The organism is Streptomyces sp. NPDC058459 (assembly GCF_042721685.1).
Classification (GTDB): Bacteria; Actinomycetota; Actinomycetes; order Streptomycetales; family Streptomycetaceae; genus Streptomyces.
In genome coordinates this window covers 1-56,118 of the sequence record NZ_JBHXLV010000012.1, presented here as the reverse complement: position 1 = coordinate 56,118, position 56,118 = coordinate 1, and the positions used below count along the sequence as shown (strand labels likewise).

The window sequence follows — 56,118 nt, the reverse complement described above, 5'->3', positions numbered from 1 at the left end:
TCCAGACCTTCGGCGGCTCCGGGTTCCTCCAGGAGTACCCGATCGAGCAGTACATCCGGGACGCCAAGATCGACACCCTGTACGAGGGCACCACCGCGATCCAGGGCCAGGACTTCTTCTTCCGGAAGATCGTCCGCAACCAGGGCGCCGCGCTGAACGGCCTCGCCGAGGACATCAGGAAGTTCCTGGCGCTGGCCACCGGCGGCGAGGAGCTGGCGGGCGCCCGCGAGCACCTGGCCAAGGCCGCCGTGGAACTGGAGGCGATCGTCGGCCTGATGCTGACCGACCTCGCGGCCACCGAGCAGGACGTCAGGAACATCTACAAGGTGGGGCTCAACACCACGCGCCTGCTGCTGGCCTCCGGTGACGTGATCGTCGGCTACCTGCTGCTGCGCGGCGCGGCCGTCGCCGCCGAGAAGCTTCAGACGGCCTCGGCGAAGGCTGTGTCCTCGAAGGACGTGGCGTTCTACACCGGCAAGATCGCGGCGGCGAAGTTCTTCGCGGCCAACGTCCTGCCCGGCGTCACCCTGGCCCGCGAGATCTCGGCCGGTGTCGAACTGGACCTCATGGAGCTGGACGAGGCCGCCTTCTAGTCCTCACCCTCTTCTCACCCTTCTTCTCACCCTCTCCTCACATCCCGTCGCGGGCCCGCTTCCTCCCTCCGGAGAGCGGGCCCGCGCTCGTCGTTAAGGTAAGCGCCATGAGCGCACCGTCCCGTTTCGACCGCGGCCACACCGACGACCTGATGGCCTTCCTGGCAGCGAGCCCGACGCCGTACCACGCCGTGGCGAACGTCGCCGCGCGGCTGGAGGAGGCGGGCTTCACCCAGGTCACCGAGACCGAGGCGTGGGACACCCCCGCGGGCACCGGCAGCGGCGGCCGGTACGTGCTGCGCGGCGGCGCGGTCATCGCCTGGTACGTCCCCGAGGGCGCGACCCCGCACACCCCGTTCCGGATCGTCGGCGCGCACACCGACTCCCCGAACCTCAGGGTCAAGCCCGAACCGGACACCGGGGCGCACGGCTGGCGCCAGATCGCGGTGGAGATCTACGGCGGCCCGCTGATGAACTCCTGGCTGGACCGCGACCTCGGCCTGGCCGGCCGGCTCACCCTGCGCGACGGCGGCTCGGTGCTGGTCGACATCGACCGCCCGCTGCTGCGGGTGCCGCAGCTCGCCATCCACCTGGACCGCTCGGTCTCCGTGGACGGCCTCAAGCTCGACAAGCAGCGCCACCTCCAGCCCGTGTGGGGCCTGGGCGGTGACGTCCACGAGGGTGACCTGATCGCCTTCCTGGAGGAGGCGGCCGGGCTGGATGCCGGTTCGGTCACGGGCTGGGACCTGATGACGTACCCCGTCGAGGCGCCCGCCTACCTGGGCCGGGACCGCGAGCTGGTCGCCGGGCCCCGGATGGACAACCTGCTCTCCGTGCACGCCGGTACGGCCGCGCTGATCGCCGCCGCGGCTTCGGGGGAGACCCTCACCCACATCCCCGTCCTCGCCGCCTTCGACCACGAGGAGAACGGCTCCCAGTCCGACACCGGCGCCGACGGCCCGCTGCTCGGCGGCGTCCTGGAGCGCTCGGTGTTCGCACGCGGCGGCTCCTACGAGGACCGGGCGCGCGCCTTCGCGGGCAGCGTCTGCCTCTCCTCCGACACCGGCCACGCCGTGCACCCCAACTACGCGGAGCGGCACGACCCGACGCACCACCCCCGGGTCAACGGCGGCCCGATCCTCAAGGTGAACGTCAACAACCGCTACGCCACGGACGGTTCGGGCCGCGCGGTGTTCGCCGCCGCGTGCGAGCGGGCCGGGGTGCCGTTCCAGACGTTCGTCTCCAACAACTCGATGCCCTGCGGCACCACCATCGGCCCCATCACCGCCGCCCGCCACGGCATCAGCACCGTCGACATCGGCGTGGCGATGCTCTCCATGCACAGCGCGCGCGAACTGTGCGGCGCCGACGACCCGTTCCTCCTCGCGAAAGCCCTGACGGCCTTCCTGGAGGGCTAGTTGGTGAGCCGGCCGGTGGCTAGCCGGCCGGATGAGGGGTATCCGCCGAACGGGACCGGAGAGTCCGGAACCCTTTAGGGGAGGCGGGATCTCATGGGCCTCGGCGGATGCATCATCCTCATAGCCGTGGGAGCGATCCTCACGTTTGCCACCGACTGGCACATGAGCGGCGTCAACCTCGACCTGGTCGGCGTCATCTTCATGGCAACCGGTCTTATCGGCCTGGTGACCTTCACCGGCATGGCCCGGCGCCGGCGTGTGGTGGTCCCGACCACCCAGGTCGTGGAGGAGGACCGGCACCACCACACACAGCGCGACGGCTACTCCGACGGCTACGGCGTCTGACGGCTACTCTTCGCCGCCTCCGTCCAGCCCGGCCAGCACCAGCGGCAGCCGGTGCGCCGCGCCCTCGACGAGGCGCACCGGGACGCCCCAGTCCTGCTGGTGGACATGGCAGGCCGGGTACTCGTTGGCCGGGTCGTCGTCGCAGGACGCGGCCATCGCGGAGACGTGCAGCACGCCCTCGGGGACGGCCGGGTCCAGCTCCAGTTCACGGCTCAGGTCGCTGTCCGCGCCCTCGCCCTTGAGCAGCAGCTCGGGCGGGGTCGCGGAGACCAGCAGCCGGGTCGAGGGGCCGTAGCGGGTGTCCAGCTTCTGGCCCGCCGGTGCCTGGAAGATCACGTCCAGCCGCAGCCGGCCGGGGGCCACCTCGGTGGCCGCGCGCCGGGTGCGGTGGGCGACCGCCTCCACGCGTACCGCCTCCTCGGGCAGCCGCAGCCGGGTCAGCCGGTGGCGGGCGGACTCGACCACCACGATGTCGTCGCCCACGAGCACGGCGTCGCTGGGCTCGCGCAGATCGGTGGCCAGCGTGGTGACCTCGCCGGTGGCGGGGTCGTAGCGGCGCAGGGCGTGGTTGTAGGTGTCGGCGACGGCGACCGAGCCGTCCGGCAGCGCGGTGACGCCGAGCGGGTGCTGGAGCAGGGCCTGCTCCGCGGCCCCGTCACGGTGGCCGAAGTCGAACAGGCCGGTGCCGACGGCCGTGTGCACGGCGCCGTCGAGGTCCACCCAGCGCAGCGCGGAGGTCTCGGAGTCCGCGAGCCACAGCCGGTCGGCCGTCGCCGCGAGCCCGGAGGGCTGCGCGAACCACGCCTCGGCACCGGGTCCGTCCACCAGGCCCTCGTTGGTCGTACCGGCCGCGACCTGGACGGTCTGTGCCGCCGGGTCGTACGTCCACAGCTGGTGCACGCCCGCCATGGCGATCCACACCTTGCCGCCGAAGACGGCAACGTCCCACGGCGAGGACAGCTCGACCTCGCGGGCCGCGCCCGAGGTGGGCGCGCCCTGCATCCACTGCCTGCCGGTGCCCGCCAGGGTGGTGACCGCGCCGGAGGCGAGGTCCAGGTGGCGCAGGGCGTGGTTCACCGTGTCGGCGACGACCACGGAGCCGTCCTCCAGCAGGGCCAGACCCTGCGGCTCGCTGAACGACGCCCGCTCGGCCGGGCCGTCCCCGAAGCCGCGCGCACCGGAACCGATCCGGCGTACGACGCTCTCCCCGTCCTCGGCCAGCTCCACCAGCTGATGCCGGGTGGTGTCGCTGACCAGGAAGTTCCCCGAGGGCAGCAGCAGCGCCTTGCCGGGGAAGCGCAAGCCGGTCGGCTCCGGCTCCGGCGCCACATAGGGGCCGTCGCCCCGGTGCAGGGTGCCCTTGGCCTCGTGCTCGGCCTCCAGCTCCGTCACCAGCCGCTCGATGGCGTGCACATGCCCCTCACCGACGTGCTGGGCGACCACGTACCCCTCCGGGTCGATCACCACCAGCGTCGGCCAGGCGCGCACCGCGTACTGCTTCCAGGTGGCCAGCTCGGGATCGTCCAGTACGGGGTGCTCCACGCCGTACCGCTCGACCGCGTCCACCACCGCCCGGTGCTCCGCCTCGTGCACGAACTTCGGGGAGTGCACGCCGACGACGACCACCGTGTCCGCGTGCCGCTCCTCCAGCTCGCGCAGCTCGTCCAGGACGTGCAGGCAGTTGATGCAGCAGAACGTCCAGAAGTCGAGGATGACGACGCGTCCTCGCAGGTCGGCCAAGGTGTACTGCTGATCGCCGGTGTTCAGCCAGCCCCCCTTGCCGACCAGCTCGGGAGCACGGACACGGACACGTCTGGAAGCGGAGTCGTTCATGCTCCTAGGGTGCCACCAGAAGAAGGGGGACTCGGTCCAGGGTGTGCCCCATGGGGAGACCCGGCTCGATGTGGTCGCCGCCCGCTCGGGGGCGGGCACCCCGGCCGGCCCGCAGGCGTGGCCGCGCCGGGAGACCGGACTGAGCCCCTCCGGGTACCGGACACGGTTCGGGCCGGCCGCCCGGTGAGGAACGCCTCCCGCCGGGGAAGCGCTTCAGCATGAGATTCCTCGTGCGCGACCGGCTGCTGGGCATCGGCGACGACTACTGGATCGAGGACGAGAGCGGCCGCAAGGTCTTCCTCGTCGACGGCAAGGCCATGCGGCTGCGGGACACCTTCGAACTGAAGGACACCGCCGGCGACGTCCTGATCGACATCCACGAGAAGATGTTCGCCCTGCGCGACACCATGGTCATCCAGCGGGACGGAGAGGATCTGGCCACCATCCGGCACAAGCGCCTCTCCCTGCTGCGCAACCACTACCGCGTCGACCTGGCCGACGGCACCGAACTCGACGTCAGCGGCAAGATCCTCGACCGCGAGTTCGCCGTCGAGTACGAGGGCGAACTCCTCGCCGTCATCTCCCGCCGCCGGCTGACCGTCCGGGACACCTACGGCGTCGACGTCGTACGCGACGACGCCGACCCCACCCTGCTCATCGCGGTGGCGGTGTGCGTGATCCACCTGGCGGAGAAGGAGCGGGAGGACGACTGAGACCCAGCGGCCGGGGCTCAGTGACGGGGCGGGGCCAGGCCCAGGACCCGGTCCTTCAGCGCGGGGAACCGCTCACGGGTGGCGGGGACCTTCGCCGGGTCGAAGTCGACCGTGAGGATCTCCTCGTCCGGGCCCGCCTCGGCCAGCACCTCACCCCACGGGTCCACCACGATCGAGCGACCCGCCTGCGGGACCCCGGCATGCGTACCGGCGGTGCCGCAGGCGAGGACGTACGCCTGGTTCTCCACCGCCCGTGCCTGGGCCAGCAGCGTCCAGTGGGCGCGGCGGCGCTCGGGCCAGCCCGCGGAGACGACCAGGGTCTCCGCGCCGGCGTCGGTGAGGGTGCGGAAGAGTTCCGGGAAGCGCAGGTCGTAGCAGGTGGCGAGGCCGACGGTGGTCTCCGGCAGGGCGACGGTGACGGGTTCGCGCCCGGCGCCCATCAGCACGGCCTCGCCCTGGTCGAAGCCGAAGCGGTGGATCTTGCGGTAGGAGGCGGCGAGGTCACCGGAGGGGGAGAAGACCAGGGCGGTGTTGTAGAGGGTGCCGTCGGGGTCCCGCTCCGGGATCGACCCCGCGTGCAGCCAGACGCCCGCGTCCTTCGCGGCCTCGGCCATCACCGCGTACGTGGGCCCCTCCAGCGGCTCTGCCTCGGTGGCGAACGTGTCGTAGGCGAAGGCCCCGGTGGTCCACAGCTCGGGCAGCACCACGAGGTCGGCGCCCGACCGGGCGCGTACGAGTTCCGCCGCGCGCGAGCGGCGCCCGGCCACGGACTCGCTCTCGTCCACACGGATCTGGATCAGCGAGGCGCGCACACTACCACCGTCCTGGCATTCGAGTCGTTCCCACGGGCCTACGATCGTCACACGAAAGCACTGCCGGGGGGTATCGGAGCAGCGTAACTTGGGGGCTCCCCGCTCGCGTGAAGCCGAGAGTCCGGGGAGTCTCAGACGCCCGCCCAGTGCAGCCGCCGATTCTGCCCGTGCAACGACCGCCGAGGGGTCCTGTTCCGTGAGTCTGCATCCCACCCTCCAGCCCTACGCCGACGCCTGGACCCACTCGATCGACGCGATATCGGAGCTGGTGAACTCGCTGGCCGAGTCCGAGTGGAACCGGCGTACGCCGTGCCCCGGCTGGTCGGTGCGGGACGTGGTCTCGCATGTCATCGGGCTGGACTGCGAGATGCTCGGCGACCCCCGGCCCATCCACACGCTGCCCAGCGACCTCTTCCATGTCACCACCGAGGGCCAGCGGTACATGGAGATGCAGGTCGACACCCGCCGCCACCACACGGCACCGGAGATGACCTCGGAGCTGGAGTACACGGTCATCCGCCGCAACCGGCAGCTGCGCAACGAGTCCCGGCAGCCCGAAACCGTCGTCCGGGGGCAGATGGGCAAGGAGATCACCCTCGAACTCGCCATGCGGATGCGGGCGTTCGACGTCTGGGTGCACGAGCAGGACCTGCGTACGGCCCTCGGCCGCCCCGGCAACCTCGACTCGCCCGGCGCGTTCGTCGCCCGCGACGTGCTGCTGGCCGGGCTGCCCAAGGTGGTCGCCAAGGAGGCTGAGGCGCCGCGCAGTTCGGCGATCGTCTTCGACGTGCACGGGCCGGTGGAGTTCCTGCGCACCATCCGCGTCGACATCCAGGGCCGGGGCACGCTGGAGACGGCACCCGCGCTCGGGCCCGCCGCGAGCTTCAGCCTCGACTGGGAGACGTACTTCCGGCTGGCCTGCGGGCGGATCAGTGCGGAGAAGGCGGGCGACAGCATCAAGACCGAGGGCGACCCGGAACTGACGGCGGCGATCCTGCGCAACTTCGCGGTCACGTCGTGACCCTGATGCCCGGGTGCCGGTGTCGTGCCACGCCGTCGGCGTGCCCGGTATGACCACGGACTCCTTGACCGGACACTTCGAGTCGGCCTGTCGGGCCGACCAGGAGGTCTGGCTCGCCGCCGGCCCTGACGCGACCGAGGTCCGCGAACGCCTGGACCAGCACCGGGCCCGGTGGATGAGCTACCGGGGCGTACCGGGGATGGCCTACCTGACGCCGGTACCGGTGCGGGGCCGGCCGGCCTGACCGCCCGCGGCGGCGACCGGCGTACACGCGGCCGTACCCGCCGGCCACCGAGACGTACCGGGCGGCACCGCCTGGCCGGCCGCACCCCGCGGTGAGCGCCGGAGCGCCCGGACACCGCGGTTCGGCGGCGGGCGGCGCGGGCGCGTCGCAGCTCGGCCCGGCCGTAGTCCCCTGAAGCGCCGCAGGCTCACGCCGCGGGTACGTGCACCGTCTCCACCCTGCTCGCCACCAGCCGCTCCCGCTCGCGGCGGGCCGCGCGGCCGCGCAGGCGGAGGATCTGGGTGAGGCCGAGGGCCTGGAGGACGAAGACGGCGGAGAAGGCGATGGAGTAGTCGTCGCCGGTGGCGTCGAGGAGGACGCCGATGGCCAAGAGAGTGGTCATGGAGGCGATGAAACCGCCCATGTTGGTGATGCCGGAGGCGGTGCCCTGACGCTCGGGCGGGTTCGCGGGGCGGGCGAAGTCGAAGCCGAGCATCGAGGCGGGACCGCAGGCACCTAGCACCACGCACAGCGCCAGCAGCAGCGCCGTCGGCGCGTGCGCGCCCGGCCAGGCGAGGGTCATCGCCCACACGAGGGCGGTCGCGGCGACCGTACCGAGGGCCAGTGGGAGCCGGGCCGCGTGGTGCCGGGCGACGACCTGGCCGTAGACCAGTCCGACCGCCATGTTGGAGAGGACCACCAGGGTGAGCAGCTCACCCGCCGTGGCCCGGCTGAGTCCCTGTGCCTGCACCAGGAACGGCAGCCCCCAGAGCAGCAGGAACACCATCGCCGGGAACTGGGTGGTGAAGTGCACCCACATGCCCAGCCGGGTACCGGGCTCCCGCCACGCCTCCGCGATCTGCCGGCGGACGTACGCGGCGCCCTGGTGCGGGGAGGGCGCCGGCTCGTGGCCCTCGGGGTGGTCCTTGAGGAACAGCAGCGCCAGCACCAGCACGACCACCCCCGCGAGCGCGCTGCCCGCGAACGCCGGGGTCCAGCCGAGCCCGTGCAGCAGCCGGGCCAGCACCAGGGTGGAGACGAGGTTGCCCGCCATGCCGACCAGACCGGCGAGCTGCGCGACGAAGGGCCCCCGCCGGGCCGGGAACCAGCGGGTGCCGAGCCGCAGCACGCTGATGAACGTCATCGCGTCCCCGCAGCCCAGCAGGGCGCGCGAGGCGAGAGCGGTGCCGTACGAGGGGGAGAAGGCGAAGCCGAGCTGCCCGGCCGTGAACAGCACCGCGCCCAGGCACAGCACCTTCTTCGTGCCGAGCCGGTCGACCAGCAGACCGACGGGTATCTGCATGCCCGCGTACACGAGCAGCTGGAGGATCGAGAACGTCGACAGGGCGGAGGCGTTGACGTGGAAGCGGCCGGCCGCGTCCAGGCCGGCCACGCCGAGCGAGGTGCGGAAGATGACGGCGACGAAGTAGACGGCGACGCCGGTCGACCACATGGCGACGGCACGGCGGCCGCCCGGGGGTGCCCCCTTCGGGAGAGGGTCACCCGGCAGGGCGGTCGTGGCCCGGCTCATCGGACCTCCCCGCGCGCCAGCTCGGAGAACCAGCCGACGTGCCGGTGCACGATCCCGACCGCGGCCTCCGCGTCCCCGGCGCGCAGCGCGTCCAGGATCTCGGCGTGCTCGGCGAGGGTCTTGGAGATCCGGTCGGGATGCGAGTGCATCACGGCGACACCCATCCGCAGCTGGCGGTCGCGCAGCTGGTCGTAGAGACGGGACAGGATCTCGTTGCCGCCGCTGCGCACGATCTCGGCGTGGAAGCAGCGGTCGGTGACGGCGGCGGCGGCGAAGTCGCCCGCCGCGGCCTGCTCCCGCTGCCGCTGGAGCAGCTCGGCGAGCCGGTCCAGCAGGGCGGACGGCGCGGGCACCGCCTTGCGGGCGGCGTGCTCCTCGACCAGCAGCCGGGTCTCCACCACGTCGGCGATCTCCTGCGCGGAGACCGGCAGCACCAGCGCGCCCTTCTTCGGGTACAGCCGGATCAGCCCCTCGGCCTCCAGCCGCAGCAGCGCCTCACGGACCGGGGTACGCGACACCCCGACCGCCTCGGCCAGCTCGCCCTCGGTGAGCAGGGTGCCGCCCTCGTACCGGCGGTCGAGGACGCCCTGTTTGACGTGGGTGTAGACGCGGTCGGCGGCGGGTGGCTGCCTGGTGGCCGTTTGCATGCCCACAGGATAGATACAACACGCACGCATGGCACAGTGTGGTCCAGCATGCGGACCCGGTGAGGGGGCGTCAGCCCGGCGCCGGAAATTTCCGTCCGACGGAGTGCAACCATGAGGGCCGTTCGCCTGTCACACACGTGCGGCTCTCCTTTCAGAGCACCTCAACAGGCCGCATCCCAAGGGCATTTCAGACAATCGAGGTATTTCGCTTTGATTACCGGCATCAAGGGCTCCTCCCTCCGCAGGGCCGCCGCCGTCGCCGTCGCGTCCGGCGCGCTGCTCACCACCAGTGCCCTCACCGCAGCGCCCGCGCAGGCCGCTTCCGCGCCTTCGATCGTGGCCGCGGGCGGTTACGTGATGAACAACTCGACCGGCGCGTCGCTGTTCACCAAGGCCGCGGACACCAAGCGGTCCACGGGCTCCACCACCAAGATCATGACCGCGAAGGTCGTGCTCGCGCAGCCGAACCTGAACCTGGACGCCAAGGTCACCGTCCCGAAGGGCGCCAGCGACTACATCGTCGCCAACAACGCGTCCTCGGCCGGCCTGATCGTCGGCGACAAGGTCACCGTCCGCCAGCTCCTCTACGGGCTGATGCTGCCGTCCGGCTGCGACGCCGCGTACGTCCTCGCGGACAAGTACGGCGCCGGCAGCACGCACACCGCGCGTGTGAAGTCCTTCCTCGGCAAGATGAACTCCGCCGCGAAGAGCCTCGGCCTGCGGAACACGCACTTCGACTCCTTCGACGGCATCGGCCAGGGCTCGAACTACTCGACCCCGCGCGACCTGACGAAGATCGCCAGCAGCGCGATGAAGAACGCCAACTTCCGTGCGATCGTCAAGACCAAGTCGTACACGGCGAAGACGGTCACCAAGACCGGCAGCACCCGCACGATGCGGGCGTGGACCAACACCAACACGCTGCTGAGCAGCTACCGCGGCAGCATCGGCGTCAAGACCGGCTCCGGCCCCGAGGCCAAGTACTGCCTCGTCTTCGCCGCCACCCGCAACGGCAAGACGGTCATCGGCACGGTCCTCGCGTCGTCCTCCGTCCCCCAGCGCGGCACGGACGCGACCAAGCTCCTGAACTACGGCTTCACCAGGTAAGCCCGCAACACTTCAGGGCCCGCTCCCGGGGATCACTCCGTGAGGGCGGGTCCTTTGCGTTGCGCCAACTCGCCTTCTCCATAACGGGATCAGCGCACCGGAGTCGGCGGAACAGGCGATCTTCCCCCGCAATCGTGAACATCTGGGCCGTCGGCTGGCATATGCCTTTTGCCGGGCTCTACGTTCCACGGCGGAGGTGGTTCATATGAACGAGGCGATCGACATCAGCGACTTCGTCTACGCGGCGACCGGAGACCGCGTACGGAGGCTGACGATGCCGGACGGGACGCATTGGTTCCCGGCGGTGGATGTGTGCAAGAAGCTTGGTCACAGCAACTCTCGGCAGGCACTCCTGGATCATGTGCCGGGCACGCATCGAGAGATGCTTGAGACCGTAAGTGGAGCTTACGGTCTCAAGCGTTCCCGCAGGTCGGGAGTGGCGCCGAGACATGAATCTGATCGACCTCCAGGGGTTGATCCTCCTCGTCAACGCCTGCACCAAGCCCGCCTGCGCGCCCTTCAAGCAGTGGGTCGCCCAGGTGATCGCGACGGTCCAGCGGGAGGGGTTCTACGCGCTGGAGGAGGCCGAGGTGCAGCCCCTCGGGCCGGGGGCTCCCGTCGCGTACGCCATGCCGGAACAGGTCGCGGAGGCCATCGTCCGGCTGGAGGCGCACAACCTGAAGCTGGACGAGGAGTTGGTGGGCGTACAGCGTCAATCGCTGGCGCTGCAACGGGAGATGTCGACGGCGCAGACGGCCATGGCCGAGGCGATGGTGCGTATCGCCGACCGGTTCGAGGGGCTGGCCCTTCGCCCCGCCGTTCCGTCCGGGGGGCCCGCCACCACCGCGTCCGTACTGGCCGGCTGGCGGGAGCGGTTGTCCGTGACGGAGGACGTCTGGACCGTGGCCGTCGTGATCGCGCCGGTGCTCGTGGAGAAGGGCGAGCTGCGGGAGCCGCTCGAGTCGATCGCGGCGCGGACCGGGCTGACCGTGCGTCGGGTCAATGAATGCCTGCGGATGCTGCGGCGGCACGCCTGCATTCGGTCGCGGGGCGGAGCCGAGGACGGGGCACCGGTTTACGTACTCAGCAGCGTTCGAGAGAGCGCGTGAGAGATGAACGAGAAATGCTGAGACCGTAACTGGAGGTTACGGTCTCAGCATTTCCACAGTTCGAAAGGGCGCACTACGCCCAGGAGATCAACCGCTTCGGCTGCTCCAGAATTGCCGCGACATCCGCCAGCACCTTGGAGCCGAGTTCGCCGTCGACCAGGCGGTGGTCGAAGCTGAGGGCGAGAGTGGTCACCTGGCGGGGCTTGACCTTGCCCTTGTGGACCCACGGCTGGAGCTTGATCGCGCCGACGGCGAGGATCGCGGACTCACCGGGATTCAGGATCGGCGTACCGGTGTCGACGCCGAAGACGCCGACGTTGGTGATGGTCACCGTGCCGCCCTGCATCGCCGCCGGGGAGGTCTTGCCCTCGCGGGCCGTGCTCACCAGCTCGCCCAGCGCCGCGGAGAGCTGCGGGAGCGTCCTGTCCTGCGCGTCCTTGATGTTCGGGACGATCAGCCCGCGCGGGGTCGCCGCCGCGATGCCCAGGTTGACGTAGTGCTTGAGCACGATCTCCTGGGCGGCCTCGTCCCAGGACGCGTTGACCTCGGGGTTGCGCTTGATGGCGACCAGCAGGGCCTTGGCGATCAGCAGCAGCGGGTTCACCCGCAGCCCCTGGAACTCCTTGTCCTGCTTCAGCTCCTCGACCAGCTTCATCGTCCGCGTCACGTCCACCGTCACGAACTCCGTGACATGCGGCGCCGTGAACGCCGAGCCGATCATCGCCTGCGCGGTCGCCTTGCGGACGCCCTTGACCGGGATACGGGTCTCCCGGGCGGAGTCGTACACCGGCGCCGCCACCGACACCGCGGGCGCGGGCGCGGGTGGGGCGACCGGGGCCGGGGCTTCCACCACGGGCCGCGCCTGCGCCGGGGCCACCGCCGCGTGCACGTCCTCGCGGGTGATGATGCCGTCCGGCCGGGACGGGATGACCAGCGCCAGGTCGACGCCCAGGTCCTTGGCCAGCTTGCGCACCGGCGGCTTGGCCAGCGGGCGCTCCCTCACCGGAGCGGGGGCGGGAGCGGCCGCGCCGTGTCCGTTCAGCTCGGCCTGCACCGCCTGCGCGATGGCGGCCACCGGCGCCTCGGAACCCTTGCGGGGCCGCCGCTTGGTGGAGGAGACGGCCACGCCGTACCCCACCAGCACCGGCGTACGGCCCTGCGGCTCGGCCTCTTCGACGGCGGGAGCGGGGGCGGCCGGCGCCGGCTCGGGGGCGGCCCCGCCCGACACGTCCACCGCGATGATCGCCGTACCCACGTCGACCGTCGTGCCCTCGGTGAAGCGCAGCTCGCGCACCACCCCGTCGTAGGGGATGGGGAGTTCGACGGCCGCCTTGGCGGTCTCGACCTCGCACACCACCTGGCCGTCGGTGACCGTGTCCCCGACCTGCACGTACCACTTCAGGATCTCTGCCTCGGTGAGCCCCTCGCCCACGTCCGGCATCTTGAACTCGCGCACGGAAGCTTCCGTCATCGTCGTCACGAAACCTTCCTCAGTACGCAAGGGCGCGGTCGACGGCGTCGAGCACCCGGTCCAGGCCCGGCAGATACTCGTCCTCCAGGCGGGCCGGCGGGTACGGGGCGTGATAGCCGCCGACCCGGAGCACCGGCGCCTCCAGGTGGTAGAAGCACCGCTCGGTGATCCGGGCGGCGATCTCCGCGCCGGAGCCGAGGAACACCGGCGCCTCGTGGACGACCACCAGACGGCGGGTCTTCTCGACCGAGGTCTGGATGGTGTCGAAGTCCAGCGGGGAGACCGAGCGGAGGTCGAGGACCTCCACGGACCTGCCCTCCTCGGCGGCCGCGTCGGCCACCTGCTGACAGAGCTTGACCATAGGCCCGTAAGCGGCCAGCGTCAGGTCGGTGCCCTCGCGGACCACGCTCGCCCTGTGCAGCGGGCCGGGGATCAGCTCGGGGTCGACCTCGCCCTTGTCCCAGTAGCGCCGCTTGGGCTCGAAGTAGATCACCGGGTCGTCGCTCTGGATGGCCTGCTGCATCATCCAGTAGGCGTCCGACGCGTTGGACGGGCTGACCACCTTCAGGCCGGCCACGTGCGCGAACAGCGCCTCCGGGGACTCGGAGTGGTGCTCGACCGCGCCGATGCCGCCGCCGTAGGGGATGCGGATGACGACGGGCATCTTGACCTTGCCCAGCGAGCGGGCGTGCATCTTCGCGAGCTGCGTGACGATCTGGTCGTACGCCGGGAAGACGAAGCCGTCGAACTGGATCTCCACCACCGGGCGGTAGCCGCGCAGCGCCAGGCCGATCGCGGTGCCGACGATGCCGGACTCGGCGAGCGGGGTGTCGATGACCCGCTCCTCGCCGAAGTCCTTCTGGAGGCCGTCGGTCACGCGGAAGACACCGCCGAGCTTGCCGACGTCCTCGCCCATGATCAGGACCTTGGGGTCCGTCTCCAGGGCGCGCCGCAGCGACTCGTTGATCGCCTTGGCCAGAGCCATCTTCTCGGCCATGTCAGTTGCCCCCTTCCGCGTCCGCGAACGACGCCTGGTAGGCGGCGAACTGGGCGCGCTCCTCGTCGACGAGCGCGTGCCCGTCCGCGTACACGTTCTCGAAGATGGCGAAGCGGTCCGGGTCCGGCATGGCGCGGACCGCTTCCCGCACTCGCTTGCCCAACGCCTCGGACTCGCTCTCCAGTTCCGCGAAGAATCCCTCGTCCGCGTGGTTTGCGGACTCCAGGTAGGCGCGCAGGCGCAGGATCGGGTCCTTCGCCTCCCAGGCGACGCGCTCGTCGTCGTGCCGGTAGCGCGTGGGGTCGTCGGAGGTGGTGTGGGCGCCCATCCGGTAGGTGAACGCCTCGACCAGGGTCGGGCCCTCGCCGTTGCGGGCGCGCTCCAGCGCCCAGCGGGTCACGGCGAGGCAGGCCAGCACGTCGTTGCCGTCGACCCGGACGCCGGGGAAGCCGAAGCCCTGGGCGCGCTGGTAGAGCGGGACGCGGGTCTGCTTCTCGGTGGGCTCGGAGATCGCCCACTGGTTGTTCTGGCAGAAGAACACGACCGGGGCGTTGTAGACCGCGGAGAAGGTGAACGATTCCGCGACGTCGCCCTGGCTGGACGCGCCGTCGCCGAAGTAGGCGATCACGGCCGAGTCCGCGCCGTCCTTGGCCACGCCCATCGCGTAGCCGGTGGCGTGCAGCGTCTGCGAGCCGATGACGATCGTGTACAGGTGGAAGTTGTTGCCGTTGGGGTCCCAGCCGCCGTTGTTCACACCCCGGAACATGCCGAGCAGGTTGGTCGGGTCGACCCCGCGGCACCAGGCGACGCCGTGCTCGCGGTAGGTCGGGAAGACGTAGTCGTCCTCGCGGGTGGCGCGGCCGGAGCCGATCTGCGCGGCCTCCTGGCCGAGCAGCGAGGCCCACAGGCCCAGCTCGCCCTGGCGCTGCAGGGCGGTCGCCTCGGCGTCGAAGCGGCGGGTGAGCACCATGTCGCGGTACAGGCCGCGCAGCTCATCGGCGGTGATCCCGGCGACGTAGGCGTCGAACTCGGCGTTCTTGACCCGCTCGCCCTCCGGCGTCAGCAGCTGCACCAGCTCCGGCTCGGTGCCCTGCTTCGCGGTGCTGCGGGTGCTGCGCCTGGTGCCGGCGGTGCCGGCCTTGCCTGCGGCGCTGCGTCGCGGCTTGCGCGCGGCACTGCTCTCCACGGTCACGTGTGCTCCTCCGTCGTTCCGGCCCACGGGGTTGCCGGTGAGCCTGGGTTCCCCCTTGCTCGGTCGGAGCCGGGGGGAGCGGCCACCTCTTCTCGACCACCGGGCACGGGGTGGGTGCCGCTCGGCCGGGAACAGGCGTGACAGGTGCCCCGGCGAGCGCCTGCGGCTTTCAACGTTACCCAGTGCTCCACATTTCTGTGAAACCCCACCTGACCTGCGATTTTGCTTGGATTTCCAAGTAAATCGACCTGGTCCGGAAGTTCGCTGGTCACAGCCTTGCAGGAGGCCGGAGCAACGGCACGTTATCTCGCGCACCCAGCTCAAAGGAAGAGTCCCGGCGCGTCACCGGGGGCCGGCGGGGATTTCTTCCGCGCACCTCGCGAATCGCGCCGGGAAGTCCACTGCGGCACTGCGGGTGACCGAATGCGACCACCGACGACTGCCTGTGACAATCCCCAGCTCACGGGGGCTTTTCGTGCCCTAGCATCGGCGCGTGCAGCGCCTTCGTGTACCACCCGTCGTGCCCCACGCGCCCCCGCTCGGCACCTTGTTACCCCTGTACGGAGCCGGTACGGCCCTCGCCTGCGAACCGGTCGACCAGGGGCTGCTCAACCGTGGCTACCGGGTGCGCACCACGCGGGGCCGCTACTTCCTCAAGCACCATTTCGACCCCGACACCGCCGACCCCGACGCCATCGAGCGCCGTCATCTGGCCACGCAGCGGCTCGCCGAGGTCGGAGTGCCGGCCGTCCCGCCGCTCACCCACCGCGAGGGCCGTACGGTCGCGGTGGTCGGCGGGCACGCGTACGCCCTGCACCCCTGGATCGACGGGGGGCATCTGCACGGCGGCCAGCTCACCCGCTCCGAGAGCGCGCGCCTGGGCGCGCTGCTGGGCGCCGTGCACGCCTGCCTGGAGGCCGTGATGCCGCCCAAGGGGCGCACCCGCCCGGCCACGAGCCCGCACCCGGTGGAGAGCGCCGACCCGGCCGACACCTTCGCCCTCATCGACGACCTGCTCGGCCATGTCCACCGCCACCGGCCGGCCGACACCTTCGACGACCTGGCCCGGCACCGCCTGCTGGAACGCCGGTCCCTGCTGGAACAGCACACCCACCGGCGTCCGCCGCGCGGCGGCCCGGTCGGCTGGGTGCACGGCGACTTCCACCCGTTCAACCTGCTCTACCGGGGCGGCACCCCCGCCGCCATCGTCGACTGGGACCGCCTCGGGGTGCAGCCCCGCGCCGAGGAGGCCGTACGCGCCGCCGCGATCTTCTTCGTCCGGCCCGCGGGCATGCTGGACCTGCCCAAGGCGCGGGCATACGCGCGGGCGTACCGGCGCGCGGCCCGCGCCACTCCCGCGGAGCTGGCGGCGGCCGTGCACCGGGTGTGGTGGGAGCGCCTGAACGACTTCTGGATGCTGCGCTGGCACTACGAGCGCGGTGACACCCGCGCCGACTGCCAGTTCCCGGCCGCCTCCGCGCTCGCGGTGTGGTGGACCCGGGAGTACGAGGCGGTGTGCGACGCCTTCACGAGCTGAGCGGCGTCGGCGTGTTCAGTCCCCGTGTTCAGCCGGCGTGTTCAGTCCCCGTGTTTCAGTCGGCGTGTTCAGCCGGCGAGCCCGTCCGGGCCCGTTCCCGGGGCCGGCGATGTCGGCATTCAAGTGCCGTTCTGGCCGCCCGCGTCCGCACCGGCCGCCGCGCCGGCGTCCGCGCCGCCGGCGCCGGCCGTGGTGCCCTGGTCGGTACCGCCCGCGTCGCCCGTGCCTGCCGTGGTGCCCTCGTCCGTACCGGTGCCCCCGGCCGCTTCGCCCGTGGCGGGCGGCGAGGTCTGCGGTTCGGTCGGCGGCTGGCTGGTCTGCTGGTCGGTCGGGTCGTCCGACGGCTTGGTCGTGCCGGGGTCGGTCGGCCGCTGGGACGGGGTGTGCTCCGAGCCGCCGTTGCTCCAGCCCGAGCCGCCGCCCTGCGTGGCCGGGTCGTCCGTCGGCTCCTTGGTGGTGTCGTCGGAGGGCGTCTTGGACGGCTGGTCGTTCTTCTGCGTCTGCGAGTGGCTCGGGGACGGCTTGTCGCTGGGCGTGGCGTCGCCGCCGGTGTTGTTCAGCGCGAGCGCGACACCGGCCACGACCGCCACCACCGCGAGCGCGGCAAGCACCCAGAGCCTGCCCTTGCCGCTGCCCCGGTTGCCGTGCCCCTCGAAGCCGCCGTCGTCGCCCTGCCCGTAGCCGCCGGGCAGGATCGGCTGCGGGATCTGCGTGGTGCCGCCGCCGTACCCGCCGCCTCCGTACCCGCCGCCGCCGGACTGCGGCATCACGGTGGTGCCTGCGTAGCCGCCGGGTGGGGTCAGCGCGCCCGTGACCGCGTCCACCGGGCCGGTGTTCCAGGTGCCGGAGTGGGCGCCCTGTTCGTACAGCATCTGCAGGCCGTACTGGATCAGGCCGCGCATCTCCTCGGCCGTCTGGAAGCGGTCGTCGGGCTCCTTGGCGAGCGAGCGCATGACCAGGCCGTCCAGCTCGGGCGGGCAGCCGGCGGTGACCTGCGAGGGCGGCACCGGCATGTCCTGGACGTGCTGGTAGACCACCGACAGCGGGGTCTCACCGGTGAACGGGGGCCGAAGCGCGAGAAGTTCGTACAGCAGGCAGCCGGTGGCGTACAGGTCGGAGCGGTGGTCGACGGCCTTGCCGAGGGCCTGCTCGGGGGACAGGTACTGCGGGGTGCCCATGACCATGCCGGTCTGGGTCATCGTCGTGGAGGCGCCGTGCAGGGCGCGGGCGATGCCGAAGTCCATCACCTTGACCGCGCCGTTGTCGGTGATGATGACGTTGGCGGGCTTGATGTCGCGGTGCACGATGCCGTGCTGGTGCGAGTAGGCGAGCGCGTCCAGGACGCCGGAGACGATGATCAGGGCCTGCTCGGGGCCCGGCGCGTCCGCGTCGACCAGCAGCTCACGGATGGTGCGGCCCTCGACCAGCTCCATCACGATGTACGGCACGGCCTGGCCGGCCACCTGGTCCTCGCCGGAGTCGTACACGGCGACGATCGAGTGGTGGTTGAGCCCGGCCACCGACTGGGCCTCGCGTGTGAAGCGGGCCTTGGAGGTGGGGTCCTCGGCGAGATCGGCACGCAGCAGCTTGACCGCTACCGTGCGGCCCAGCCGGACGTCCTCGGCCGCGAACACCTCGGCCATGCCGCCCCGGCCGAGCCGGTGGGTGAGCCGGTAGCGGCCGTCGCCGACGAGCCCGCCGTTGCCCCAGTTCTCCGGCGCCTCCGCCATGCCGCCGCCGGCCATCGCCTCGGGGTCGGACGGGCCTTGGGCGCCGTGCGTCTGTGCCATCGGTCCTCGCCGTCGTTTCTGCCCGCGGTGCGCGGTGTTGATACGGACTCCGTCGGCCACGCTACAGCCTCGCCGGTGGCCGCCGGTCCCGATCCGGCACCGGGACGGGCCCAGGACGGACCGGCCATGAAACCCGCAGCACAGGCCCCCGTGCAAATTCCGTGCACCGGTCGTACGCCTGCTGTAACGCTTGCGCGACGCTTCTTTCGCTTACGGTCACGGAACGGGCACCGGGCTTGACGTGTCCGTGCCCTGGGGCAGACTTGGCCGGGAATGACACATTCGATCAAGGCGTGTGCACCGCGGCACATCTGCCGGTCGATGACGGCTCCGACGGGCCAGTGGGGGACACGGAACGATGAGCCAGGACGGCGCACAGGGCGGCCGCTACCCGGGGCGGGCACTGGCCGGTGGCCGCTACCAGCTCCACGACCTGCTCGGCGAGGGCGGCATGGCCTCCGTGCACCTGGCCTACGACTCGGTCCTGGACCGCCAGGTGGCCGTCAAGACCCTGCACACCGAGCTGGGCCGGGAGCAGGCGTTCCGCGAGCGGTTCCGCCGCGAGGCCCAGGCCGTGGCCAAGCTCACGCACACCAACATCGTCTCCGTCTTCGACACGGGCGAGGACGAAGCGGACGGCATGCCCTACATCGTCATGGAGTACGTGGAGGGCCGCCCGCTCGGCTCCGTGCTGGCCGACGACGTGCGGCAGTCCGGCGCGATGCCCGCCGACAAGGCCCTGAAGATCACCGCGGATGTGCTGGCCGCCCTGGAGATCAGCCACGAGAAGGGACTGGTCCACCGGGACATCAAGCCCGGCAACGTGATGACCACCCGGCGCGGGGTGGTCAAGGTGATGGACTTCGGCATCGCGCGGGCCATGCAGTCCGGGGTCACCTCGATGACGCAGACCGGCATGGTCGTCGGCACCCCGCAGTACCTCTCCCCCGAGCAGGCCCTCGGCCGGGGCGTGGACGCCCGCTCCGACCTGTACTCGGTCGGCATCATGCTGTTCCAGCTGGTCACCGGCCGGCTGCCGTTCGACGCGGACTCCCCGCTGGCCATCGCCTACGCGCACGTCCAGGAGGAGCCGGTCGCGCCCTCCTCGATCAACCGCGCGCTGCCCCCGGCGGTGGACGCCCTGGTGGCCCGCGCGCTGAAGAAGAACCCGAACGAACGCTTCCCCACCGCCGAGGCGATGCGCGAGGAGTGCCTGCGAGTGGCCGCCTCGCTCCAGCAGGCGGCACCAAGCATCGTGCCGGGCGCGGGTCCGGCGCGGAGCGGCTCGGGCGTCGGCTCGGCGGTGTTCCCGCCGGTGGACCAAACAGCCCCGTGGCCGCACCCCGGCCAGGTCCAGCAGCCTTACCAGCCGAACCCCTACGGCACGCCGCCCCCGTCCTACGGCTACCCGCAGAGGGGCGGCTACCCGACACCCCCGGCGTACGGGCAGCAGCCGGCGCCGGCCTACGGTGCCCAGCCGCCGACCGCGGTGCCCTCCCCGGGCGGCGGCGGCCGAAGCGGCAGGCCGGTGCTCATCGGCTCGGTCGCGGTGGCCGCGGTGCTGATCGCCGGGCTGCTGATCGCACTGGGCATGGACGACGAGGACGACACCGCCAAGGGCGGCGGCACCCCCAGCGCCTCCACGTCCTCGCACGCCTCCGGCTACCGGGGCCCGGACATCTCCCGGACCATCGACCCCACCGAGTGCACCGAGCCGCAGGAGTCCTACGACGACGAGAAGAAGGTCCGGCTGCCCGACTTCCGGTACAAGAACATCGACTCCGTGAAGGCGTGCTTCCAGGCCGCGAGCTGGCGGTACACGGTGAAGAAGGAAGACAACAACACCTGGGGCGACGGCACGGTCCTCGACCAGTTCCCCGCCCCGGGCACCGACGTCGACCCGAAGAACGCGGGCGAGGTCTCGCTGAGCGTCTCCACCGGCGAGCCACCGCAGTAGGCGGGTACGGGAAGGGCCCGGCGGACTGTCTGACTGTCCCCGCCGGGCCTTTCCCCTGTGGGCCCTAGAGGTACGGCCCGCCCGAGCGGCCGCCGGTGTGCTGCTCCTCGGCGCCCTCGGGGACCGCCCCCGGCGGCAGCGCGCGGCGCATCTGCTCCAACTGGGCGCGCGCGGCCATCTGCTGGGCGAACAGCGTGGTCTGGATGCCGTGGAACAGGCCCTCCAGCCAGCCCACCAGCTGGGCCTGGGCGATCCGCAGCTCGGCGTCGCTCGGGATCGCGTCGTCCGTGAAGGGCAGCGACAGCCGCTCCAGCTCCGCCACCAGCTCCGGCGCGAGGCCGTCCTCCAACTCCTTGACCGAGCTGGCGTGGATCTCCTTCAGCCGCACCCGGCTCGCCTCGTCCAGAGGAGCGGCGCGCACCTCCTCCAGCAGCTGCTTGATCATGCTGCCGATCCGCATGACCTTCGCCGGCTGCTCCACCTGCTCCGTCACCGGAACCTCGCGGGAGCCCTCGTCCGTGCCACCACCGACCGCCATCCCGTCCTGACCCACGACCAGGATCGGGGGGTTCTCGGGCGACCGTTCGTTCCTCGGCATCTCCATGCCGTCATTCTCTCGCACCCGCCCACCCCGTCACCGGGCAACCCCCGCACGCCCGGCGAGCGGGGACTCCGGCCGGGCGGCCCCTGACGGCCCAACCGGAAATGCCCCTCCCGCCCCGGGATGTGAGGCTGGATTTCCGCTCTCCCCCGGCGCTTCACCGGCATTCCTCCGGAGGTCACCGACGTGACTCCACGGCTACGACTCACGCTCCGCCTCGTACGGATGCTGCTCGTCCTGGCGACGACGGCCCCCGTGTGCGGCCCCACGGCCGCGTACGGCGTGGAGAGCGCCCCGCCGGGTTCACCGGCGCCCACGGGCCGCTCCTCCGCCCCCGCCGTGCGGGCCCGGAACGCCGCCGACACCGCCTCGCCATCCCCGACCGTCTCCAAGCCCGCGCGGGCCGGGAGCCGGGCCGGGGAAGGGCGGCTGCGGCCGGGCCGGGCCGCAGCACCGGACCCGGAGGAGCAGGCCCAGGACCCGGAGGGCAGCGGGACGCCCACCACCCCGGCGGCCGCCTACCCGGAGGAGCCGGAGACCGCCGACAGCCCCGCCGCACCCACCCCGACCGCGTCGGCGGCCACCGTGCCGGCCTCGCGGCCCGCCGCCGTTCGGCAGGGGGAGGGCACCTCGGCACGGGCGCCGCGGTTCCTCCCCCTGGGCAGCGGACTGGTCCTGCTCGGCCTGGGACTCGCCCTGGCCCTGGTCGGCCTGCGCATCCGCCGCACCTGACCGGCGCGGCGGGACCGGGGAGAGGCGGTGCTACGGGGTCGGCGTCACGGGGCGACCAGCAGCACCTTGCCGATGTGGCCGCTGCCCTCCACCACCCGGTGCCCCTCCGCCGCGTCCGTCATCGGCAGCTCCCGGTCGACCACCGGACGGACGACACCCGACGCGATCAACGGCCATACGTGCTCGCGCACGGCCGCCACGATCGCCGCCTTCTCGCTCAGTGGGCGGGCCCTGAGCGAGGTGGCGCTGACCGCGCCGCGCTTGCCCAGCAGCAGGCCGATGTTCAGCTCGCCCTTGACGCCGCCCTGCATCCCGATGATCATCAGGCGCCCGTTGACGGCCAAGGTCTCCACGTTGCGGTCCAGGTACTTGGCGCCCATGTTGTCGAGGATGACATCGGCACCGGCGCCTTCCGTGGCCCGCTCGATCTCGGCGACGAAGTCCTGGTCGCGGTAGTTGACCAGGATGTCCGCGCCCAGCTCGGCGCAGAAGTCGAGCTTCTCCTTCGTCCCGGCGGTCACCGCCACCCGCGCGCCTACGGCCTTGGCCAGCTGGATCGCCATGGTGCCGATACCGCTGGAGCCGCCGTGCACGAGCAGCAGTTCGCCGGGCCGGAGGTGGGCCAGCATGAAGACGTTGGACCACACCGTGCAGGCCACCTCGGGCAGCGCGGCCGCCAGCTTCAGGTCGATGCCCTCGGGCACCCGCAGCAGTTGCCCGGCCGGCAGGACGACCTTCTGCGCGTAGCCACCGCCCGAGAGCAGCGCGCACACCTCGTCGCCCACGGACCAGCCGGAGACACCGGGGCCGAGCGCGGCGATCCGGCCGGAACACTCCAGACCGGGGTACGCGGAGGCGCCGGGCGGCGGGTCGTAGTGGCCCTGACGCTGCATGATGTCGGCGCGGTTGACGGCGGTGGCCACCACCTCGACCAGCACCTCGCCCTCACCGGGTACCGGATCGGGCACCTCGGTCCAGGTCAGGTTCTCGGGCCCGCCAGGTTCGGAAATCGTGATCGCGTGCATGTCCGCGACGCTACTCCCCGGCCGGCCCGCGGTCCCGGTGGCCCGCTCAGTCGCCCGGCAGTGGACGCGCGTGCGGGGCGACCTGCGCGGTGGGACTGACCCGGACGATGGTGATCAGCCGGTCGGTCAGCTGCAGCTCGCCCACGGCCGGATCGTCGTAACCGAGCACCCGATGGCCGCGTACGACGCTGACCACCAGGTCCTCCGTGTCGCGCGGCCTGCGGCCCACCTCGGCGCGGACCACCGGACGGTCCACGATGTCCAGGCCGCTGCCCTGCTGGATCAGATCCTCCATCACCATGCCGGCGGCGGGGCTGAGCACGGACAGCCCGAGCAGCCGGCCCGCCGCTCCGGAGCTGGTGATGACCGCGTCGGCGCCGGACTGCTTGAGGAGCGGGGCGTTCTCCTCCTCGCGGACGGAGGCCACGATCTTGGCGCTCCGGTTGAGCTGGCGAGCCGTCAGGGCGACCAGCACGGCGGTGTCGTCGCGCTGCGGAGCGATGATGATCTGCCGCGCCTTGTGCACCTCCGCGCGCCGCAGCACCTCGCTGCGGGTCGCGTCGCCGGTGACGCCCGCGTAGCCCTCGGCGGTGGCCGCCTCGATCGCCTTGGAACTGGGGTCGACCACGACGACCTGTTCCTTCTTCAGCCCGGTCGTGCAGACGGTCTGGATCGCCGACCGCCCCTTCGTGCCGAAGCCGATGACCACGGTGTGGTCGTGCAAGGTGGACCTCCAGCGGTTGAGCCGCCATTCCTCACGGGTGCGCTCGGTGAGCACCTCCAGCGTGGTGCCGACCAGGATGATCAGGAAGAGCACGCGCAGCGGGGTGACGACGAGGATGTTGACGAGCCGGGCGCTGTCGCTGACCGGGGTGATGTCGCCGTACCCGGTGGTGGAGAGGGTGACCGTCGCGTAGTAGAACGCGTCGAGCAGATCGACGGGGCCGTCGGAGTTGTCGTTGTAGCCGCCCCGGTCCGCGTAGACGACGAACGCGGTGGCGACCAGCACCAGCAGCGCCATGGCCAGACGTTTGGTGACCTGGCGGATGGGGCGCTCCACCGCCTTCCTCGGAAGCCTCACGCGAGAGGGCACCAGTTGTTCGCCGGCCTGGCGGGCTATGGCGTCATGGCCCGGAAGTTTCACGTGAAACACACTCCGATTCCGGCCGTGGTCCACGGCAGGTCCAGCAGTTCCAGGCCGGCGCCCTGCTGGGCCCCGCCCGGCGGGACGACGGCCAGTGCCTCGGCGGCGGCGATCCCGCGCAGCATGGCGGGGCCGCTGTAGTGCAGCGGTACGGCCCGCTCGCCGCGCAGCACCACGGGGACGAGCCGGGTGTCGTGCGGATGCCCCTGCACCGCTTCCCTGAGCGGCGTCTCGTACGGCTCGGCCGCCGGGTGGGCGGCCAGCGTCCGCAGCAGGGGCTCGGCGAGCGTGACCAGTCCGGAGACGGCCGCGAGCGGGTTCCCGGGCAGCCCGACGAGGTGCTGGTCAGCCTTGGTACGGGCCAGCAGCATGGGATGGCCGGGGCGCACCGCTACGCCGTCGACGAGGAGTTCGGCGCCGATCCGGTCCAGCGTGGGGTGGACATGGTCGACGGGTCCGGCGGCGGTGCCCCCGGTGGTGACGATCAGGTCGGCCCGGGAGGCGGTGATGGCCTCGCGCAGCGCCTTGGCGTCGTCACCGAGCCTGCGGACGGCGATGACCTCGGCGCCCAGCGCCCGCAGCCAGGGCGCCAGCATGGGGCCGAGCGCGTCCCGGATCAGCCCGTCGTGCGGCAGTCCCTCGGTGAGGAGTTCGTCGCCGAGCACCAGGACCTCGGCGCGCGGGCGGGGGACGACAGTGACGGTGTCGTACCCGGCCGCGGCGGCGAGCCCAAGCACGGCCGGGGTGATCAGGGTGCCGGTGGGCAGCAACTGGTCGCCACGGCGGCACTCCTGGCCGCGCGGGCGGATGTCCTGGCCGTGGCTCGTCTCCTGAGTCGCGTGCAGCCGGTCCTGGGGGCCGGTGCGGCCGTGCTCGCCGCGCAGGACGGCGGTGACTCCGGTGGGGACGCGGGCGCCGGTGGCGATCCGGACCGCCTCGCCGTCGGTGAGCGGCTCGGGGGGCGTGTGTCCGGCGAGCACACCGCCGTCGCGGAGCCGCCAGGGTCCCGGTCCGGCGACGGCCCAGCCGTCCATCGCGGAGGTGTCGAAGGAGGGCAGGTCACCGAGCGCGTCCAGGGGCGCGGCGAGGACCAGCCCGAGGGCGTCGCCGAGAGCGACGGAGAGGTCGGGGCGCCGCTTCGCCGCGCGGGCGGCGCGGGCGGCGATCTCGCGGGCCCTGGGCCAGGGGGTGGCGCCCGCGTGGTGGTGCGGGTGCGGGTGCGGCTGCTCGGAGCGGCCGTGCGCGTGCCCCTCCCGCCCGGACGGGTCCGCCCGGCCGGTCCGGTCCGTCGGGTCCGTCCGGTCGGCTCCGGGCTCGCGGACGAGGGCCAGGGCTTCTTCTACGTCGAGGTCGTCACCGTTTCCGGCGTACGGCCCGGAATGGGTGCCGGAGGGCGTCATCCGGCGTCCGGGGCGGACTCGCCCCCGCTGTGCTCGGCCTCCCAGCGGATGGCCAGGTCGGCGACCTTGCCGGCCGCCTCGGCGATGGACTCGGCGTCCCCCTTGCCCTGAGCGGCGGCGTAGCCGATGAGGAAGGTGGTGAGCGGGGCGGCGGGACGGGCCACACCGTGGGCCACGTCGCGGGCGGCGTCGAGGAGGACGCGGGTGTCGACGTCGAGGTCGATGCCCAGCTCGTTCTTGACTGCGGTGATCCATTCGTTCAGCACGTGCCCATGCTCCCTGATCCGCGCTCGGGCGCGGGCGATGTCGTCCCAGGTGTCGCAGTCGAAGGAGGCGAGCGGATCGGTGATCCGGGTCAGCCTCAGGGCGGCGGTCAGCCGCCGCAGGGGCAGACCGGTCAGCCGGCCGTGCTCGGCGGCGAGGTCCGCGAGGGCGCGGCGCAGGGCAGCGGTGCGGTACGCGGCCACGAGCGGCTGGTCGCGGCCGTCCTCGTCGGTGAGCAGCGCCCCGTCGGCACCGCTGTCCCGCAGGGCGGCCAGCAGCAGGTGCAGGGTGTCGGCGCCGAGGAACGGCAGGTCGGCCGAGAGCACCACCGCGTGCTCGGCGGAGGTCAGCCGCAGTCCCGCGTCGAGCGCGGCCACGGGTCCGCCGCCGGACGGCTCCTCCCGCGCCCAGCGCACCGGCCGGACCGTGGACCGGGGGGCGGCGACGACGACGGCGGTGGCGGCGTCGGCGCAGGCGTCCAGCACCCGGTCGAGCAGCGCCCGGCCGCCGATCTGGACACCGGGCTTGTCGGCCCCGCCGAGCCGGCGCGCACCGCCTCCGGCCAGCACGACGGCGTCGTAGGCGATGCCCGTCGCCGGTGCCGTGCCAGGCCCGCTGGACTCGGGGGATTCAGCCGGAAGGGGGCCGGCCGGGGCGTTGTCGGTCACCCTTCGAGTATGGCCGGTGCTCCCGCCGGGGCGGACGACGCCCGTGCTCCGGGCCGCCTGGGGAGCGGCCCGGAACCGGGATCACAGCGTGCGCAGCAGCACGGCCGGCTGTTCGACGCAGTCCGCCACGTACCGGAGGAAGCCGCCCGCCGTGCCGCCGTCGCAGACCCGGTGGTCGAAGGTGAGCGAGAGCTGCACGACCTGGCGCACGGCCAGCTCGCCCTCGTGCACCCAGGGTTTGGGGACTATGCGGCCGACGCCGAGCATGGCCGCCTCGGGGTGGTTGACGATCGGGGTGGAGCCGTCGACCCCGAAGACGCCGTAGTTGTTCAGCGTGAACGTGCCACCGGTGAGTTCACCCGGTGTCAGCCGTCCGGCGCGGGCGGCTTCGGTGAGCCGGGCGAACTCGGCGGTCAGCGACTCGGCGTCCCGCGTGTGGGCGTCCCGCACGACCGGCACCACCAGCCCGCGTTCCGTCTGCGCGGCGAATCCCAGGTGCACGGCGGGGAGTTGGACGATCTCGCGGGCCTCGGTGTCGACGTAGGAGTTCAGCTCCGGGAACCGGGCGAGCGCTGCGGCGCAGATGCGGGCGAGCAGCGCGACCAGGGAGATCTTCGGGCCGCCGGCGGCGTTCATCGCGGCCCGCGCGCGCAGGAGTTCGGTCGCGTCGGTGTCGACCCAGCAGGTGGCGTCCGGGATCTCCCGGCGGCTGCGGCTCAGCTTCTCGGCGACGGCCCCGCGCACGCCCTTGAGGGGGATGCGGGCGCCTTCGGGGCGGTCGGCCGGGGCGGGGGTCGCTGCGGGCGCTGCGGCTTCGGCGCGCAGGGCCGCCTCGACGTCCACGCGCAGGACGAGGCCGTCCGGGCCGCTGCCCCGCAGGGTGCGCAGGTCCACGCCATTGTCGCGGGCGAGCTTGCGGACCAGGGGGGAGATGACGGGGACGGGGCCCCGGGGCGCGGGCGCGGTCTCCGGCTCGGGTGTGGGCACGACTGCGGGCGGGGGAGCGGCAGGTGCGGTGCCGTTGGCCGCGGTGACCTGCGCGCGCACCCGGCGCCGGCGGCGGGCGGGGGCCTGGGTGCCGTAGCCGACCAGGACGTTTCCGGAGCCCTCGGCCTGGGCGGCGAGGGCGGGGCCGGTGTCGTCCGGGCCGGTGCGGGCCGGGCCTGTATGGTCCGGGCCTGTATGGTCCGGGGAGCCGACCGCGACGGTGATCAGCGGTGCGCCCACGGGCAGTTCGGTGCCCTCCTCTCCATAGCGGGCGGTGACCACGCCGCCGTAGGGGCAGGGCACCTCCACCATCGCCTTGGCCGTCTCGACCTCCACGACCGGCTGGTCGACGGCCACCACGTCACCGACGGCCACCAGCCAGCGCACGATCTCCGCCTCGGTGAGCCCCTCGCCGAGGTCGGGCAGCTTGAACTCCAGTACCTGTGCCATCAGTTGTCCGCCTCCCACTGCAGACGGGCCACCGCGTCCAGCACGCGGTCCACGCCGGGCAGGTGGTGCCGCTCCAGCATCGGCGGCGGGTAGGGCAGGTCGAACCCGGCCACGCGCAGCACCGGCGCCTCCAGCCGGTGGAAGCAGCGCTCGGTGATCCGGGCCGCGATCTCGCCGCCCGGCCCGCCGAACCCGGTGGACTCGTGCACGACGACCGCGCGTCCGGTGCGCCGGACGGAGGCGCAGACCGTCTCATCGTCGAAGGGCACCAGCGAGCGCAGGTCGACGACCTCCAGGTCCCAGCCCTCCGCGCGGGCGGCCTCGGCGGCCTCCATGCACACCGGCAGGGACGGCCCGTAGGTGATCAGGGTGGCGCTGGTGCCGGGGCGGCGGATCACCGCGCGCCCGATGGGCTCGACCTCGGTGGGGTGGTCGGCGTTCCAGGAGTCCTTGGACCAGTAGAGCCGCTTGGGCTCCAGGAACACCACGGGGTCGTCGGAGGCGATGGCCTGCCGCAGCAGCCCGTAGGCGTCGGCGACGGTGGCCGGGGTGACGACATGCAGGCCGGGGGTGGCCATGTAGTACGCCTCGGAGGAGTCGCTGTGGTGCTCGACGCCGCCGATGCCGCCGCCGTAGGGGACGCGCACCGTGACCGGCAGGGGCATGCGGCCCCGGGTGCGGTTGCGCATCCGGGAGACATGGCTGATGAGCTGCTCGAACGCCGGGTAGGCGAACGCGTCGAACTGCATCTCCACCACGGGCCTGAGGCCGTACATCGCCATGCCCACGGCGGCGCCGAGGATGCCCGCCTCGGCCAGCGGGGTGTCCGTGCAGCGGTCCTCGCCGAACTCGGCGGCGAGCCCGTCGGTGACCCGGAAGACACCGCCGAGGGCACCGACGTCCTCGCCCATGACATGGACGGACGGGTCGGCGGCCATCGCGTCGCGCATCGCGCGGGTGAGGGCCTGCGCCATGGTGGCGGGCTTGACGGCGACGGTGGTCATCGCGGGTCGCCTTCCTGCTCGTCCTGCTCGGCGGCCAGCTCGGTCCGGAGCAGCGCGCGCTGTTCACGCAACTGCGGAGTGGGCTCGGCGTACACGTGGTCGAAGAGGTCCATCGGGTCGAGCCGGGGGTCCCGGTTCATGCGTTCCCGCAGGTCGGCGGCCATCGCCTCGGCGTCCTGCCGAACCGCTTCGATGGAGGCCTCGTCGAGCAGTCCGCGCGCGGTCAGCTCGCGCTCCAGGAGCTGGACGGGGTCGTGCCGCCGCCAGGTCTCGACCTCGTCGTCCTCGCGGTAGCGGGTCGCGTCGTCGGCGTTGGTATGGGCCTCCACACGGTAGGTCACCGCCTCGACCAGGGTCGGGCCCCCGCCCGCGCGGGCGTGCCGTACCGCGTCGCCGAGCACCTCGTGCACCGCGACCGCGTCGTTGCCGTCGACCAGGCGGCCCGGCATGCCGTACCCGACCGCTTTGTGGGCGAGGGAGGGCGCGGCGGTCTGCTTGGCGAGCGGGACGGAGATGGCGAAGCCGTTGTTCTGCACGAGGAAGACCACCGGGGCCTGCCAGACGGCGGCGAAGTTCAGCGCCTCGTGGAAGTCGCCCTCGCTGGTGCCGCCGTCGCCGACCATGGCGAGCGCGACCACGTCGTCCCCCTTGAGCCGCGCGGCGTGCGCGAGGCCCACGGCGTGCGGCAACTGGGTGGCGAGCGGGGTGCTGAGCGGGGCGACGCGGTGGGTGTGCGGGTCGTAGCCGTGGTGCCAGTCGCCGCGCAGCAGGGTGAGGGTCTCCACCGGGTCTACGCCGCGGGTGACGACGGCGAGGGTGTCGCGGTAGCTGGGGAAGAGCCAGTCACGCTCCTCCAGGGCCAGGGCGGCGGCGACCTCGCACGCCTCCTGGCCGGTGCTGGAGGGGTACACGGCGAGCCGGCCCTGCTTGGTGAGCGCGGTGGCCTGCGTGTTGTAGCGGCGGCCCCGGACCAGTTGGGCGTAGAGCCGGCGCAGCAGGTCCGGGTCGGCCTCGGCGGCCGTGTCGGTGCCGAGGACGCGATAGGGCTCGGCGTCGGGCAGCAGCGGCGCGGGGTCCGTGCGGGGCTGCCAGGCGGGCGGCGGCGATGGCCGGTAGGCACCCCGCTGCTCCATGACCGTCATGACGGCACCTCCTCGTGGGAGCGGCTACGAGAGGCGGGTCGGCTGTGACCCGCCTCACCTACCGATTGTTCGGTCGCCGACGCATTTTGGCTACTGGCCCCCTCAGGCTGTGGACAAACGGTTTTCCACAGCCTGGAATGAACGCAGGACGTCCACGGCGAGGAAGCGGGGGGACATGACACCTGAACAAATGGCCCAGGCACCGGAGCCGGATGGCGCACTGCCCCGGCCCCGCCCGCTGGACGCCATAGACCAGGACATCCTGAAGATCCTCCAGGCGGACGGCCGCGCCTCCATACGCTCGGTCGCCGAACGCGTCCACGTCTCCCGCGCCAACGCCTACGCCCGCATCAACCGGCTGGTCGAGGACGGGGTGATCCGGGGTTTCGGCGCCCGCGTCGACCACGAGCGGGCCGGGCACGGCACCTCGGCGTACATCACGCTGAACATCGTCCAGAACACCTGGCGCACGGTCCGCGAACAGCTGCGCCGCCTGCCCGGCGCATCCCACATGGCGCTGGTCGGCGGCGACTTCGACGTACTGCTGCTGGTGCACACGCCGGACAACCGGGCGCTGCGCGAGCTGGTGCTCACCCGGCTCCAGTCGATCCCCGAGGTGCTCGGTACCCGCACGCTGCTGGTGTTCGAGGAGGAGGATCTGGAGCCGGACGCGTGATCCCGGGCACTCGGGCTCATTCCTCGCGCAGTCCGGCGAAGACCAGCCGCACCACCGCGTCGGCCACCTCGCGCCCCCCGGCTCCGCCCGGCTCCGGCCGGTACCACTCCACGATGGAGTTGATCATCCCGAAGACCAGCCGGGTCGCCAGCCGTACCTCGACGTCCCCGCGCACGTCCCCGTCCTCGGCGGCCGCCCGCAGCAGCCCGGCCACCCGGTGGTCGAAGTCCCGGCGCCGCTCCAGCGCCCACCGCTCCGCCTCGGTGTTGCCCCGCACGCGCAGCAGCAGCGTCACATAGGGCAGCTCGGATATGAGCACCTCGACCATGCGCCGTACGACGTGCTCCAGCCGCTCCACCGGGCGCCCCACGCGCGCGTGCTCCTCGTCGAGGATGGCGAACAGCCCGTCCAGCGCCCGGCTGACGGCCCGGCGCAGCAGCTCTTCCTTGCCGCTGACATGGTGGTAGATCGAGGACTTCGAGATGCCCGCGGCTCTGGAGAGGTGCTCCATGGAGGTGCCGTCGTAGCCGCGCTCGTTGAACACCCCCACGGCGACCGAGAGCAAGCTCTCGGGGGTGTACGTGTCGCGCTTCGCGGTGGTCATGAGGTGCCCTCCCGCTTGTCGGTGGCGTACGCGTGGCGGTAGAGCGCGAGGGACGGCGCGTACCGGCCGGAGGGGTCGCGCAGATGCAAGTCGTCCAGCAGCTCGTACGCCCAGCTCCGGCCCAGCCCGCGGCTCCACTCGAAGGGCCCGAGGGGGTAGTTGACGCCCAGGCGCATCGCGGTGTCGATGTCCTCCTCGGTGGCCACGCCCTTGGCGACGGCGTCGTGCGCGAGATCGACGATCCGGGCCACCGTCCGGGCGACGATCATGCCGGGCACGTCACCGATGACGCTGACGTCCTTGCCGAGCGCCTGGAAGAGGCCGATCGCCTCGGCGAGGGTGCGCGCGGTGGTGTCCTGGGAGGCGGAGAGCGCGATCCGGGTGGCGGCGCGGTAGTCGAGGGCGAGGTCGAAGTAGACGACGTCCCGGAACTCCACGGCGGTCTGGCCGTCCGCGAGGACCAGCTGGCCGCCGCTCGGCAGGGCCAGCCGGCTGCCCTGGTCCTCGTCCTCCTCGTGGACGGTGATGCCCGCCGCGTGGATCAGCGGAAGCAGTCCGGCGGCCGGCCCGAGGTCGCCCTCGACGGTGACGTACGCGGGCGGCTGCTCCTTCTCGGCGGTGTGCGGCTCGGGGCGCTCGGCGTCCTCCGCGTAGTCGAACCAGCCCTGGCCGCTCTTGCGGCCGAGCCGGCCGGACTCCACCAGGCGGCGCTGGGCGAGCGAGGGCGTGAAGCGGACGTCCTGGAAGAAGGAGTTCCACACCGAGTGGGTGACGGATTCGTTGACGTCCTGCCCGATGAGGTCGGTCAGCTCGAAGGCGCCCATCCGGAAACCGCCGCTCTCACGCAGCACCGCGTCGATGGTGGCCGGGTCGGCGCCCTGGGCCTCCAGCACGGCGAACGCCTCGGCGTAGAAGGGCCGGGCGATGCGGTTCACGATGAAGCCGGGGGTGTCCGCGCAGGCCACCGGGGTCTTCCCCCAGGCGCGGACCGTCTCGTACGCGCGCGTGACGGACGTGACGTCGGTGGCGTGGCCGGAGACGACCTCCACCAGGGGCAGCAGCGGAGCCGGGTTGAAGAAGTGCAGGCCCAGAAAGCGGCCGGGAGAGGCGAGCGCGCCGCCGACGGCGGTCACCGACAGCGAGGAGGTGTTGGTGGCGAGCAGGCAGTCCTCTGAGACGACCCCCTCCAGCTCCCGGAACAGCTCCTGCTTGACGTCCAGCCGCTCCAGCACGGCTTCCACGACCAGCGCGCAGCCGGCCAGTTCGCCGAGGTGCCCGACGGGCGTGAGCCGGGCGCGCGCCGCGTCCCGTTCGTCCGCGCCGAGCCGGCCCTTGGCCACGAGCCGGTCGAGGCGGGCGCCGATGGCACCGGCGGCCTCCCGTGCCCGGCCGGGCACCGTGTCATGGAGCAGGACGGGGTGGCCGGCGGTCAGCGCGACCTGGGCGATGCCCTGGCCCATGGTTCCGGTGCCGACCACGGCCACGGGACCGCTGAGGTCGATAGCTGTCATGTGCGCGATCCTCCCGCACGACGTTGTCCACAGATGCGGCGGACCCCCTTGTCCCGACCGATCGTTCGGTTACTCTAGCCCTGACCGCCCGCAGCCCACCACCGTGCGGCGGAAGGCACCGCGAACCACGCCCGCCGCCACCCTGCCGTCTCTCCAAACGCCCAGGTCACGAGCTCGATGACGAGTTCACGCAGACGAGGAGTTGGTCCCGGATGACCGCCCGACCGACCGCACACGAGCTGATCGCCAAGCACCGGCCGACACTCGATCAGGCCCTTGAGACGATCCGCACCCGCGCGTACTGGTCCCCGCACCCCGAGCACCCCAAGGCGTACGGCGAGCACGGCAGCCTGGACGCGGGCGCGGGCAAGGACGCCTTCGACGCCCTCCTCGGCACCCGCCTCGACCTGGACCAGCCCGGCACGGACGACTGGGTGGGCGGCGAGATCTCGCCGTACGGCATCGAGCTGGGCGTGAGCTACCCGCACGCGGACCTCGACGTGCTGCTCCCCGCCATGCGCGCCGGGCAGGCCGCCTGGCGCGACGCGGGCGCGGAGACCCGCGCGGCGGTCTGTCTGGAGATCCTGAAACGGATCAGCGACCGGACGCACGAGTTCGCGCACGCGGTCATGCACACCAGCGGCCAGGCGTTCATGATGGCGTTCCAGGCCGGCGGCCCGCACGCCCAGGACCGCGGCCTGGAGGCGGTGGCATACGCGTACGCGGAGCAGACCCGCACCCCCGAAGCGGCGGAGTGGAGCAAGCCGCAGGGCAAGCGCGACCCGCTGACGCTGACCAAGAGCTTCACCCCGGTCCCGCGCGGCATCGCCCTGATGATCGGCTGCAACACCTTCCCGACCTGGAACGGCTATCCGGGTCTGTTCGCCTCCCTGGCGACCGGCAACGCCGTCCTGGTCAAGCCGCACCCGCGCGCGGTGCTGCCGCTCGCGCTCACCGTCCAGGTGGCCCGCGAGGTGCTGGCCGAGGCCGGGTTCGACCCGAATCTGGTCGCGCTGGCCGCCGAGCGGCCCGGCGAGGGCATCGCCAAGACGCTCGCCACCCGCCCCGAGATCCGGATCATCGACTACACCGGCTCCACGGAGTTCGGTGACTGGCTGGAGGCCAACGCGCGCCAGGCGCAGGTCTACACCGAGAAGGCCGGCGTCAACACGGTGATCGTGGAGTCCACCGACGACTACCAGGGCATGTTGTCCAACCTCGCCTTCTCGCTGTCCCTGTACAGCGGCCAGATGTGCACGACCCCGCAGAACCTGCTGATCCCGCGCGAGGGCATCAGCACGAACGAGGGCCACAAGTCCTTCGACGAGGTGACCACCGACCTGGCCCGCGCCGTCGACGGCCTCCTGGGGGACGACGCCCGCGCGAACGCCCTGCTGGGCGCCATCGTCAACCCGGACGTGAAGGCCCGGCTGGAGGCAGCCGCCGACCTCGGCGAAGTCGCCCTGGCCTCACGCGAGATCACCAACCCGGACTTCCCGGACGCGGTCGTGCGCACCCCCGTCATCGTGAAGCTGGACGGCAGCAAGCCGGACGCCGAGGCCGCCTACCTCAGCGAGTGCTTCGGCCCGGTGTCCTTCGCCGTGGCCGTCGACTCGGTCGCCGACGCGGTGGAGCTGCTGCGGCGCACGATCCGCGAGCAGGGCGCGATGACGGTCGGCGCCCACACCATCGACCCGGAGGTCGCGCGGGCCGTCGAGGAGGTCTGCTTCGATGAGCCCGCCCAGCTCTCCCTGAACCTGACCGGCGGGGTGTACGTCAACCAGACCGCCGCCTTCTCCGACTTCCACGGCTCCGGCGGCAACCCGGCGGCGAACGCGGCCCTCACCGACGGCGCCTACGTGGCCAACCGCTTCCGCGTGGTGGAGGTCCGCAGGCAGGCGTAGTCGCGCGGCTCAGGCGGTGCGCAGGCTCCAGTGGTACAGCGCCATGGCCACACTGGTGGCCAGGTTGTAGCTGGAGACCTGCGGCCGCATGGGCAGCGCCAGCAGCCGGTCGGCGCGGGCGCGCACGGGGGCCGAGAGCCCGCTGCGCTCCGAGCCGAACGCCAGCACGGCGTCGTCGGGCAGCTCGGCCCGCCGGATGTCCTCGCCCTCGGGATCGAGGGCGAACAGCGGCCCGGCGGGCAGCTCGTCGGCACCGAGGCGCTCCACCGCGGTGGCGAAGTGCAGCCCCGCACCGCCGCGCACGACGGTGGGGTGCCAGGGGTCCAGGGTGCCGGTGGTGACGACCCCAATGGCGCCGAAACCAGCGGCCAGCCGGATCACCGCGCCCGCGTTGCCGAGGTTGCGCGGCTCGTCCAGCACCACCACGGGCGCGGTGCGGGGCCGGTGGGCCAGCGTCCTGAGATTGGCCTCGCGGGACGGCCGTACGGCGAGCGCGGCCACGCCGGTGGGGTGCGGACGTGGCACCAGGGAGGCGTACACCGCCTTGGGCACCTCTGTCAGCAGGGCGTCCAGCATGTCCACGACGTCCCCGGCGAGTTCACCTGCGAGGGAGAGCGTGTCCGCGCGGTCGGTGGTGACCGCCACGGGCACCTCGGCCCCGAAACGCAGCGCGTGCTTGAGCGCGTGGAAGCCGTCCAGCAGCACGGCGTCCCCGGCGCGCTCGCGCCAGCGGTCCAGGGGGTCGGTCATGCCGTGAACCCTACGTTGCCCGCGGTGGCCTCCTCCGGGGCGCGGGGCGGCGGCACCCGGCCCGTACCGCCGCGCCGCAGCAGCCGGCCACGGGCGCGTGCGGCCCAGCCGCCGAGCAGCAGCAGGAAGGTGGTGGGCAGGAAGACCGCGTCCGCGGTGATCATCGCCAGGGAGAAGAAGGGCAGTCCGAGGACGACGGCGATCACCGCGTGCTCGGTCATCATCAGCACCAGCAGGACGTTCTTCACCCGTCGGTCGAACAGGGTGAAGGGGAAGGCGACCTGCACGATGACCGTCCCGTAGGTCACGATCATCATGAGAACGCCGCTGGCGGACATCAGGTCGGCGAGGGCGGGCCAGGGGGAGAAGTAGTCCAGGTGGAGCGGGTAGTAGACGGCGGTGCCGTCCTGCCAGCGCGAACCCTGGATCTTGTACCAGCCGGCCGTGGCGTAGATCAGGCACGCCTCCGCCATGATCACGACGAGACCGGCGTTGTGCAGCACATTGGCCAGCACGTCGAGCAGCATCCGGGGCTGCGGCGACCGCTCCCAGCGGCCCACGGCCCACCACAGGCCGAGTCCGGCCCACGCCGTCCAGAGCAGCGCGGGCACCAGCCAGCCGCCGCCGAGGCGGCCGGTCAGCGCGGCCGTGCCCAGCACCGCACCGGAGAGAGCCCAGAGCACCGGACCCACCCGGTCGGCGGGAACGCGCTCCCCACGCGCGCGTGCCGCCTCCGCGCGCTCCACCCGGCGCGCGTCCAGGGACCACACCTGGCCGCAGCGGGTGAGCACCAGGTAGAGGGACATCAGGTGCAGCACGTTGTCGCCGCCGTCCCCCATGAACACGCTGCGGTTCTGGAGCGACAGCACCCCGGCCATGAACAGCACGGCGGCGGTCCGGGTGCGCCAGCCGACCAGCAGTGCGGCGGCGGCCAGGATCGCCAGGAGGTAGCAGACCTCGAACCACAGCTGCCCGTCGGACCACATCAGCGCCGTGAAGGCGTGGTTGCCGGCGATCAGCTGACGGGCCAGGTTCCAGCTCCAGGGGCCGTCCGGGCCGTACAGCTCCTGGCGGTGCGGGAACTCGCGCAGCAGGAACAGCAGCCACGTCCCGGCGAACCCGATACGGATCACGGCCGTCTGGTACGGGCCGAGAGCGGAGCCGGTGACGCGTTCGACGCCGCGCGCGAAGGTCTCGGAGAGCCGGTTCATCGCGCACCCGCCTCGGTCTCGTCACCGGTCACCGTCCACCAGGGCAGCACCCGGAAGGCGGGGGCGGCGGACACCCTCTCCCGGCTCCACCGGGGCGGCGGCACATTGACGGTGCGGGAGCGCACCTGTACGCGCTGGATCGTCCCGGCGCCTTCGATCGCCCCGTCCCGCCGTAGGCGCAGCACCACTATCCGGCGCATGTACTGCTCGGAGAGCGCCCCGCGCACGCCCACGGGCCGGTTGTCCGTGCCGTGGGTGGTGCCGAGGAAGTCCCAGGCGCGGCGCAGCTCGTTCTGCTGGGTGTGGCTGGGCAGCAGGTTGCCGTCGATGGCGGCGCCGTCCTGCGCGGACAGGTCGGTCCAGCCGGTGGTGCGCAGGTCACCGCCCCCGGTCCGGACCTGGGCCCGCACCTGTACGGCGATGTTCTGCTGCAACGGGTTCGGCGCGAACAGCTTCCAGTTCTGCTCGAACTCCGGGTACACCCACGCCTCCACCTCCTTGCCGTGCCGCTTGGTCACGGTGTTCGAGGGGGCGAGGCTGAAGAACACCATCCCCAGGTGCGTCGCGGCGACGGCCGCCACGACCGCGAGCACGGCCCCCGCCACGACCCGATAGCGGGGCGACAGGGCAGCCAGTCCAGCGCGGGGCGCCGGTTCCGGTGCGGGGTCGGTGGGGTCGGCCGGGTCGGCCGGGCCGGGGGGTTCGGCCGGGCCGGGGGGTTCGGCCGGGCCGGGGGGTTCGGCCGGGCCGGGGGGTTCGGCCGGGCCGGGGGGTTCGGCCGGGCCGGGGGGTTCGGTCGCGCCGGGGGGTTCGGTCGCGCCGTCCCCGCCCGGCCCGCCGTCCTCGGGCGGTGCGCCGAGGCCGTCGTGGGCCCCCGCGCGACGCGCCCCGGCGGACCCGTCCGGCCCGTACGGGCCCTTCGAGTCCTCGTCGTACGCGTCCATTCCGCTCCGTCCCCCGCTTCCGCTCCGTCGACGACGCACCCGTCACAGGCGCTCTCTGGTCCTCGGGCGTCTCAGCTTGCACTTGGCACCCGCACGGAACGGTACTCAGCCCCACCCCTCCCGCGCAGCCCTGGGCCCTGGGCTTCGGTCATCGGTCCCCGGCCGCGCCGCCCGGTCCCGCTCGCCGGACATGCCCGGCACCGTGCGACGGGCCGCAGAGGTTTTCCACAGGTGCCGCAGGGCGTCGGCGGTATCGGCGGTGTTTTCCACAGCGGTTGAACCCCACGTTTTCCACAGCGGTTGACACCCGACGACGCCCCGGCACACCATTGACACGCACGAACCGAACGATCGGTCGGGGCGTGCTTCCTGCAGAGTCCTAGGTCAGGGGGACCGCATGGCCACAGCAGCCGCGCCTCGCACGGACCGCACATCCGCGGGCGGCGCACCCGGCGCCACCGCGGACACGGCGGCGCACCAGCACGCCTTCGACGCGGCCGTGGCCGCCGAGGAGCGCATCGAGCCACGCGACTGGATGCCGGACGCCTATCGGGCCACCCTCGTCCGCCAGATCGCCCAGCACGCCCACTCCGAGATCATCGGCATGCAGCCGGAGGCGAACTGGATCACCCGCGCCCCCAGCCTGCGCCGCAAGGCCATCCTGATGGCCAAGGTCCAGGACGAGGCGGGCCACGGCCTCTACCTCTACAGCGCCGCCGAAACCCTGGGCACCAGCCGCGAGGAGCTGCTCGACAAGCTGCACACAGGCCGCCAGCGGTACTCCTCGATCTTCAACTACCCGACCCTGACCTGGGCCGACGTGGGCGCCATCGGCTGGCTGGTGGACGGGGCCGCCATCACCAACCAGGTCCCCCTCTGCCGCTGTTCCTACGGCCCCTACGCCCGCGCGATGGTCCGCATCTGCAAGGAGGAGTCCTTCCACCAGCGCCAGGGGTACGAGCTGCTCCTCGCGCTCAGCAAGGGCACCCTCGAGCAGCACGCGATGGCACAGGACGCGGTCGACCGCTGGTGGTGGCCCTCGCTGATGATGTTCGGCCCGCCCGACGACGCCTCCCAGCACTCGTCCCAGTCCATGGAGTGGAAGATCAAGCGCCACTCCAACGACGAGCTGCGCCAGCGCTTCGTCGACATCGCCGCCCCCCAGGCCGAGTCCCTCGGTCTCACCCTCCCCGACCCGGACCTGAAGTGGAACGAGGAGCGCGGGCACCACGACTTCGGCGTCATCGACTGGACCGAGTTCAAGGAAGTACTGAACGGCAACGGCCCCTGCAACGAACAGCGCATCACCCAGCGCCGCCGCGCACACGACGAGGGCGCCTGGGTCAGGGAAGCGGCCGCCGCCCACGCGGCCAGACACGCCGGGAGCACCGGCCGGACAGGAGCGACGCGCGCATGACCGACACCGACTGGCCCCTGTGGGAGGTCTTCGTCCGCTCCCGCCGCGGCCTCTCCCACACCCACGCCGGCAGCCTGCACGCTCCCGACGCGGAACTGGCCCTGCGCAATGCCCGTGACCTGTACACCCGGCGCGGCGAGGGCGTCTCCATCTGGGTCGTCCCGGCCACCGCCGTCACCGCCTCCTCGCCCGACGAGAAGGACCCGTTCTTCGAGCCGGCCGCCGACAAGCCCTACCGGCACCCGACCTTCTACGAGATCCCGGAAGGGGTGAAGCACCTGTGACCGCCATCGTCCCCGCCACCGCCGCGCTCGCCCTCGGCGACGACGCCCTGGTGCTCTCCCACCGCCTCGGGGAGTGGGCCGGGCACGCCCCCGTCCTGGAGGAGGAGGTCGCCCTCGCCAACATCGCGCTCGACCTGCTCGGCCAGGCCCGCGTCCTGCTCTCCCTGACCGGCGACGAGGACGAGCTGGCCTACCTCCGCGAAGAACGTGCCTTCCGTAACCTGCAGTTGGTGGAGCAGCCGAACGGCGACTTCGCCCACACCATCGTCCGGCAGCTCTACTTCTCCACGTACCAGCACCTCCTGTACACCGAACTCGCCTCTCAGGAAGGCCCGTTCCAGCCGCTGGCCGCGAAGGCGGTCAAAGAGGTCGCCTACCACCGCGACCACGCCGAGCAGTGGACCCTGCGCCTCGGTGACGGCACCGTGCTCAGCCACGACCGGATGAGCCTGGCCCGCGACGCGCTGTGGCGCTTCACCGGCGAGATGTTCCAGCCGGTTCCCGGTGTGGACATCGACTGGGCTGCTCTGGAGGCGAGTTGGCTCCGGTCCGTGACGGAGGTGCTCGACCGCGCCACCCTGGCCGTCCCCGAGGGCCCCCGTACGGGCGCCTGGGCGGCCGGCGCGGGCCGGCAGGGCCTGCACACCGAGTCATTCGGGCGGATGCTCGCCGAGATGCAGCATCTGCACCGCAGCCATCCGGGGGCGTCATGGTGACCGCCACCGCGCTGGAGTCGGAGCTGCTGGAGCTGGCCGGCTCGGTGCCCGACCCCGAACTCCCCGTGCTCACCCTGCTGGAGCTGGGCGTACTGCGCGCGGTGCACCTCACCGGTGCCGACTCGGTCGAGGTGGACCTCACCCCCACCTACACCGGCTGCCCGGCGGTCGAGACGATGAGCGCCGACATAGAGAGGGTCCTGCGCGCCCACGGTATGCACGAGGTCACCGTCCGGACCGTCCTCGCCCCGGCCTGGTCCACGGACGACATCACCCCCGACGGCCGCCGCAAGCTCCAGGACTCCGGCATAGCCCCGCCCCGCACCCGGCACCCCGGCGGCCCGGTCCCCCTCACCCTGAGCCCGACCCGCACCGGGCACGACGGGGAAGCACCGGCCGGGGCGGCGCTGGAAGCCGTCCGCTGCCCGCACTGCGACTCCACCGACACCGAGCTGCTGAGCCGCTTCTCCTCAACCGCCTGCAAGGCGCTGCGCCGATGCCTGACCTGCCGTGAACCCTTCGACCACTTCAAGGAGTTGTGATGGCACGCTTCCACCGGCTCCGGGTGGCCGAGATCGACCGGCCGACCGACGACTCGGTCGCCGTCACCTTCACCGTGCCGCCCGAACTGCGCGAGGAGTACCGGCACAAGCCGGGCCAGCACCTCACCCTGCGCCGCCGCGTGGACGGCGGGGACATCCGCCGCACCTACTCGATCTGCTCCCCGGCCCCCGGTCCCGCCGGGGACGGCCCGAGCACGCTGCGGGTGGGGGTGCGGCTGGTCGACGGGGGCGCGTTCTCCACCTACGCGTTCAAGGAGATAGCGGCCGGGGACGAGCTGGAGGTGATGACCCCGGCCGGGCGGTTCACCCTGGACCCGGCGCCGGGCCACTTCGCGGCGGTCGTGGGCGGCAGCGGCATCACTCCGGTGCTGTCGATCGCAGCCACGCTGCTGGCCCGTGAGCCGGGCGCACGGTTCTGCCTGATCCGGGCCGACCGCACGGCCGCGTCGACCATGTTCCTGGAGGAGGTGGCCGACCTGAAGGACCGTTACCCGGAGCGGTTCCAGCTGGTGACGGTGCTCTCCCGCGAGGAGCAGCAGGCGGGCCTGCCGTCGGGGCGCCTGGACCGGGACCGGCTCACCGGGCTGCTGCCCGCGCTGCTCCCGGTGGACCAGGTGAAGGGCTGGTTCCTGTGCGGGCCGTACGGGCTGGTGGAGGATGCCGAGCGGGCCCTGCGCGGCCTCGGCGTGGACCGGTCCGGCATCCACCAGGAGATCTTCCACGTGGACGGCGGCACAACCCCGGCCACCACCGCCCCGGCGGCCGCGCACAGCACGGTCACCGCCCGCCTGGACGGCCGCGGCGGCAGCTGGCCGGTCCAGCAGGGCGAATCCCTGCTCGACACCGTCCTGCGCAACCGCCCCGACGCCCCCTACGCCTGCAAGGGCGGCGTCTGCGGCACCTGCCGCGCCTTCCTGGTCTCCGGCGAGGTCCGCATGGACCGCAACTTCGCCCTGGAGACGGAGGAGACCGAAGCGGGTTACGTCCTGGCCTGCCAGTCCCACCCCCTGACGGAGAAGGTGGAGGTGGACTTCGACCGGTGAGCGGCCAGGCGGCCAGGTGTCCAGGCAGCCGGGCGTCCTCTAGATCACGACCCCGGCCTGGCCGGCCTCCGTCACCACCGGGCGGCCGGCGGCCTGCCAGTGCTTCATGCCGCCGTCGACGTTCACCGCGTCGATGCCCTGCTGGACGAGGTACATCGTGACCTGGGCCGAGCGGCCGCCGGAGCGGCAGATGACGTTGACGCGGCCGTCCTGCGGGGCGGCCTCGGTCAGCTCGCCGTACCGGGCGACGAACTCACTGATCGGGATGTGCAGCGCCCCCTCGGCATGACCGGCCTGCCACTCGTCGTCCTCGCGGACGTCCAGCAGGAAATCGCCGTCCTTGAGGTCCGTGACCTCGACCGTGGGCACACCAGCTCCGAAACTCATGCCCCCGACGCTACCCGAAGCGCCTCACACGACGCTGTGCCTCACTCCTGCGTCAGCAGCGCCGCGAGATCGGTCTCGCGGCGCGCGATGTCGCCGTGCAGCCGCTCGGCGATCTCCGTGAGGAGGCTGTCGGGGTCGTCCGGGGCGAGGCGGAGCATGCCGGCGATGGCGCCGTTCTCCAGTTCCCGCGCGACCAGGGTGAGCAGTTCCTTGCGCTGGGCGAGCCACTCGAGGCGGGCGTACAACTCGTCGCTGGGGCTGGGCTGCCGCTCGGGCGGCACCGGGCCGGCGGCCCACTCCGCGGCGAGTTCCCGGAGCAGGGCCTCGTCGCCCACGGCGTAGGCCGCGTTGACGCGGGTGATGAACTCCTCGCGGCGGGTGCGCTCGGCGTTCTCCTGGGCGAGGTCGGGGTGGGCCTTGCGGGCGAGGTCGCGGTAGAGCTTGCGGACCTCCTCGCTGGGACGCACCCGCTGGGGAGGCCGCACCGGCTGGTCGGTGAGCATCGCGGTGGCTTCCGGGAAGAGGCCCTGGCCGTCCATCCAGCCGTGCAGCAGCTCCTCCACGCCGGGGATCGGCTGGAGGTTCGCGCGGGCCTCGGCGGCGCGGCGGAGGTCTTCGGGGTCCTGGGTCCGGGCCGCCCGCGCCTCGGCGATCGAGACGTCCAGTTCCTCGATGCGGGCGTAGAGGGGGCCGAGCCGCTGTTCGTGCAGCCGGGCGAAGTTCTCGACCTCGACGCGGAAGGTCTCCACGGCGATCTCGAAGTCGATCAACGCCTGCTCGGCGACGCGGACGGCGTTTTCCAGCCGTTCTTCGGGCCGCGGCGACTGGGACTGCTCGGTCTGCTCAGCTTCCGGGGTCGTCACCCGACCAGCCTAGGCCACGGCCACCGGAGCCGAACGCGACGGAACGGAACGACCGCCCCGACTCACCGACTCCCCCTGGGGGCCCGCATCCCGCCAGCCGGCCGGTACCCACTCGGCCACCAGGTCGCGGCAGGCCACCGCCCAGCCGGCCGGGGCGGCAGGCCACCTCGCGGGTGCAGCCGCCGGGCAGCGGCAGGATCTCGTCGCGGATCACACCGCCCAGCGAAGCCGGGTCGCATCCGTCCAGCACGTCCGACTGGATGCGGGAGACGCCGGTGTGGCGGACGAGGAGGTCCCCCTCGGTCGGTGAGGTCCCCCCTCGGTCGGTGAGGTCCCCCCTCGGTCGGTGAGGTCCCCCTCGGTCGGCGGCGAAGGCACGCGCGCTCGGCGGGAGTCCGGCGGCGATGCCGGGCAGCCGGGTGAGACAGGGGCGGGGATCGGCGAGCACCGGCTGCTCACCGTCTCCCGAACCGCTCCGCAGCTCGACGTACTTCATCCCAGCACCCAGGCCCCGGATCTTCGCCGCGTCGGCGGTCACACCCCCGTCTCGGCCGCGATCAGCCCGGAGCGCACCGCAGCGACCAGCCGGGCGTGGTCGGCTTCGGTGCGGTCGGCGTAGGTGACGGCGAAGTCGGCCACGGCGTCGTCCAGTTCCTCGTTCTTGCCGCAGTAGCCGGCGATGAGGCGGGGGTCGACGCCGTGGGAGTGGGCGCGGGCCAGCAGGGCGCCGGTCATCCGGCCGTAGTCGTCGACCTGGTCGGCGGCGAGCGCGGCGGGGTCCACGCTGCCCTTGCGGTTGCGGAACTGGCGCACCTGGAAGGGACGTCGGCCGACGGTGGTCCAGCCCAGCAATATGTCGCTGACGACCTGCATCCGCTTCTGTCCGAGGACCACGCGCCGTCCCTCGTGCCCGGCGGGCGGCGCCAGGAAGCCAGCGCCGGCCAGGTGTTCGGTGAGCGCGGAGGGCCGGGCCTCCTTCACCTGGAGGACGAGCGGCTCACCCCGGTGGTCGAGGAGCAGCACCACGTAGGACCGGGTGCCGACGCTGCCGGTGCCGACGACGCGGAAGGCGACGTCCTGCACCGCGTACCGCGCGAGCAGCGGCAGCCGGTCCGGACCGAGCGTCGACAGATACGGCTCCAGCGAACCGGCGACGACGCCCGCCTCGGCGTCCGGGACGCGGCGCAGCACCGGCGGGGCGTCCACGAAGCGGCGGCCGCCGTCCCGGGTCTCCTCCGTCGACCTGGCGGCGAAGCGGCCGCTGGTGTTGGCCCGTGCCTTCGTCGCGACCCGCTCCAAGGTGCCGATGAGGTCGTGGGCGTCGGTGTGGGAGACGAGTTCCTCGTCCGCGATGGCGTTCCAGGCGTCCAGCGCGGGCAGTCTGGCGAGCAGCCGCATGGTGCGCCGGTACGCGCCCACGGTGTCCCGGGCGGCCGCGCGGCAGGTGTCCTCGTCGGCTCCGGCCTCCCGCCCGGCCAGCACGAGGGAGGCGGCGAGCCGCTTGAGGTCCCACTCCCAGGGGCCGTGCACGGTCTCGTCGAAGTCGTTGAGATCGATGACCAGGCCGCCGCGCGCGTCGCCGTACAGTCCGAAGTTGGCCGCGTGGGCGTCTCCGCAGATCTGGGTGCCTATCCCGGTCACCGGGGTACGGGCCAGGTCGTACGCCATGAGGCCGGCCGAGCCGCGCAGGAAGGCGAAGGGGGAGGCGGTCATGCGGCCCACCCGGATCGGGGTCAGCTCGGGGATGCGCCCGGCGTTGGACTCCTCGACCGCGGCGACCGCGTCCGGACGCGTGTCGTCCAGCACGAGGGCCCGGTGGGAGGCGCGGGGGACCCCGGCCCGCAGCGCCTTGCCCCGGTGCTTGGCGGAACCGCGCGGCGGCCACTGCGCGAACCCCGGCAGCCGGGGCACCCGGCTCTCCCGACCCCCGCCATCCACCGCGTCAGCCAGCTCCACCCCGGCTCCGGTCACCGTGACCGCCTCCCCCGCACACCGACCGCCCACGCCCCGCACGAGCGTCTCGAACATCAACTCGTGCCGAAGGTACATGCGGTGCCCGAAACGCGTCAGACCCTGTGGACAACTCACCCCTTGTGGACATCCACGACCTCTCCCGCACCAGCACCCCCACGCCGACCCGGTGCCGCCCCGCCCAGGCGCCGGAAGAACACCCACGTCACCACGTACTGCGCCCCGGTCCCCAGGCTCATCGACATCCACACCCCCCGCACTCCCAGAGCGGTGAGCGACAGCCCGTAGGCGAGGGGCAGTTGGACACAGGCGCCGAGCGCCGTGACCGCGAACAGCGCCCGCGTGCGCCCCACGCCCATGAACACGCCGCCCAGCGCCACCACACCGGCGAGCAGTACCAGGTAGGGCAGCAGAAAGCGGAAGAACACCGCTCCCGCCTCGATCGCGGCGGGCTCACCGGTGAAGAGCCGCATCAACGGGCGCCCGCCCAGCGCGAGGAGGAGACCGGCGCCGAAGGCGGTCGCCGTCGCGAGCAGCAGACTCTGCCGTCCGATCAGCCGCGCGGCGCTCCGCCCGGCGCCCCGTGTCCGGGCGGCCAGGATGGCGGCGGCCTGCCGGCAGGCGTAGCAGGCCATGGTGACGAGAAGCATGACCTTGGACCCGACGCCGTAGGCGGCGAGCGGACCCGCGCCGAACCTGGCCACGATGCCGACGAGAGCCGCGCTCATACCCATCCGCAGCACGAAGTCCCCGGACACCGGAAGTCCGACGCGCAGCACGCGCCGCAGCTCGGCGGCCGTGCCGGGACCGGACGCCTCCCCCGGTCCGCGCACCCGGCCTAGCACCCGGCCGAGCAGCAGCAGACTCACCGCCAGCGCCACCGCCCGGCCGGCCAGAGTGGCGAGCGCGGCGCCCTGCACACCCAGCCGGGGCAGGACGCCGACGCCATGGATCAGCAGGGGATCAAGGACGAGCACGCACCCGTTGGCCAGCAGCGCCATCCGCATAGGGGTGCGGGTGTCACCGGTGCCCTTGAAGAGGCCGTCGACGACGTGCTGGGCGAAGAAGACCGCCATGCCGGGGAAGGAGACGGCGAAGAAGCCGACGGCCAGCCGGTGCACCTCGCCCTCCGCGCCGCCCACGAGCAGCGTGGCGACCCGGTCCCGGAGGAGGAAGCCGCCCACGGTCACGACGGGCGTGATGATCAGCCAGAGGACGGCGACCGCGCGGACCACGACCGCGACCTCCCAGCGCCGTCCGGCCCCCAGGGCTTCCGCCAGCAGCATCGTGGCGCCGGTGCCGGCCATGAGGATGACACCGAGCAGTACGTTCTCCAGCGTGCTCGCCACGGCCACGGCGCCCACCGCGGCCTCGCCGAGGCGGGCCACCCAGAGGGTGTCGATGATCCCGGTGACCACACCGGAGAGCAGTTCGCCGTAGACGGGGACACCGAGCCCGAGCAGTTCCCTGCGGGTGGCGGCCGGAGTGCCGGGCACAGCCGCCGCGCGGGTACGCGCACATCGCTCGGTCGCAGGAGACATCAGCCACACCTCTCCGAGGGCGCACGCCTCCGACAACGCGCACGCGCGCGTACCCGTCGTGGACACGCCTCCCCGACGGCCCGCCCAAGCTACCTCTAATAGAGTGTCTCTAATAGAGGTAGCGCAGACTTCTTCCCGAACCGCCGAACCGCCGGACCGCCGAACCCCCGGATCAACGGACCCCCGTACCCCCGGACCCTCAGCCCCCAACCCCCCCAACCACGTCGAGACAGCGAAGGACAACCGTGCTGACCCTCGCCATCCTGGGCTTCCTGGCCGAACGCCCCGTGCACGCCTACGAGCTGCGCCGCCGCCTCTCGGACCTGATCGGCCACAACCGCCCCGTGAGCGACGGCGCCCTCTACCCCGCCCTCAACAGGCTGCGCCGGGCCGGGCAGCTGGAACGGGAGGCCGAACCCGGCGACAGCGCTCCCCAGCGGCAGACACTGCGGATCACTCCGGCCGGCCAGGCCGAGCTGCTGCGCAGACTGAGCGAGCCGAAGGAGACCGAGATCACGGACGGCGGCGCGTTCTTCACGCTGCTGGCCTTCCTCAGCCAGGTGCCCGAACCCGGGCGCCGGGCGGCGGTACTGCGCCGGCGCCTGGACTTCCTGACCCGGCCGGCGGGCTTCTTCACCCATGACGGCAGCCCGGTACGCATCGCCGACGAGCCCGACCCCTACCGCAAGGGCATGCTGATCATGGCCAGGGCCGCCCAGCGGGCGGAACGCGCCTGGCTGGAGGAGGCCCTCCGGGAACTGGGCGCCGAGCCCCCGCGGACCTCCTGATCCCAAGGGCCCGCGCAGCGGCCGCCCTTCGCCAACTCCCGCCCGTCGACACCTGGAAGGCCCAGAACCCTTGAGACCTTCCTCACAACGGGCCACCGGGAAGCGCCTGGCCGCAAACGCCGAAGTGGGCGACATCTTCACGATGCCGCCCACTCGACTGTGGTGCGCGAGGGGGGAGTTGAACCCCCACGCCCTTTCGGGCACTGGAACCTGAATCCAGCGCGTCTGCCTATTCCGCCACCCGCGCATTGGGTGCGTCTTCCGGTTCGACCCTCGCGGGCTGGCCCCTTCCGACATGCAGAACATTAGCACGGCACACCGGGTGGAATCACATCCCTTCCCCAGGGCCCCGACCTGGCCATCTGTGCCGTGCGGCCCGGGAACCCGCACCGCACGGGGGCCCCGCCGGACGCACCCGGAACCGCCACCCCTGTGGACAAAGCTGTTCAGGTATCAACCTCGTACCGGTCCCGGCCATCTCATCCACAGGGGGGCCGGGCCGGCCGCCGGGTGCGGGACACTGGAGCAGGGCCGCCTCTACGATCCTCCTCCGAAGGAGTTCGAAGGGCAGCCGCTGGGGGAACCGGCTGATTGCCGGGCGCGTAGATACGATCAGTGAGCAGTACCGGCGAGGCTGCCGCGCCGAGCACGGCACGGCAGAACGGCAGCGACGGAGGAGGTGCCCCATGGGAGTCCTGAAGAAATTCGAGCAGCGTATCGAAGGTCTGGTCAACGGCACCTTCGCCAAGGTGTTCAAGTCCGAGGTCCAGCCGGTCGAGATCGCCGGCGCGCTCCAGCGGGAGTGCGACAACAACGCGACCATCTGGAACCGCGACCGGACCGTGGTCCCCAATGACTTCATCGTGGAGCTGAGCACGCCCGACCACGAGCGGCTCAGCCCCTACTCCGGCCAGCTCGGCGACGAGCTGGCCGGAATGGTGCGCGACTACGCCAAGCAGCAGCGCTACACCTTCATGGGCCCGATCAAGGTCACCCTGGAAAAGGCCCCCGACCTGGACACCGGTCTGTACCGGGTGCGCAGCCGCACCCTCGCCTCCTCCAGCAGCCAGCAGGAGCCCCCGGCCCCCCAGGCCGGCGGCGCCCCGGGCCCCCAGGCCCACCAGGGCGGCTACGGCTACCCGCCCGCCGGAGCCCCCCCGATGCCGTCAGCGCCGCCTCCCGGCGCCCGGCCCGGCGGCTACGGCTACCCCCAGCCCGCCACCCAGCGGCCCTCGGCCGCCCCGATGGGCGGCGCCGCGACCCGCTTCTGGGTCGAGGTCAACGGCGCCCGCCACCAGATCTCGCGCCAGACCCTGGTGATGGGCCGCAGCACCGAGGCGGACGTGCGGATCGACGACCCCGGCGTCTCCCGCCGGCACTGTGAGATCCGGACCGGGACGCCCTCGACGATCCAGGATCTCGGGTCCACCAACGGCATCGTGGTGGACGGGCAGCACACCACCCGCGCTACGCTCCGCGACGGCTCGCGGATCGTCGTGGGCAGCACCACCGTTATCTATAGGCAAGCCGAAGGGTGAAGCGGGGGCAATGTCAGAGCTGACCCTCACGGTCATGCGGCTGGGTTTCCTGGCCGTACTGTGGCTGTTCGTGATCGTGGCCGTGCAGGTCATCCGCAGCGATCTGTTCGGTACGCGTGTGACACAGCGGGGATCGCGCAGGGAGGCCCAGCGTCCGCAGGCCGCCGCCCGGCAACAGTCCGCGCCCCCGCAGTCGCAGGGACGCGCCCAGCGCGGACAGCGGGCCCAGCAGAGCGGCGGCGGCCGCCAGCGGCGCAACGCGCCCAGCAAGCTCGTCGTCACCGAGGGCACCCTCGCCGGGACCACCGTGGCGCTCCAGGGCCAGACCATCACCCTGGGCCGCGCACACGACTCGACGATCGTGCTGGACGACGACTACGCCTCCAGCAGGCATGCCAGGATCTACCCCGACCGCGACGGTCAGTGGATCGTGGAGGACCTCGGTTCCACCAACGGCACCTACCTGGACCGGTCCCGGCTGACGACCCCGACGCCGGTCCCGCTGGGCGGGGCCGTCCGCATCGGCAAGACCGTCATCGAGCTGCGGAAGTAGTGCTACACCAATGAATGAGCGCGAGCGGAGCGAGCACGCGGCGGCGGACCGCAATCCGGTCCCCCGCGCGCTCCCGACCGGAGGGTGGGCAGTGTGGCTCGACACGACCGGCTGTACCCGGAGCCGACTGGCGAGGTGCGCATGAGCCTGTCACTGCGCTTCGCCGCCGGATCGCACAAGGGCATGATCCGGGAGGGCAACGAGGACTCCGGTTACGCCGGTCCGCGCCTGCTCGCCATCGCCGACGGCATGGGCGGCCAGGCCGCCGGTGAGGTCGCCTCCTCCGAGGTCATCTCCACCCTGGTCACGCTCGACGACGACGTGCCCGGCTCCGACATCCTCACCTCGCTGGGCACCGCCGTGCGCCGCGCCAACGAGCAGTTGCGCGGCATGGTCGAGGAGGACCCCCAGCTCGAGGGCATGGGCACCACCCTCACCGCCCTGCTGTGGACCGGCCAGCGGCTCGGCCTCGTGCATGTCGGCGACTCGCGCGCCTACCTGCTGCGCGACGGCATGCTCAGCCAGATCACCCAGGACCACACCTGGGTGCAGCGCCTGGTCGACGAGGGCCGGATCACCGAGGAGGAGGCAGGCGCCCACCCGCAGCGCGCGCTGCTGATGCGCGCCCTCGGCAGCGGCGACCACGTCGAGCCCGACCTCTCCATCCGCGAGGTCCGCGCGGGCGACCGCTACCTCATCTGCTCCGACGGGCTCTCCGGCGTCGTCTCCCACCAGACGATGGAGGAGACCCTCGCCAGCTACCAGGGCCCGCAGGAGACCGTGCAGGAGCTGATCCAGCTCGCCCTGCGCGGCGGCGGCCCCGACAACATCACGGTGATCATCGCCGACGTGCTCGACCTGGAGACCGGCGACACCCTCGCCGGGCAGCTCTCCGACACCCCGGTCGTGGTCGGCGCCGTCGCCGAGAACCAGCACCACCTGAACCACGACAACGGCATCATGCAGACCCCGGCCGGCCGCGCCTCGCACCTCGGCCGCCAGGGCCGCGGGCAGGGCGGTGGCGGCGGGTTCGGCCAGCCCGGCCCCGGCGACACCGACGAGTACGCCCCCGAGGGCGGCTTCGGCGCGTACTCAGACGAGGACTTCACCAAGCCCCGCAAGGGCCGACGCTGGCTGAAGCGTTCCCTCTGGGGCGCGCTGGCCCTCGCGGTCATCGGCGGCGCGGTGTACGGCGGCTGGCGCTGGACCCAGACCCAGTACTACGTCGGTATCAACGGCGAGCATGTCGCGCTCTACCGGGGCATCAGCCAGGACCTCGCCTGGGTCTCGTTGTCCAAGGTCGAACAGGACCACCCCGAGATCGAACTCAAGTACCTGCCGCCCTACCAGCAGCAGCAGGTCAAGAACACGATCGTGGTGGCGGGCGGTCTCACACAGGCGCGCTCCAAGGTGGAGACGCTCTCCGTGCAGGCGTCCGCCTGCCGCAAGCAGGCCGAGCGCACCAGCGCCGAGCGCGAGCAGCAGAACTCCAAGACGGGCCAGGGCGCGACCGGCGGCACCACCGGTGCCACCAGCACCGCCTTCACCAAGGCCAGCCCGACGCCCAACCCCTCGGCCTCATCGCCGAAGTCCCCGGCGTCGCCCTCGAAGTCCCCGACCGCCACCGCCACTCCCCGGCCCGGCCCCAGCCTCTCCGAGGATGAGCAGAAGGTCGCCGATCAGTGCGGCAAGCAGTAGGCAAGCCGTGAGAGGCCCCGTCACACGATGAGCAGTACTACCAACACCCCGACGCACCAGACGTCCACGATCGGCTCGATCGGCGCCCCGAGCCGCCGCAACACCGAGCTGGCCCTGCTGATCTTCGCCGTGGTCATCCCGGTGTTCGCCTACGCCAACGTGGGCCTGGCCCTCGACGACCAGGTCCCCGCGGGCCTGCTCGGCTACGGCCTGGGCCTCGGCCTGCTCGCCGGCGTCGCCCACCTCGCGGTGCGGAAGTTCGCCCCGTACGCCGACCCGCTGCTGCTGCCGCTGGCCACCCTGCTCAACGGGCTCGGTCTGGTGGCCATCTGGCGCCTGGACCAGTCCAAGCGGCTCCAGCTGATGCACGCGGCCGGCGACAAGGCGACCAACCAGCTGATCTACACGGCCCTGGGTATCGCGCTCTTCGTGGCCGTGCTGATCTTCCTCAAGGACCACCGGACGCTCCAGCGCTACACCTACATCTCCATGGTGGTCGCGCTGTTCCTGCTGCTGCTCCCCCTGGTCCCCGGCCTCGGCGCGGACGTCTACGGCGCCAAGATCTGGATCCAGATCGGCAGCTTCACCATCCAGCCCGGTGAGTTCGCCAAGATCGTGCTGGCGGTGTTCTTCGCCGGCTATCTGATGGTCAAGCGGGACGCGCTCGCGCTGGCCAGCCGTCGCTTCATGGGTCTCTACCTGCCGCGCGGCCGCGACCTCGGCCCCATCCTGGTCGTCTGGTTCATCTCGATCCTCATCCTGGTCTTCGAGACCGACCTCGGCACCTCGCTGCTGTTCTTCGGCATGTTCGTGATCATGCTGTACGTGGCCACCGAGCGGACCAGCTGGATCGTCTTCGGTCTGCTGATGTCGGCGGCCGGCGCGGTCGGCGTCGCCAGCTTCGAGCCGCATGTCCAGACCCGCGTCCAGGCGTGGCTCGACCCGATGGGCGAGTTCAAGGCCAGCCGCTCCGGCATCCATGACGGCCTCCTCCACTCCGAGCAGGCCATGCAGGCGCTGTGGGCGTTCGGCTCCGGCGGCACGCTGGGTACCGGCTGGGGCCAGGGCCACTCCGAGCTGATCGGCTTCGCCGCCAACTCCGACTTCATCCTCGCCACCTACGGCGAGGAACTGGGACTCGCAGGCATCATGGCGATCCTGCTGATCTACGGCCTGGTCGCCGAGCGCGGTGTGCGCACCGCGCTGGCCGCCCGCGACCCGTTCGGCAAGCTGCTCGCCATCGGCCTGTCCGGCGCGTTCGCCCTCCAGGTGTTCGTCGTCGCCGGCGGTGTGATGGGGCTCATCCCGCTGACCGGTATGACGATGCCGTTCCTCGCGTACGGCGGTTCGTCCGTCATCGCCAACTGGGCGCTCATCGGCATCCTGATCCGCATCAGCGACACCGCCCGGCGCCCCGCGCCCACCCCGGCCGCCAGCCCCGACGCCGAGATGACGCAGATCGTGCGGCCCGGCGCCACCGGGCCCGACCCGCAGTGAGCGCGGCCGGGGGCGGGACCGTACCTGAGGGCGGGTCCCGCCCCCGGACCGTCGGAGCGTCCGCGTCCACAGGCAGTGCCCCTAGACTGTGGGCGGCCAAGGACGGGGGCCACCCCCAGCTACACCGAGAGACTCATGCGACAGGCGCCGCCCCTGTCAGCTCGTGGAAAGGCCGGACGTGAACAAGCCCCTGCGCCGCATCGCCATCTTCTGCGGACTGCTCGTCCTGGCCCTGCTGATCCGGGACAACTGGCTCCAGTACGTCCAGGCCGACAAGCTCCGCACCGCCTCGGACAACCGGCGGGTCGCCATCGAGCGCTACTCCGCCCCGCGGGGCGACATCATCGTGGACGGCGACCCGATAACCGGCTCCATGGAGACCAAGACCGGCGACTACAAGTACAAGCGCACGTACAAGAACGGGCCCATGTGGTCGCCCGTCACCGGCTACTCCTCCCAGGCGTTCGACAGCACCCAGCTGGAGAAGATCAACGACGGCATCCTCACCGGCAACGACGACCGGCTGTTCTTCCGCAACACCCTCGACATGCTGACCGGCAAGCCGAAGCAGGGCGGCAACGTCGTCACCACGCTCAACACGGCGGCGCAGAAGGCCGCGTACAGCGGGCTGAAGAACCAGGGCGGCAAGGGTGCGGTCGTCGCGCTGGAGCCCTCCACCGGCAAGATCCTCGCGCTGGCCTCGTACCCGTCGTACGACCCCTCGTCCTTCGCGGGTGCCCGTGACGACGACGCGGCGGCCTGGTCGAAGCTGCAGAAGAAGAACAACTCCGCCGACCCGATGCTCAACCGGGCGCTGCGCGAGACCTACCCGCCCGGCTCGACCTTCAAGGTGGTCACCGCCGCGGCGGCGCTGGAGAACGGCAAGTACTCCTCGGCCGACCAGAAGACGGACAGCCCGCTGCCCTGGATCATGCCCGGCACGGGGACCGAGCTGAAGAACGAGGGCAACATCCCCTGCAAGGACGCGACGATGCGGGTCGCGCTCCAGTTCTCCTGCAACACCGTCTTCGGCAAGATCGGCGCGGACCTCGGCAACGAGAAGATGCTGGACGAGGCCAAGAAGTTCGGCTTCGACGCCGAGCAGTTCATCCCGATCCGGACCAACGCCTCGGTGTTCGGCAAGAACATGAACGACTCGCAGACCGCGCTGTCCTCCATCGGCCAGTTCGACACCGCCGCCACCCCGCTGCAGATGGCCATGGTCGCCTCCGCGGTCGCCAACGACGGCAAGCTGATGAAGCCCTACATGGTGGACTCGCTGCAGTCCTCCGGTCTCGACCCGGTCGAGAAGACCGAGCCGCAGGAGATGAGCCAGCCGCTGTCGCCGGGCAACGCGCAGATCCTGCAGTCGATGATGGAGACGGTCGTCAAGGACGGCACCGGCAAGAACGCGCAGATCAACGGCGTGACCGTGGGCGGCAAGACGGGTACCGCGCAGCACGGTGTGAAGAACAGCGAGAACCCGTACGCGTGGTTCCTCTCCTACGCCAAGCTGCCCGACCACAGTGCTCCGGTGGCCGTCGCCGTGGTCATCGAGGACGACAACGCCGTCCGCGACGACATCTCCGGCGGCGGCCTCGCCGCGCCGATCGCCAAGCACGTCATGGAGGCGGTCATCAACTCCAGGAAGTGACCCCGCTCACGTGTCCTCCACAACGGCGCACGTTGCGATACCGGTCCGGTATCGGGTTATCGGCTTGGCCAGGGCACACGGAGCGAGCCGGGTACGGTAGGCCCGGACGGCAGCTCCGGCCGCGCACATCCGTGCCGGCCGGGACCGACGGAGAGGGCTGGTAAGTAGCTATGGAAGAGCCGCGTCGCCTAGGCGGCCGGTACGAGCTGGGCCACGTGCTCGGCCGTGGTGGCATGGCCGAGGTCTACCTCGCGCATGACACCCGCCTCGGCCGCACCGTGGCGGTGAAGACGCTGCGCGCGGACCTCGCGCGTGACCCGTCCTTCCAGGCCCGGTTCCGCCGGGAGGCCCAGTCTGCCGCCTCGCTCAACCATCCCGCGATCGTCGCTGTCTACGACACGGGCGAGGACTACATCGACGGGGTCTCCATCCCGTACATCGTGATGGAGTACGTCGACGGCTCCACGCTCCGTGAGCTGCTGCACTCCGGGCGCAAGCTGCTGCCCGAGCGCTCGATGGAGATGACCATCGGCATCCTCCAGGGCCTGGAGTACGCCCACCGCAGCGGCATCGTCCACCGGGACATCAAGCCGGCCAACGTCATGCTGACCCGCAACGGCCAGGTCAAGGTGATGGACTTCGGCATCGCCCGCGCCATGGGCGACTCCGGGATGACGATGACACAGACCGCCGCCGTGATCGGCACCGCCCAGTACCTCTCCCCGGAGCAGGCCAAGGGCGAGCAGGTCGACGCCCGTTCCGACCTGTACTCCACGGGCTGCCTCCTCTACGAGCTGCTCACCGTCCGCCCGCCGTTCGTCGGCGACTCCCCGGTGGCCGTGGCCTACCAGCACGTGCGCGAGGAGCCGCAGCCGCCGAGCGTGTTCGATTCCGAGATCACGCCGGAGATGGACGCGATCGTCCTCAAGGCGCTGACCAAGGACCCGAACTACCGCTACCAGTCGGCCGACGAGATGCGCGCCGACATCGAGGCGTGCCTGGACGGCCAGCCGGTCGGCGCGACGGCGGCCATGAGCACGGTCGGCTACGGCTACGCCGACGACCAGGCCACCACCGCGATGCGGCAGGAGCCGGCCGGGGCGACGACGATGCTCCCGCCGATGAACCCGGACGACGGCGGCTACGGCTACGACGACCGGCCCGACCGGCGGCGCCAGCAGAAGAAGAGCGGCAACAACACCTCGACGATCCTGCTCGCGGTCGCGGGTGTGCTGGTGCTCGTCGGCGCCGTCCTGATCGGGATGGTGATGTTCTCCGGCAACTCCGATGAGAAACCGTTCCCGGCACCGAACTTCGTGGGCAACTCGGTCGACGAGGCCCGGAAGATGGCGGAGGCCACCGATCTGAAGCTGGGCGAGGTCACGCGCAAGCCGTGCGACAACCAGCCCAAGAACAAGATCTGTTCGCAGGACCCGGCGGCCGGTACGGACGTCAACAAGAAGGACACCGTCAACCTGGTCGTCTCCACGGGCGCGCCCAAGGTGACCGTCCCCAGCGTCATCGGGCTCACCTTCGACGAGGCGCGGGAGAAGCTGGAGGGTGACGACTACCAGCTCACGGTGAAGAAGGAGACCCGCGTCTCCAGCGACACCCCGGGCAAGGTGGTCGACCAGACCCCCGTCGGCGGCAATGAGGTCCAGAAGGGCTCGACGATCACCCTGATCGTCGCCAAGGCCGAGGAGAAGGTCACCATCCCGAACGTCGCCGGCAAGTCCTGCGACGAGGCGAAGGCCGAACTCCAGAGCGTGGGTCTCGTCCCGACCTGCAACGACCAGCCTGTGGCCGACCCGGCCCAGAAGGACAAGGTCCAGGGCACCAATCCGGAGATCGGCCGCCAGGTCAAGAAGAACACCCCGGTCTCCATCAACGTCGGCAAGAACGACGCCCCGGAGCAGGTCCAGGTCCCCGAGGTCCGCACCCGGACCCTCAAGGACGCCCGCGACGCCCTCCAGGCCGCAGGTCTCCAGATCCAGCCCCAGGGACCGGGCGCCGGCGACGACAACGCCACCGTCCTCGACCAGAACCCCAAACCCGGCACCGCGGTCAACAAGAACGACCCCGTCACCGTGATAGTCGTGAGCCAGGGCGGCAACGGAGACGGAGGCGGCGGAATCTTCGGCGGCCAGAACGGCTGACCCCGCTCCGCTGATCAACGGCACAGTCCCCGGCACCACTTGGGACGCTGTTGGTTTATTCGGGGGTTCGCGTGACGTCGGCCTGCAAGACCCGGTTGTGGTCTTGCAGGCCGGCGGTGTTGTGTGGGGTGGATGT

The 56,118-nt window shown here is 72.0% G+C and carries 50 protein-coding genes, 1 tRNA gene and 2 pseudogenes (1 of these 53 only partly in view); 26 read left to right on the top strand and 27 right to left on the bottom strand.

Going from position 1 to position 56,118, the window contains the following annotated elements; translation table 11 throughout:
* From ACFWN1_RS04680 to ACFWN1_RS04670, 3 genes are all read left to right on the top strand, one after another.
* A protein-coding gene (locus ACFWN1_RS04680; protein WP_384358161.1) for an acyl-CoA dehydrogenase crosses the window boundary here: on the top strand, positions 1–593 show its end. 1,249 nt of this gene lie to the left of the window's left edge; 593 of the gene's 1,842 nt are visible here — the last part of the coding sequence; its start codon lies off the left edge, out of view; it ends in the stop codon at positions 591–593.
* 107 nt (positions 594–700) lie between these two features.
* Complete coding sequence (locus ACFWN1_RS04675; protein ID WP_384358159.1) at positions 701–2,011, top strand: M18 family aminopeptidase; 1,311 nt, start codon at positions 701–703, stop codon at positions 2,009–2,011.
* 93 nt (positions 2,012–2,104) lie between these two features.
* The gene (locus ACFWN1_RS04670) at positions 2,105–2,356 is read left to right on the top strand and encodes a DUF6458 family protein (RefSeq protein ID WP_384358157.1); all 252 of its coding nucleotides are present in this window, start codon (positions 2,105–2,107) and stop codon (positions 2,354–2,356) included.
* 3 nt (positions 2,357–2,359) lie between these two features.
* Here the strand turns inward: ACFWN1_RS04670 and ACFWN1_RS04665 are convergent, their stop codons facing one another.
* Positions 2,360–4,189, bottom strand: a complete 1,830-nt coding sequence (locus ACFWN1_RS04665) for an NHL domain-containing thioredoxin family protein (protein ID WP_384358155.1) — start codon at positions 4,187–4,189, stop codon at positions 2,360–2,362.
* 43 nt (positions 4,190–4,232) lie between these two features.
* On the opposite strand from ACFWN1_RS04665, the pseudogene ACFWN1_RS04660 reads away from it, so the two are divergent.
* Positions 4,233–4,376: pseudogene (locus ACFWN1_RS04660) on the top strand (AraC family transcriptional regulator); the annotation flags it as partial.
* Between the two features lie 31 nt (positions 4,377–4,407).
* Positions 4,408–4,902 carry an LURP-one-related/scramblase family protein gene (locus tag ACFWN1_RS04655; protein WP_384358153.1) on the top strand — a complete coding sequence of 165 codons (495 nt, stop codon included), beginning with the start codon at positions 4,408–4,410 and terminating at the stop codon, positions 4,900–4,902.
* Positions 4,903–4,919: 17 nt separating this feature from the next.
* Here the strand turns inward: ACFWN1_RS04655 and ACFWN1_RS04650 are convergent, their stop codons facing one another.
* Positions 4,920–5,714, bottom strand: coding sequence for a carbon-nitrogen family hydrolase (locus tag ACFWN1_RS04650; protein ID WP_384358151.1), 795 nt, complete (start codon positions 5,712–5,714; stop codon positions 4,920–4,922).
* Between the two features lie 196 nt (positions 5,715–5,910).
* Between ACFWN1_RS04650 and ACFWN1_RS04645 the strand changes: the two genes are divergently transcribed.
* Positions 5,911–6,735, top strand: coding sequence for a maleylpyruvate isomerase family mycothiol-dependent enzyme (locus tag ACFWN1_RS04645; protein WP_384358149.1), 825 nt, complete (start codon positions 5,911–5,913; stop codon positions 6,733–6,735).
* 49 nt (positions 6,736–6,784) lie between these two features.
* The gene (locus ACFWN1_RS04640) at positions 6,785–6,979 is read left to right on the top strand and encodes a hypothetical protein (protein ID WP_384358147.1); all 195 of its coding nucleotides are present in this window, start codon (positions 6,785–6,787) and stop codon (positions 6,977–6,979) included.
* Positions 6,980–7,166: 187 nt separating this feature from the next.
* Here ACFWN1_RS04640 and ACFWN1_RS04635 read toward each other — a convergent pair whose 3' ends face one another.
* Together ACFWN1_RS04635 and ACFWN1_RS04630 are read right to left on the bottom strand one after the other, a co-directional pair.
* Positions 7,167–8,489 (bottom strand): nitrate/nitrite transporter, encoded by a 1,323-nt coding sequence (locus tag ACFWN1_RS04635; protein WP_384358145.1) that lies wholly within the window; start codon positions 8,487–8,489, stop codon positions 7,167–7,169.
* The gene (locus ACFWN1_RS04630) at positions 8,486–9,136 is read right to left on the bottom strand and encodes a GntR family transcriptional regulator (protein WP_384358143.1); all 651 of its coding nucleotides are present in this window, start codon (positions 9,134–9,136) and stop codon (positions 8,486–8,488) included. The genes ACFWN1_RS04635 and ACFWN1_RS04630 overlap by 4 nt, the downstream gene beginning before the upstream one ends.
* Before the next feature lie 210 nt (positions 9,137–9,346).
* Between ACFWN1_RS04630 and ACFWN1_RS04625 the strand changes: the two genes are divergently transcribed.
* Together ACFWN1_RS04625 and ACFWN1_RS04620 are read left to right on the top strand one after the other, a co-directional pair.
* On the top strand, positions 9,347–10,243 hold the full coding sequence (locus tag ACFWN1_RS04625; protein ID WP_384358141.1) for a D-alanyl-D-alanine carboxypeptidase family protein: 897 nt from the start codon (positions 9,347–9,349) through the stop codon (positions 10,241–10,243).
* 205 nt (positions 10,244–10,448) lie between these two features.
* Positions 10,449–11,352: pseudogene (locus ACFWN1_RS04620) on the top strand (Bro-N domain-containing protein).
* A 73-nt stretch (positions 11,353–11,425) separates the two neighbouring features.
* On the opposite strand, the gene ACFWN1_RS04615 reads toward ACFWN1_RS04620, so the two are convergent.
* Genes ACFWN1_RS04615 through pdhA (ACFWN1_RS04605) form a run of 3 tightly spaced genes read right to left on the bottom strand, consistent with a single transcriptional unit; the run spans position 11,426 to position 15,012 of the window.
* Entirely contained in the window at positions 11,426–12,832 is a 1,407-nt protein-coding gene (locus ACFWN1_RS04615; protein WP_384358139.1) for a dihydrolipoamide acetyltransferase family protein, read from the bottom strand.
* Between the two features lie 10 nt (positions 12,833–12,842).
* Entirely contained in the window at positions 12,843–13,820 is a 978-nt protein-coding gene (locus tag ACFWN1_RS04610) for an alpha-ketoacid dehydrogenase subunit beta (protein ID WP_384358137.1), read from the bottom strand.
* Position 13,821: 1 nt separating this feature from the next.
* A complete protein-coding gene (pdhA, locus tag ACFWN1_RS04605) occupies positions 13,822–15,012 on the bottom strand; it encodes a pyruvate dehydrogenase (acetyl-transferring) E1 component subunit alpha (protein ID WP_384358135.1) in 1,191 nt (396 codons plus the stop codon).
* 493 nt (positions 15,013–15,505) lie between these two features.
* Here pdhA (ACFWN1_RS04605) and ACFWN1_RS04600 point away from each other — a divergent pair, with 493 nt between their 5' ends.
* On the top strand, positions 15,506–16,549 hold the full coding sequence (locus tag ACFWN1_RS04600; protein WP_384358133.1) for a phosphotransferase: 1,044 nt from the start codon (positions 15,506–15,508) through the stop codon (positions 16,547–16,549).
* 119 nt (positions 16,550–16,668) lie between these two features.
* Here ACFWN1_RS04600 and ACFWN1_RS04595 read toward each other — a convergent pair whose 3' ends face one another.
* Positions 16,669–18,339 (bottom strand): protein kinase, encoded by a 1,671-nt coding sequence (locus ACFWN1_RS04595; protein ID WP_384358131.1) that lies wholly within the window; start codon positions 18,337–18,339, stop codon positions 16,669–16,671.
* Positions 18,340–18,697: 358 nt separating this feature from the next.
* On the opposite strand from ACFWN1_RS04595, the gene ACFWN1_RS04590 reads away from it, so the two are divergent.
* The gene (locus ACFWN1_RS04590) at positions 18,698–20,296 is read left to right on the top strand and encodes a protein kinase (RefSeq protein ID WP_384358129.1); all 1,599 of its coding nucleotides are present in this window, start codon (positions 18,698–18,700) and stop codon (positions 20,294–20,296) included.
* Positions 20,297–20,360: 64 nt separating this feature from the next.
* Here ACFWN1_RS04590 and ACFWN1_RS04585 read toward each other — a convergent pair whose 3' ends face one another.
* Positions 20,361–20,900, bottom strand: coding sequence for a bacterial proteasome activator family protein (locus ACFWN1_RS04585; RefSeq protein ID WP_384358127.1), 540 nt, complete (start codon positions 20,898–20,900; stop codon positions 20,361–20,363).
* A 183-nt stretch (positions 20,901–21,083) separates the two neighbouring features.
* Here ACFWN1_RS04585 and ACFWN1_RS04580 point away from each other — a divergent pair, with 183 nt between their 5' ends.
* The gene (locus ACFWN1_RS04580; RefSeq protein ID WP_384358125.1) at positions 21,084–21,629 is read left to right on the top strand and encodes a hypothetical protein; all 546 of its coding nucleotides are present in this window, start codon (positions 21,084–21,086) and stop codon (positions 21,627–21,629) included.
* Between the two features lie 44 nt (positions 21,630–21,673).
* On the opposite strand, the gene ACFWN1_RS04575 is transcribed toward ACFWN1_RS04580, so the two are convergent.
* The 7 genes from ACFWN1_RS04575 to pdhA (ACFWN1_RS04545) form a co-directional block, all read right to left on the bottom strand.
* The gene (locus ACFWN1_RS04575) at positions 21,674–22,654 is read right to left on the bottom strand and encodes an NAD(P)H-quinone oxidoreductase (protein WP_384358123.1); all 981 of its coding nucleotides are present in this window, start codon (positions 22,652–22,654) and stop codon (positions 21,674–21,676) included.
* A 46-nt stretch (positions 22,655–22,700) separates the two neighbouring features.
* Positions 22,701–23,798: a potassium channel family protein gene (locus tag ACFWN1_RS04570; RefSeq protein WP_384358121.1), complete on the bottom strand. Its 1,098-nt coding sequence runs from the start codon at positions 23,796–23,798 to the stop codon at positions 22,701–22,703.
* Positions 23,795–25,198 carry a molybdopterin molybdotransferase MoeA gene (locus ACFWN1_RS04565; protein ID WP_384358119.1) on the bottom strand — a complete coding sequence of 468 codons (1,404 nt, stop codon included), beginning with the start codon at positions 25,196–25,198 and terminating at the stop codon, positions 23,795–23,797. The genes ACFWN1_RS04570 and ACFWN1_RS04565 overlap by 4 nt, the downstream gene beginning before the upstream one ends.
* Positions 25,195–26,130 carry an NTP transferase domain-containing protein gene (locus tag ACFWN1_RS04560; RefSeq protein ID WP_384358117.1) on the bottom strand — a complete coding sequence of 312 codons (936 nt, stop codon included), beginning with the start codon at positions 26,128–26,130 and terminating at the stop codon, positions 25,195–25,197. Before ACFWN1_RS04560 ends, ACFWN1_RS04565 begins: the two co-directional genes overlap by 4 nt.
* A gap of 81 nt (positions 26,131–26,211) precedes the next feature.
* The gene (locus tag ACFWN1_RS04555) at positions 26,212–27,567 is read right to left on the bottom strand and encodes a dihydrolipoamide acetyltransferase family protein (RefSeq protein WP_384358115.1); all 1,356 of its coding nucleotides are present in this window, start codon (positions 27,565–27,567) and stop codon (positions 26,212–26,214) included.
* Positions 27,567–28,571, bottom strand: a complete 1,005-nt coding sequence (locus ACFWN1_RS04550; protein ID WP_384358113.1) for an alpha-ketoacid dehydrogenase subunit beta — start codon at positions 28,569–28,571, stop codon at positions 27,567–27,569. Before ACFWN1_RS04550 ends, ACFWN1_RS04555 begins: the two co-directional genes overlap by 1 nt.
* Entirely contained in the window at positions 28,568–29,713 is a 1,146-nt protein-coding gene (pdhA, locus tag ACFWN1_RS04545) for a pyruvate dehydrogenase (acetyl-transferring) E1 component subunit alpha (RefSeq protein WP_384358111.1), read from the bottom strand. Before pdhA (ACFWN1_RS04545) ends, ACFWN1_RS04550 begins: the two co-directional genes overlap by 4 nt.
* A gap of 175 nt (positions 29,714–29,888) precedes the next feature.
* Between pdhA (ACFWN1_RS04545) and ACFWN1_RS04540 the strand changes: the two genes are divergently transcribed.
* Positions 29,889–30,389 carry an Lrp/AsnC family transcriptional regulator gene (locus ACFWN1_RS04540; RefSeq protein ID WP_384358109.1) on the top strand — a complete coding sequence of 167 codons (501 nt, stop codon included), beginning with the start codon at positions 29,889–29,891 and terminating at the stop codon, positions 30,387–30,389.
* 16 nt (positions 30,390–30,405) lie between these two features.
* On the opposite strand, the gene ACFWN1_RS04535 is transcribed toward ACFWN1_RS04540, so the two are convergent.
* Entirely contained in the window at positions 30,406–30,993 is a 588-nt protein-coding gene (locus tag ACFWN1_RS04535; RefSeq protein WP_384358107.1) for a TetR/AcrR family transcriptional regulator, read from the bottom strand.
* Positions 30,990–32,504 (bottom strand): 3-hydroxyacyl-CoA dehydrogenase, encoded by a 1,515-nt coding sequence (locus ACFWN1_RS04530; protein ID WP_384358105.1) that lies wholly within the window; start codon positions 32,502–32,504, stop codon positions 30,990–30,992. The genes ACFWN1_RS04535 and ACFWN1_RS04530 overlap by 4 nt, the downstream gene beginning before the upstream one ends.
* A 212-nt stretch (positions 32,505–32,716) precedes the next feature.
* On the opposite strand from ACFWN1_RS04530, the gene paaN reads away from it, so the two are divergent.
* Positions 32,717–34,408: a phenylacetic acid degradation protein PaaN gene (gene paaN / locus ACFWN1_RS04525; protein ID WP_384358103.1), complete on the top strand. Its 1,692-nt coding sequence runs from the start codon at positions 32,717–32,719 to the stop codon at positions 34,406–34,408.
* Between the two features lie 9 nt (positions 34,409–34,417).
* On the opposite strand, the gene ACFWN1_RS04520 is transcribed toward paaN, so the two are convergent.
* The 3 genes from ACFWN1_RS04520 to ACFWN1_RS04510 are packed head-to-tail and all read right to left on the bottom strand — an operon-like array spanning position 34,418 to position 37,313.
* Complete coding sequence (locus ACFWN1_RS04520) at positions 34,418–35,158, bottom strand: TrmH family RNA methyltransferase (protein ID WP_384358101.1); 741 nt, start codon at positions 35,156–35,158, stop codon at positions 34,418–34,420.
* A complete protein-coding gene (locus tag ACFWN1_RS04515; protein WP_384358099.1) occupies positions 35,155–36,369 on the bottom strand; it encodes an HTTM domain-containing protein in 1,215 nt (404 codons plus the stop codon). The genes ACFWN1_RS04520 and ACFWN1_RS04515 overlap by 4 nt, the downstream gene beginning before the upstream one ends.
* Complete coding sequence (locus tag ACFWN1_RS04510) at positions 36,366–37,313, bottom strand: DUF5819 family protein (RefSeq protein ID WP_384358097.1); 948 nt, start codon at positions 37,311–37,313, stop codon at positions 36,366–36,368. The genes ACFWN1_RS04515 and ACFWN1_RS04510 overlap by 4 nt, the downstream gene beginning before the upstream one ends.
* A gap of 397 nt (positions 37,314–37,710) precedes the next feature.
* On the opposite strand from ACFWN1_RS04510, the gene paaA reads away from it, so the two are divergent.
* The 5 genes from paaA to paaE are packed head-to-tail and all read left to right on the top strand — an operon-like array spanning position 37,711 to position 41,336.
* The gene (gene paaA / locus ACFWN1_RS04505) at positions 37,711–38,730 is read left to right on the top strand and encodes a 1,2-phenylacetyl-CoA epoxidase subunit PaaA (protein WP_384358095.1); all 1,020 of its coding nucleotides are present in this window, start codon (positions 37,711–37,713) and stop codon (positions 38,728–38,730) included.
* Positions 38,727–39,014 carry a 1,2-phenylacetyl-CoA epoxidase subunit PaaB gene (paaB, locus tag ACFWN1_RS04500; RefSeq protein ID WP_384358093.1) on the top strand — a complete coding sequence of 96 codons (288 nt, stop codon included), beginning with the start codon at positions 38,727–38,729 and terminating at the stop codon, positions 39,012–39,014. The genes paaA and paaB overlap by 4 nt, the downstream gene beginning before the upstream one ends.
* Positions 39,011–39,730, top strand: coding sequence for a 1,2-phenylacetyl-CoA epoxidase subunit PaaC (gene paaC / locus ACFWN1_RS04495; protein ID WP_384358091.1), 720 nt, complete (start codon positions 39,011–39,013; stop codon positions 39,728–39,730). Before paaB ends, paaC begins: the two co-directional genes overlap by 4 nt.
* Positions 39,724–40,272: a 1,2-phenylacetyl-CoA epoxidase subunit PaaD gene (gene paaD, locus ACFWN1_RS04490; protein ID WP_384358089.1), complete on the top strand. Its 549-nt coding sequence runs from the start codon at positions 39,724–39,726 to the stop codon at positions 40,270–40,272. The genes paaC and paaD overlap by 7 nt, the downstream gene beginning before the upstream one ends.
* Positions 40,272–41,336, top strand: a complete 1,065-nt coding sequence (gene paaE / locus ACFWN1_RS04485; RefSeq protein WP_384358087.1) for a 1,2-phenylacetyl-CoA epoxidase subunit PaaE — start codon at positions 40,272–40,274, stop codon at positions 41,334–41,336. Before paaD ends, paaE begins: the two co-directional genes overlap by 1 nt.
* A gap of 39 nt (positions 41,337–41,375) precedes the next feature.
* Here the strand turns inward: paaE and ACFWN1_RS04480 are convergent, their stop codons facing one another.
* From ACFWN1_RS04480 to ACFWN1_RS04460, 5 genes are read right to left on the bottom strand one after another with little or no spacing between them, the layout of a single operon-like run.
* Positions 41,376–41,705: a rhodanese-like domain-containing protein gene (locus ACFWN1_RS04480; RefSeq protein WP_384358167.1), complete on the bottom strand. Its 330-nt coding sequence runs from the start codon at positions 41,703–41,705 to the stop codon at positions 41,376–41,378.
* 59 nt (positions 41,706–41,764) lie between these two features.
* On the bottom strand, positions 41,765–42,586 hold the full coding sequence (locus ACFWN1_RS04475) for a hypothetical protein (protein ID WP_384358085.1): 822 nt from the start codon (positions 42,584–42,586) through the stop codon (positions 41,765–41,767).
* On the bottom strand, positions 42,567–43,124 hold the full coding sequence (locus tag ACFWN1_RS04470; protein WP_384358083.1) for a hypothetical protein: 558 nt from the start codon (positions 43,122–43,124) through the stop codon (positions 42,567–42,569). The genes ACFWN1_RS04475 and ACFWN1_RS04470 overlap by 20 nt, the downstream gene beginning before the upstream one ends.
* Positions 43,121–44,614 carry a DUF2252 domain-containing protein gene (locus tag ACFWN1_RS04465; protein WP_384358081.1) on the bottom strand — a complete coding sequence of 498 codons (1,494 nt, stop codon included), beginning with the start codon at positions 44,612–44,614 and terminating at the stop codon, positions 43,121–43,123. The genes ACFWN1_RS04470 and ACFWN1_RS04465 overlap by 4 nt, the downstream gene beginning before the upstream one ends.
* A gap of 56 nt (positions 44,615–44,670) precedes the next feature.
* Positions 44,671–46,098, bottom strand: a complete 1,428-nt coding sequence (locus tag ACFWN1_RS04460) for an MATE family efflux transporter (protein WP_384358079.1) — start codon at positions 46,096–46,098, stop codon at positions 44,671–44,673.
* A gap of 245 nt (positions 46,099–46,343) precedes the next feature.
* Between ACFWN1_RS04460 and ACFWN1_RS04455 the strand changes: the two genes are divergently transcribed.
* Positions 46,344–46,886, top strand: a complete 543-nt coding sequence (locus ACFWN1_RS04455; RefSeq protein ID WP_384358077.1) for a PadR family transcriptional regulator — start codon at positions 46,344–46,346, stop codon at positions 46,884–46,886.
* A 160-nt stretch (positions 46,887–47,046) separates the two neighbouring features.
* Here ACFWN1_RS04455 and ACFWN1_RS04450 read toward each other — a convergent pair.
* Positions 47,047–47,133: transfer RNA gene (locus tag ACFWN1_RS04450), tRNA-Leu, on the bottom strand.
* Positions 47,134–47,572: 439 nt separating this feature from the next.
* Here ACFWN1_RS04450 and ACFWN1_RS04445 point away from each other — a divergent pair.
* The 6 genes from ACFWN1_RS04445 (at position 47,573) to pknB (ending at position 55,982) form a co-directional block, all read left to right on the top strand.
* Positions 47,573–48,424: an FhaA domain-containing protein gene (locus ACFWN1_RS04445; protein ID WP_384358075.1), complete on the top strand. Its 852-nt coding sequence runs from the start codon at positions 47,573–47,575 to the stop codon at positions 48,422–48,424.
* 10 nt (positions 48,425–48,434) lie between these two features.
* On the top strand, positions 48,435–48,977 hold the full coding sequence (locus tag ACFWN1_RS04440; protein ID WP_384358073.1) for an FHA domain-containing protein: 543 nt from the start codon (positions 48,435–48,437) through the stop codon (positions 48,975–48,977).
* Positions 48,978–49,118: 141 nt separating this feature from the next.
* Positions 49,119–50,675: a Stp1/IreP family PP2C-type Ser/Thr phosphatase gene (locus ACFWN1_RS04435; RefSeq protein WP_384358071.1), complete on the top strand. Its 1,557-nt coding sequence runs from the start codon at positions 49,119–49,121 to the stop codon at positions 50,673–50,675.
* Positions 50,676–50,702: 27 nt separating this feature from the next.
* Positions 50,703–52,172 carry an FtsW/RodA/SpoVE family cell cycle protein gene (locus tag ACFWN1_RS04430; protein WP_384358069.1) on the top strand — a complete coding sequence of 490 codons (1,470 nt, stop codon included), beginning with the start codon at positions 50,703–50,705 and terminating at the stop codon, positions 52,170–52,172.
* Positions 52,173–52,350: 178 nt separating this feature from the next.
* Entirely contained in the window at positions 52,351–53,826 is a 1,476-nt protein-coding gene (locus ACFWN1_RS04425) for a peptidoglycan D,D-transpeptidase FtsI family protein (protein ID WP_384358067.1), read from the top strand.
* A gap of 170 nt (positions 53,827–53,996) precedes the next feature.
* Positions 53,997–55,982 carry a Stk1 family PASTA domain-containing Ser/Thr kinase gene (pknB, locus tag ACFWN1_RS04420; RefSeq protein WP_384358065.1) on the top strand — a complete coding sequence of 662 codons (1,986 nt, stop codon included), beginning with the start codon at positions 53,997–53,999 and terminating at the stop codon, positions 55,980–55,982.
* Positions 55,983–56,118 lie beyond the last annotated feature (136 nt).

Bases quoted from the DNA above. Each gene is read 5' to 3' on its own strand.
- ACFWN1_RS04675 (WP_384358159.1), top strand. From the start codon at position 701: ATGAGCGCACCGTCCCGTTTCGACCGCGGCCACACCGACGACCTGATG.
- ACFWN1_RS04670 (WP_384358157.1), top strand. From the start codon at position 2,105: ATGGGCCTCGGCGGATGCATCATCCTCATAGCCGTGGGAGCGATCCTC.
- ACFWN1_RS04665 (WP_384358155.1), bottom strand. From the start codon at position 4,189: ATGAACGACTCCGCTTCCAGACGTGTCCGTGTCCGTGCTCCCGAGCTG.
- ACFWN1_RS04655 (WP_384358153.1), top strand. From the start codon at position 4,408: ATGAGATTCCTCGTGCGCGACCGGCTGCTGGGCATCGGCGACGACTAC.
- ACFWN1_RS04640 (WP_384358147.1), top strand. From the start codon at position 6,785: ATGACCACGGACTCCTTGACCGGACACTTCGAGTCGGCCTGTCGGGCC.
- ACFWN1_RS04635 (WP_384358145.1), bottom strand. From the start codon at position 8,489: ATGAGCCGGGCCACGACCGCCCTGCCGGGTGACCCTCTCCCGAAGGGG.
- ACFWN1_RS04630 (WP_384358143.1), bottom strand. From the start codon at position 9,136: ATGCAAACGGCCACCAGGCAGCCACCCGCCGCCGACCGCGTCTACACC.
- ACFWN1_RS04610 (WP_384358137.1), bottom strand. From the start codon at position 13,820: ATGGCCGAGAAGATGGCTCTGGCCAAGGCGATCAACGAGTCGCTGCGG.
- ACFWN1_RS04595 (WP_384358131.1), bottom strand. From the start codon at position 18,339: ATGGCACAGACGCACGGCGCCCAAGGCCCGTCCGACCCCGAGGCGATG.
- ACFWN1_RS04590 (WP_384358129.1), top strand. From the start codon at position 18,698: ATGAGCCAGGACGGCGCACAGGGCGGCCGCTACCCGGGGCGGGCACTG.
- ACFWN1_RS04585 (WP_384358127.1), bottom strand. From the start codon at position 20,900: ATGGAGATGCCGAGGAACGAACGGTCGCCCGAGAACCCCCCGATCCTG.
- ACFWN1_RS04575 (WP_384358123.1), bottom strand. From the start codon at position 22,654: ATGCACGCGATCACGATTTCCGAACCTGGCGGGCCCGAGAACCTGACC.
- ACFWN1_RS04565 (WP_384358119.1), bottom strand. From the start codon at position 25,198: ATGACGCCCTCCGGCACCCATTCCGGGCCGTACGCCGGAAACGGTGAC.
- ACFWN1_RS04555 (WP_384358115.1), bottom strand. From the start codon at position 27,567: ATGGCACAGGTACTGGAGTTCAAGCTGCCCGACCTCGGCGAGGGGCTC.
- ACFWN1_RS04550 (WP_384358113.1), bottom strand. From the start codon at position 28,571: ATGACCACCGTCGCCGTCAAGCCCGCCACCATGGCGCAGGCCCTCACC.
- pdhA (WP_384358111.1), bottom strand. From the start codon at position 29,713: ATGACGGTCATGGAGCAGCGGGGTGCCTACCGGCCATCGCCGCCGCCC.
- ACFWN1_RS04540 (WP_384358109.1), top strand. From the start codon at position 29,889: ATGACACCTGAACAAATGGCCCAGGCACCGGAGCCGGATGGCGCACTG.
- ACFWN1_RS04535 (WP_384358107.1), bottom strand. From the start codon at position 30,993: ATGACCACCGCGAAGCGCGACACGTACACCCCCGAGAGCTTGCTCTCG.
- ACFWN1_RS04530 (WP_384358105.1), bottom strand. From the start codon at position 32,504: ATGACAGCTATCGACCTCAGCGGTCCCGTGGCCGTGGTCGGCACCGGA.
- paaN (WP_384358103.1), top strand. From the start codon at position 32,717: ATGACCGCCCGACCGACCGCACACGAGCTGATCGCCAAGCACCGGCCG.
- ACFWN1_RS04520 (WP_384358101.1), bottom strand. From the start codon at position 35,158: ATGACCGACCCCCTGGACCGCTGGCGCGAGCGCGCCGGGGACGCCGTG.
- ACFWN1_RS04515 (WP_384358099.1), bottom strand. From the start codon at position 36,369: ATGAACCGGCTCTCCGAGACCTTCGCGCGCGGCGTCGAACGCGTCACC.
- ACFWN1_RS04510 (WP_384358097.1), bottom strand. From the start codon at position 37,313: ATGGACGCGTACGACGAGGACTCGAAGGGCCCGTACGGGCCGGACGGG.
- paaA (WP_384358095.1), top strand. From the start codon at position 37,711: ATGGCCACAGCAGCCGCGCCTCGCACGGACCGCACATCCGCGGGCGGC.
- paaB (WP_384358093.1), top strand. From the start codon at position 38,727: ATGACCGACACCGACTGGCCCCTGTGGGAGGTCTTCGTCCGCTCCCGC.
- paaD (WP_384358089.1), top strand. From the start codon at position 39,724: ATGGTGACCGCCACCGCGCTGGAGTCGGAGCTGCTGGAGCTGGCCGGC.
- paaE (WP_384358087.1), top strand. From the start codon at position 40,272: ATGGCACGCTTCCACCGGCTCCGGGTGGCCGAGATCGACCGGCCGACC.
- ACFWN1_RS04465 (WP_384358081.1), bottom strand. From the start codon at position 44,614: ATGTTCGAGACGCTCGTGCGGGGCGTGGGCGGTCGGTGTGCGGGGGAG.
- ACFWN1_RS04460 (WP_384358079.1), bottom strand. From the start codon at position 46,098: ATGTCTCCTGCGACCGAGCGATGTGCGCGTACCCGCGCGGCGGCTGTG.
- ACFWN1_RS04445 (WP_384358075.1), top strand. From the start codon at position 47,573: ATGGGAGTCCTGAAGAAATTCGAGCAGCGTATCGAAGGTCTGGTCAAC.
- ACFWN1_RS04440 (WP_384358073.1), top strand. From the start codon at position 48,435: ATGTCAGAGCTGACCCTCACGGTCATGCGGCTGGGTTTCCTGGCCGTA.
- ACFWN1_RS04435 (WP_384358071.1), top strand. From the start codon at position 49,119: ATGAGCCTGTCACTGCGCTTCGCCGCCGGATCGCACAAGGGCATGATC.
- ACFWN1_RS04430 (WP_384358069.1), top strand. From the start codon at position 50,703: ATGAGCAGTACTACCAACACCCCGACGCACCAGACGTCCACGATCGGC.
- pknB (WP_384358065.1), top strand. From the start codon at position 53,997: ATGGAAGAGCCGCGTCGCCTAGGCGGCCGGTACGAGCTGGGCCACGTG.